General features: G+C 60.1%; 59 protein-coding genes and 4 pseudogenes (2 of these 63 cut by a window edge). 34 read left to right on the plus strand and 29 right to left on the minus strand.

All coding sequences use genetic code 11. The features are described 5' to 3' along the window. From ACF8RA_RS11570 to ACF8RA_RS11590, 5 genes and pseudogenes are all read right to left on the minus strand, one after another. Positions 1-1,026 carry the 5' portion of an MFS transporter gene (locus ACF8RA_RS11570; protein WP_176684599.1) on the minus strand. 168 nt of this gene lie to the left of the window's left edge, so the window shows 1,026 of its 1,194 coding nt (coding positions 1-1,026); the start codon lies at positions 1,024-1,026; its stop codon lies off the left edge, out of view. Between the two features lie 176 nt (positions 1,027-1,202). Next, positions 1,203-2,789 (minus strand): ABC-F family ATPase, encoded by a 1,587-nt coding sequence (locus tag ACF8RA_RS11575; RefSeq protein ID WP_003248141.1) that lies wholly within the window; start codon positions 2,787-2,789, stop codon positions 1,203-1,205. Between the two features lie 20 nt (positions 2,790-2,809). Then, positions 2,810-3,126: pseudogene (locus tag ACF8RA_RS11580) on the minus strand (site-specific integrase); the annotation flags it as partial. 156 nt (positions 3,127-3,282) lie between these two features. Further along, a complete protein-coding gene (locus ACF8RA_RS11585; RefSeq protein ID WP_209966368.1) occupies positions 3,283-3,591 on the minus strand; it encodes a Txe/YoeB family addiction module toxin in 309 nt (102 codons plus the stop codon). After that, positions 3,557-3,841: a type II toxin-antitoxin system Phd/YefM family antitoxin gene (locus tag ACF8RA_RS11590; protein WP_070096705.1), complete on the minus strand. Its 285-nt coding sequence runs from the start codon at positions 3,839-3,841 to the stop codon at positions 3,557-3,559. The genes ACF8RA_RS11585 and ACF8RA_RS11590 overlap by 35 nt, the downstream gene beginning before the upstream one ends. A 304-nt stretch (positions 3,842-4,145) precedes the next feature. Between ACF8RA_RS11590 and ACF8RA_RS11595 the strand changes: the two genes are divergently transcribed. From ACF8RA_RS11595 to ACF8RA_RS11610, 4 genes are all read left to right on the plus strand, one after another. Further along, positions 4,146-4,313: a DUF2199 domain-containing protein gene (locus tag ACF8RA_RS11595; RefSeq protein ID WP_209966364.1), complete on the plus strand. Its 168-nt coding sequence runs from the start codon at positions 4,146-4,148 to the stop codon at positions 4,311-4,313. A gap of 147 nt (positions 4,314-4,460) precedes the next feature. Further along, the gene (locus ACF8RA_RS11600) at positions 4,461-4,589 is read left to right on the plus strand and encodes a hypothetical protein (protein ID WP_392461064.1); all 129 of its coding nucleotides are present in this window, start codon (positions 4,461-4,463) and stop codon (positions 4,587-4,589) included. Positions 4,590-4,714: 125 nt separating this feature from the next. Further along, on the plus strand, positions 4,715-5,257 hold the full coding sequence (locus tag ACF8RA_RS11605; protein ID WP_392514527.1) for an AAA family ATPase: 543 nt from the start codon (positions 4,715-4,717) through the stop codon (positions 5,255-5,257). 80 nt (positions 5,258-5,337) lie between these two features. Then, entirely contained in the window at positions 5,338-5,850 is a 513-nt protein-coding gene (locus ACF8RA_RS11610; RefSeq protein WP_392461066.1) for a GrpB family protein, read from the plus strand. Between the two features lie 46 nt (positions 5,851-5,896). On the opposite strand, the gene ACF8RA_RS11615 is transcribed toward ACF8RA_RS11610, so the two are convergent. Further along, positions 5,897-6,382 (minus strand): AAA family ATPase, encoded by a 486-nt coding sequence (locus ACF8RA_RS11615; RefSeq protein WP_392461067.1) that lies wholly within the window; start codon positions 6,380-6,382, stop codon positions 5,897-5,899. 144 nt (positions 6,383-6,526) lie between these two features. Between ACF8RA_RS11615 and ACF8RA_RS11620 the strand changes: the two are divergent. The 5 genes and pseudogenes from ACF8RA_RS11620 to ACF8RA_RS11640 all read left to right on the plus strand — a co-directional run bounded on the left by ACF8RA_RS11620 (position 6,527) and on the right by ACF8RA_RS11640 (position 12,167). Then, positions 6,527-7,123, plus strand: a pseudogene (locus ACF8RA_RS11620) (tyrosine-type recombinase/integrase). 103 nt (positions 7,124-7,226) lie between these two features. After that, entirely contained in the window at positions 7,227-7,670 is a 444-nt protein-coding gene (locus ACF8RA_RS11625) for a GNAT family N-acetyltransferase (protein WP_392488255.1), read from the plus strand. Between the two features lie 437 nt (positions 7,671-8,107). Next, positions 8,108-8,611 (plus strand): sigma-70 family RNA polymerase sigma factor, encoded by a 504-nt coding sequence (locus tag ACF8RA_RS11630; RefSeq protein ID WP_392488254.1) that lies wholly within the window; start codon positions 8,108-8,110, stop codon positions 8,609-8,611. After that, a complete protein-coding gene (locus tag ACF8RA_RS11635; protein WP_392488253.1) occupies positions 8,608-9,573 on the plus strand; it encodes a FecR domain-containing protein in 966 nt (321 codons plus the stop codon). The genes ACF8RA_RS11630 and ACF8RA_RS11635 overlap by 4 nt, the downstream gene beginning before the upstream one ends. 116 nt (positions 9,574-9,689) lie before the next feature. Next, entirely contained in the window at positions 9,690-12,167 is a 2,478-nt protein-coding gene (locus tag ACF8RA_RS11640) for a TonB-dependent siderophore receptor (RefSeq protein WP_392488252.1), read from the plus strand. A gap of 489 nt (positions 12,168-12,656) precedes the next feature. Here ACF8RA_RS11640 and ACF8RA_RS11645 read toward each other — a convergent pair whose 3' ends face one another. Next, entirely contained in the window at positions 12,657-13,565 is a 909-nt protein-coding gene (locus ACF8RA_RS11645; protein WP_392488251.1) for a LysR substrate-binding domain-containing protein, read from the minus strand. Positions 13,566-13,687: 122 nt separating this feature from the next. On the opposite strand from ACF8RA_RS11645, the gene ACF8RA_RS11650 reads away from it, so the two are divergent. Together ACF8RA_RS11650 and ACF8RA_RS11655 are read left to right on the plus strand one after the other, a co-directional pair. After that, a complete protein-coding gene (locus tag ACF8RA_RS11650) occupies positions 13,688-14,323 on the plus strand; it encodes a glutathione S-transferase family protein (RefSeq protein ID WP_392488250.1) in 636 nt (211 codons plus the stop codon). Between the two features lie 13 nt (positions 14,324-14,336). Then, on the plus strand, positions 14,337-15,362 hold the full coding sequence (locus ACF8RA_RS11655) for an LLM class oxidoreductase (protein WP_392488249.1): 1,026 nt from the start codon (positions 14,337-14,339) through the stop codon (positions 15,360-15,362). Between the two features lie 275 nt (positions 15,363-15,637). Here ACF8RA_RS11655 and ACF8RA_RS11660 read toward each other — a convergent pair whose 3' ends face one another. After that, positions 15,638-16,303, minus strand: a complete 666-nt coding sequence (locus tag ACF8RA_RS11660; protein WP_392488248.1) for an SOS response-associated peptidase — start codon at positions 16,301-16,303, stop codon at positions 15,638-15,640. Between the two features lie 121 nt (positions 16,304-16,424). After that, entirely contained in the window at positions 16,425-17,795 is a 1,371-nt protein-coding gene (locus tag ACF8RA_RS11665) for an HD domain-containing phosphohydrolase (RefSeq protein WP_176684594.1), read from the minus strand. A gap of 199 nt (positions 17,796-17,994) precedes the next feature. On the opposite strand from ACF8RA_RS11665, the gene ACF8RA_RS11670 reads away from it, so the two are divergent. From ACF8RA_RS11670 to ACF8RA_RS11680, 3 genes are read left to right on the plus strand one after another with little or no spacing between them, the layout of a single operon-like run. Continuing rightward, entirely contained in the window at positions 17,995-18,993 is a 999-nt protein-coding gene (locus tag ACF8RA_RS11670) for a cytochrome-c peroxidase (protein ID WP_392519172.1), read from the plus strand. After that, positions 18,990-20,804 (plus strand): DAHL domain-containing protein, encoded by a 1,815-nt coding sequence (locus ACF8RA_RS11675; RefSeq protein ID WP_392461075.1) that lies wholly within the window; start codon positions 18,990-18,992, stop codon positions 20,802-20,804. The genes ACF8RA_RS11670 and ACF8RA_RS11675 overlap by 4 nt, the downstream gene beginning before the upstream one ends. Continuing rightward, positions 20,801-22,204, plus strand: a complete 1,404-nt coding sequence (locus tag ACF8RA_RS11680) for an ATP-binding protein (RefSeq protein WP_392461076.1) — start codon at positions 20,801-20,803, stop codon at positions 22,202-22,204. The genes ACF8RA_RS11675 and ACF8RA_RS11680 overlap by 4 nt, the downstream gene beginning before the upstream one ends. Positions 22,205-22,289: 85 nt before the next feature. Here ACF8RA_RS11680 and ACF8RA_RS11685 read toward each other — a convergent pair whose 3' ends face one another. Together ACF8RA_RS11685 and ACF8RA_RS11690 are read right to left on the minus strand one after the other, a co-directional pair. Beyond that, positions 22,290-22,766 (minus strand): GNAT family N-acetyltransferase, encoded by a 477-nt coding sequence (locus ACF8RA_RS11685; protein ID WP_392461077.1) that lies wholly within the window; start codon positions 22,764-22,766, stop codon positions 22,290-22,292. Between the two features lie 93 nt (positions 22,767-22,859). After that, entirely contained in the window at positions 22,860-24,242 is a 1,383-nt protein-coding gene (locus tag ACF8RA_RS11690) for a PLP-dependent aminotransferase family protein (RefSeq protein WP_392461078.1), read from the minus strand. A 121-nt stretch (positions 24,243-24,363) separates the two neighbouring features. On the opposite strand from ACF8RA_RS11690, the gene ACF8RA_RS11695 reads away from it, so the two are divergent. Continuing rightward, positions 24,364-25,230: a DMT family transporter gene (locus ACF8RA_RS11695; protein ID WP_392519174.1), complete on the plus strand. Its 867-nt coding sequence runs from the start codon at positions 24,364-24,366 to the stop codon at positions 25,228-25,230. After that, positions 25,223-25,567, plus strand: coding sequence for a hypothetical protein (locus ACF8RA_RS11700; protein ID WP_256122369.1), 345 nt, complete (start codon positions 25,223-25,225; stop codon positions 25,565-25,567). Before ACF8RA_RS11695 ends, ACF8RA_RS11700 begins: the two co-directional genes overlap by 8 nt. Before the next feature lie 129 nt (positions 25,568-25,696). Here the strand turns inward: ACF8RA_RS11700 and ACF8RA_RS11705 are convergent, their stop codons facing one another. The 4 genes and pseudogenes from ACF8RA_RS11705 to ACF8RA_RS11720 all read right to left on the minus strand — a co-directional run bounded on the left by ACF8RA_RS11705 (position 25,697) and on the right by ACF8RA_RS11720 (position 27,762). Next, positions 25,697-26,173 (minus strand): DUF1348 family protein, encoded by a 477-nt coding sequence (locus ACF8RA_RS11705; protein ID WP_392461080.1) that lies wholly within the window; start codon positions 26,171-26,173, stop codon positions 25,697-25,699. Between the two features lie 53 nt (positions 26,174-26,226). Beyond that, a complete protein-coding gene (locus ACF8RA_RS11710; RefSeq protein WP_392461081.1) occupies positions 26,227-26,793 on the minus strand; it encodes a TetR/AcrR family transcriptional regulator in 567 nt (188 codons plus the stop codon). A 280-nt stretch (positions 26,794-27,073) separates the two neighbouring features. Further along, complete coding sequence (locus tag ACF8RA_RS11715) at positions 27,074-27,229, minus strand: glutaredoxin domain-containing protein (protein ID WP_176684586.1); 156 nt, start codon at positions 27,227-27,229, stop codon at positions 27,074-27,076. A gap of 13 nt (positions 27,230-27,242) precedes the next feature. After that, a pseudogene (locus ACF8RA_RS11720) lies at positions 27,243-27,762 on the minus strand (carboxymuconolactone decarboxylase family protein). A 129-nt stretch (positions 27,763-27,891) separates the two neighbouring features. On the opposite strand from ACF8RA_RS11720, the pseudogene ACF8RA_RS11725 reads away from it, so the two are divergent. Next, positions 27,892-28,390: pseudogene (locus tag ACF8RA_RS11725) on the plus strand (AraC family transcriptional regulator). 71 nt (positions 28,391-28,461) lie between these two features. Here the strand turns inward: ACF8RA_RS11725 and ACF8RA_RS11730 are convergent. After that, positions 28,462-29,058 carry an NAD(P)H-dependent oxidoreductase gene (locus tag ACF8RA_RS11730; protein ID WP_176684585.1) on the minus strand — a complete coding sequence of 199 codons (597 nt, stop codon included), beginning with the start codon at positions 29,056-29,058 and terminating at the stop codon, positions 28,462-28,464. A 93-nt stretch (positions 29,059-29,151) separates the two neighbouring features. Here ACF8RA_RS11730 and ACF8RA_RS11735 point away from each other — a divergent pair, with 93 nt between their 5' ends. Further along, positions 29,152-29,772, plus strand: coding sequence for a TetR/AcrR family transcriptional regulator (locus ACF8RA_RS11735; protein WP_392461082.1), 621 nt, complete (start codon positions 29,152-29,154; stop codon positions 29,770-29,772). A gap of 197 nt (positions 29,773-29,969) precedes the next feature. On the opposite strand, the gene ACF8RA_RS11740 is transcribed toward ACF8RA_RS11735, so the two are convergent. Continuing rightward, complete coding sequence (locus ACF8RA_RS11740) at positions 29,970-31,718, minus strand: OPT family oligopeptide transporter (protein WP_176684583.1); 1,749 nt, start codon at positions 31,716-31,718, stop codon at positions 29,970-29,972. 236 nt (positions 31,719-31,954) lie between these two features. Between ACF8RA_RS11740 and ACF8RA_RS11745 the strand changes: the two genes are divergently transcribed. Further along, positions 31,955-32,896, plus strand: coding sequence for a LysR substrate-binding domain-containing protein (locus ACF8RA_RS11745; protein ID WP_176684582.1), 942 nt, complete (start codon positions 31,955-31,957; stop codon positions 32,894-32,896). Positions 32,897-33,028: 132 nt separating this feature from the next. Here ACF8RA_RS11745 and ACF8RA_RS11750 read toward each other — a convergent pair whose 3' ends face one another. Next, positions 33,029-34,216 (minus strand): MFS transporter, encoded by a 1,188-nt coding sequence (locus ACF8RA_RS11750; protein ID WP_392461083.1) that lies wholly within the window; start codon positions 34,214-34,216, stop codon positions 33,029-33,031. Positions 34,217-34,399: 183 nt separating this feature from the next. Continuing rightward, a complete protein-coding gene (locus ACF8RA_RS11755; protein WP_392461112.1) occupies positions 34,400-35,314 on the minus strand; it encodes a LysR family transcriptional regulator in 915 nt (304 codons plus the stop codon). A 93-nt stretch (positions 35,315-35,407) separates the two neighbouring features. Between ACF8RA_RS11755 and ACF8RA_RS11760 the strand changes: the two genes are divergently transcribed. The 7 genes from ACF8RA_RS11760 to ACF8RA_RS11790 all read left to right on the plus strand — a co-directional run bounded on the left by ACF8RA_RS11760 (position 35,408) and on the right by ACF8RA_RS11790 (position 40,185). Further along, positions 35,408-36,355, plus strand: a complete 948-nt coding sequence (locus tag ACF8RA_RS11760; protein WP_392461084.1) for a ketopantoate reductase family protein — start codon at positions 35,408-35,410, stop codon at positions 36,353-36,355. Beyond that, positions 36,352-36,750, plus strand: a complete 399-nt coding sequence (locus ACF8RA_RS11765; RefSeq protein ID WP_010953899.1) for a VOC family protein — start codon at positions 36,352-36,354, stop codon at positions 36,748-36,750. The genes ACF8RA_RS11760 and ACF8RA_RS11765 overlap by 4 nt, the downstream gene beginning before the upstream one ends. Further along, positions 36,747-37,202, plus strand: coding sequence for a MaoC family dehydratase (locus ACF8RA_RS11770; RefSeq protein ID WP_004576665.1), 456 nt, complete (start codon positions 36,747-36,749; stop codon positions 37,200-37,202). The genes ACF8RA_RS11765 and ACF8RA_RS11770 overlap by 4 nt, the downstream gene beginning before the upstream one ends. After that, complete coding sequence (locus ACF8RA_RS11775) at positions 37,199-38,431, plus strand: CaiB/BaiF CoA-transferase family protein (RefSeq protein ID WP_021785591.1); 1,233 nt, start codon at positions 37,199-37,201, stop codon at positions 38,429-38,431. Before ACF8RA_RS11770 ends, ACF8RA_RS11775 begins: the two co-directional genes overlap by 4 nt. Continuing rightward, positions 38,428-39,246 (plus strand): shikimate dehydrogenase, encoded by an 819-nt coding sequence (gene aroE, locus ACF8RA_RS11780; protein WP_392461085.1) that lies wholly within the window; start codon positions 38,428-38,430, stop codon positions 39,244-39,246. Before ACF8RA_RS11775 ends, aroE begins: the two co-directional genes overlap by 4 nt. 4 nt (positions 39,247-39,250) lie before the next feature. Next, positions 39,251-39,688 carry a type II 3-dehydroquinate dehydratase gene (gene aroQ / locus ACF8RA_RS11785; protein ID WP_176684575.1) on the plus strand — a complete coding sequence of 146 codons (438 nt, stop codon included), beginning with the start codon at positions 39,251-39,253 and terminating at the stop codon, positions 39,686-39,688. A 239-nt stretch (positions 39,689-39,927) separates the two neighbouring features. Continuing rightward, positions 39,928-40,185 carry a hypothetical protein gene (locus ACF8RA_RS11790; protein WP_021785589.1) on the plus strand — a complete coding sequence of 86 codons (258 nt, stop codon included), beginning with the start codon at positions 39,928-39,930 and terminating at the stop codon, positions 40,183-40,185. Positions 40,186-40,237: 52 nt separating this feature from the next. Here ACF8RA_RS11790 and ACF8RA_RS11795 read toward each other — a convergent pair whose 3' ends face one another. The 3 genes from ACF8RA_RS11795 to ACF8RA_RS11805 all read right to left on the minus strand — a co-directional run bounded on the left by ACF8RA_RS11795 (position 40,238) and on the right by ACF8RA_RS11805 (position 42,106). After that, positions 40,238-40,930: an anti-sigma factor domain-containing protein gene (locus ACF8RA_RS11795; protein ID WP_392461086.1), complete on the minus strand. Its 693-nt coding sequence runs from the start codon at positions 40,928-40,930 to the stop codon at positions 40,238-40,240. After that, on the minus strand, positions 40,927-41,475 hold the full coding sequence (locus tag ACF8RA_RS11800; RefSeq protein ID WP_392461087.1) for a sigma-70 family RNA polymerase sigma factor: 549 nt from the start codon (positions 41,473-41,475) through the stop codon (positions 40,927-40,929). Before ACF8RA_RS11800 ends, ACF8RA_RS11795 begins: the two co-directional genes overlap by 4 nt. 103 nt (positions 41,476-41,578) lie before the next feature. Then, a complete protein-coding gene (locus tag ACF8RA_RS11805) occupies positions 41,579-42,106 on the minus strand; it encodes a DUF3455 domain-containing protein (RefSeq protein WP_209966283.1) in 528 nt (175 codons plus the stop codon). Positions 42,107-42,323: 217 nt separating this feature from the next. Here ACF8RA_RS11805 and ACF8RA_RS11810 point away from each other — a divergent pair, with 217 nt between their 5' ends. The 3 genes from ACF8RA_RS11810 (at position 42,324) to ACF8RA_RS11820 (ending at position 43,883) form a co-directional block, all read left to right on the plus strand. Next, on the plus strand, positions 42,324-42,611 hold the full coding sequence (locus ACF8RA_RS11810) for a hypothetical protein (RefSeq protein WP_209966281.1): 288 nt from the start codon (positions 42,324-42,326) through the stop codon (positions 42,609-42,611). Positions 42,612-43,014: 403 nt separating this feature from the next. Continuing rightward, a complete protein-coding gene (locus ACF8RA_RS11815) occupies positions 43,015-43,383 on the plus strand; it encodes a hypothetical protein (RefSeq protein ID WP_392488234.1) in 369 nt (122 codons plus the stop codon). 191 nt (positions 43,384-43,574) lie between these two features. Next, on the plus strand, positions 43,575-43,883 hold the full coding sequence (locus ACF8RA_RS11820; protein WP_392461113.1) for a hypothetical protein: 309 nt from the start codon (positions 43,575-43,577) through the stop codon (positions 43,881-43,883). Between the two features lie 223 nt (positions 43,884-44,106). On the opposite strand, the gene ACF8RA_RS11825 is transcribed toward ACF8RA_RS11820, so the two are convergent. After that, positions 44,107-44,307 (minus strand): hypothetical protein, encoded by a 201-nt coding sequence (locus ACF8RA_RS11825; RefSeq protein ID WP_176684569.1) that lies wholly within the window; start codon positions 44,305-44,307, stop codon positions 44,107-44,109. 169 nt (positions 44,308-44,476) lie between these two features. On the opposite strand from ACF8RA_RS11825, the gene ACF8RA_RS11830 reads away from it, so the two are divergent. Then, positions 44,477-44,836 carry a hypothetical protein gene (locus ACF8RA_RS11830; RefSeq protein ID WP_176684568.1) on the plus strand — a complete coding sequence of 120 codons (360 nt, stop codon included), beginning with the start codon at positions 44,477-44,479 and terminating at the stop codon, positions 44,834-44,836. A 42-nt stretch (positions 44,837-44,878) separates the two neighbouring features. Here ACF8RA_RS11830 and ACF8RA_RS11835 read toward each other — a convergent pair whose 3' ends face one another. Next, the gene (locus ACF8RA_RS11835) at positions 44,879-45,085 is read right to left on the minus strand and encodes a hypothetical protein (RefSeq protein WP_392519177.1); all 207 of its coding nucleotides are present in this window, start codon (positions 45,083-45,085) and stop codon (positions 44,879-44,881) included. 322 nt (positions 45,086-45,407) lie between these two features. On the opposite strand from ACF8RA_RS11835, the gene ACF8RA_RS11840 reads away from it, so the two are divergent. Both ACF8RA_RS11840 and ACF8RA_RS11845 read left to right on the plus strand, forming a co-directional pair. After that, the gene (locus ACF8RA_RS11840; RefSeq protein ID WP_392513771.1) at positions 45,408-46,208 is read left to right on the plus strand and encodes a lipopolysaccharide biosynthesis protein; all 801 of its coding nucleotides are present in this window, start codon (positions 45,408-45,410) and stop codon (positions 46,206-46,208) included. Between the two features lie 70 nt (positions 46,209-46,278). Next, on the plus strand, positions 46,279-46,779 hold the full coding sequence (locus ACF8RA_RS11845) for a methylated-DNA--[protein]-cysteine S-methyltransferase (RefSeq protein ID WP_004576657.1): 501 nt from the start codon (positions 46,279-46,281) through the stop codon (positions 46,777-46,779). Between the two features lie 4 nt (positions 46,780-46,783). Here ACF8RA_RS11845 and ACF8RA_RS11850 read toward each other — a convergent pair whose 3' ends face one another. Then, the gene (locus ACF8RA_RS11850; protein WP_176684565.1) at positions 46,784-47,026 is read right to left on the minus strand and encodes a hypothetical protein; all 243 of its coding nucleotides are present in this window, start codon (positions 47,024-47,026) and stop codon (positions 46,784-46,786) included. Continuing rightward, entirely contained in the window at positions 47,023-47,766 is a 744-nt protein-coding gene (locus ACF8RA_RS11855; RefSeq protein WP_392488232.1) for a carbon-nitrogen hydrolase family protein, read from the minus strand. The genes ACF8RA_RS11850 and ACF8RA_RS11855 overlap by 4 nt, the downstream gene beginning before the upstream one ends. 212 nt (positions 47,767-47,978) lie before the next feature. Between ACF8RA_RS11855 and ACF8RA_RS11860 the strand changes: the two genes are divergently transcribed. Then, positions 47,979-48,704 carry a serine/threonine protein phosphatase gene (locus tag ACF8RA_RS11860; protein ID WP_176684563.1) on the plus strand — a complete coding sequence of 242 codons (726 nt, stop codon included), beginning with the start codon at positions 47,979-47,981 and terminating at the stop codon, positions 48,702-48,704. Here ACF8RA_RS11860 and ACF8RA_RS11865 read toward each other — a convergent pair. Together ACF8RA_RS11865 and ACF8RA_RS11870 are read right to left on the minus strand one after the other, a co-directional pair. Then, on the minus strand, positions 48,652-49,266 hold the full coding sequence (locus ACF8RA_RS11865; RefSeq protein WP_176684562.1) for a LysE family translocator: 615 nt from the start codon (positions 49,264-49,266) through the stop codon (positions 48,652-48,654). The genes ACF8RA_RS11860 and ACF8RA_RS11865 overlap by 53 nt on opposite strands. An 83-nt stretch (positions 49,267-49,349) precedes the next feature. Beyond that, positions 49,350-50,159, minus strand: a complete 810-nt coding sequence (locus ACF8RA_RS11870; protein WP_392513772.1) for an AraC family transcriptional regulator — start codon at positions 50,157-50,159, stop codon at positions 49,350-49,352. Between the two features lie 131 nt (positions 50,160-50,290). Between ACF8RA_RS11870 and ACF8RA_RS11875 the strand changes: the two genes are divergently transcribed. Further along, positions 50,291-50,914 (plus strand): LysE family translocator, encoded by a 624-nt coding sequence (locus tag ACF8RA_RS11875; RefSeq protein ID WP_176684560.1) that lies wholly within the window; start codon positions 50,291-50,293, stop codon positions 50,912-50,914. On the opposite strand, the gene ACF8RA_RS11880 is transcribed toward ACF8RA_RS11875, so the two are convergent. Beyond that, positions 50,911-52,440: the 3' portion of an autotransporter outer membrane beta-barrel domain-containing protein gene (locus ACF8RA_RS11880; protein ID WP_392519179.1), read on the minus strand. Its footprint extends 948 nt past the window's final position; the window shows 1,530 of its 2,478 coding nt (coding positions 949-2,478); its start codon lies off the right edge, out of view — the gene reads right to left on this strand; its stop codon occupies positions 50,911-50,913. The two genes, ACF8RA_RS11875 and ACF8RA_RS11880, sit on opposite strands and share 4 nt — an antisense overlap.

Here is a 52,440-nt window from a genome sequence, read left to right on the forward strand (position 1 = left end):
CAGCCCTGCGCCGCGGCTGCTGCTGGGGACTTGCCTGATCGCCTCCACGCCCAATGCCGGGTACACCAGCGACAGCCCGAAACCGGTCAGCCCGGCGCCAACCAGCGCCCAGGGCGGCGAGGGCGCCAGCCACAGAAGGCTCAGGCCGAGCACTTCGGTGGCCATGCAGGCGACCGCCACGTTGTAGCCGCCAAAGCGGTTGACCGCGTTGACGAACAGCAGCCGCGAGATGATGAAGCACACGCCAAATGCACTCAGGCACCAGGCCGCGCCGGCCCAGCCGCGCTCGAGGTAATACAAGGTGACGAAGGTGGTCAGGGTGCCGTAACCGATCGAGGCCAGGGTCAAACCCAGGCCGCACGGGGCAACCCGGCCGAACGCCGACCAGAAGGGCAGGCGCTCGCCGCGTACCACGACCACGTCGGGGCGCTTGCGAAGCACCAGCAGGGCAAGGGTCGCCAGCACCAGCAAAGCCGGCCCCAGCACACTGAAGTCCAGCCCGTCCACGGCCAGGACGCCCATTGGCGCTCCGATGGCGATCGCGCCATAGGAGGCGATACCGTTCCACGAGATCACCCTGGCAGTGTGCTCGGGGCCGACCTGGCTGATGCCCCAGCTCAAGGTGGCCACGCCGATCAGCCCTTGGGCGACGCCCAGCAGCAAACGTCCACCGAGCAGCAGTGCCAGGCTCAGCAGCGGTAAGGTGAGGGTCCAGGCTGACAGCAACGTCAACACCCCACAACCGGCAATCCCAAGCAGGCCAAAGCGGATGGCCTGTTTCCCTCCCAAGGTGTCCGCCACCCTCCCTGCAAACGGGCGGCTCAGCAGCGTGGCCAGGTACTGCAGGCCAATCGTTACACCGGCGATTACTGCGCCAAAGCCGAGTTGGTCGTGCACATAGCCGGGCAGTACCGCAATCGGCAGGCCGATGCAGAGGAAGGCAATGAAGGTATAGAAAACGATCGACAGGATCTGCAGGGTGATGTGCAGCGTGTTGCTGGCGGGGGCAGGTTGTTGCGCGGTCATGGGCTCTTTCGCGGGCGGGCGGTTGGGCGTGAACCCATCATGGCCGTTGCGCGAAGGAAAAGAAAGCAGGCTAACGAATTATTCGTCGGGTCGTGGCAGTCGGTGGGAGGGGGGGCTTCGCGGGCGAGCCCGCGAAGAAGCCTGGCCACACAAGGTGGCCAAACCTTGGCCTTCAATCAGACCAGCACACCCTGGCTACGCAGGTAGTCATCGTAGGTACCGCTGAAGTCCACCACACCATCGGCCGACAGCTCGATGATGCGCGTGGCCAGCGACGACACGAACTCGCGGTCGTGGCTGACGAACAGCAGGGTACCCGGGTAGTTTTCCAGCGCCAGGTTCAGCGCTTCGATCGATTCCATGTCCAGGTGGTTGGTCGGCTCGTCCATCACCAGCACGTTCGGCTTCTGCAGGATCAGCTTGCCGAACAGCATGCGACCTTGCTCACCACCGGAAATCACCTTCACCGACTTGAGGATCTCGTCGTTGGAGAACAGCATGCGCCCCAGGGTGCCGCGGATCACTTGCTCGCCAGAGGTCCACTGGCCCATCCAGTCGAACAGGCTCATGTCGTCTTCGAAGTCGTGGGCGTGGTCCTGGGCGTAGTAGCCCACTTCGGCGCTGTCGGTCCACTTTACCGAGCCGGCATCCGGGGTCATCTCGCCGACCAGGGTGCGCAGCAGGGTGGTCTTGCCGATACCGTTGGGGCCGATGATCGCAACGCGCTCGCCCGCTTCGACGGTGATGTCGAAGTTCTTGAACAGCACCTTGTCGTCGAAGGCTTTGGCCATTTTCTCGACGACCACGGCCTGGCGGTGCAGTTTTTTCGTCTGTTCGAAGCGAATGAATGGGCTGACGCGGCTGGACGGCTTGACCTCGGCCAGCTGGATCTTGTCGATCTGCTTGGCACGTGAAGTGGCCTGCTTGGCTTTGGAGGCGTTGGCCGAGAAGCGGCTGACAAAGGTCTGCAGCTCGGCGATCTGGGCTTTCTTCTTGGCGTTGTCCGACAGCAGTTGCTCACGCGACTGGGTGGCTGCGGTCATGTACTCGTCATAGTTGCCCGGGAACAGGCGCAGCTCACCGTAATCCAGGTCAGCCATGTGGGTGCAGACGCTGTTGAGGAAGTGCCGGTCGTGGGAAATGATGATCATGGTGCTGTTACGCGCCGTGAGGATCGTTTCCAGCCAGCGGATGGTGTTGATGTCCAGGTGGTTGGTCGGTTCGTCGAGCAGCAGCACGTCCGGGTCCGAGAACAGCGCCTGGGCCAGCAGGACACGCAGCTTCCAGCCCGGTGCCACTTCGCTCATCGGGCCGAAGTGCTGGTCCAGCGGAATACCCAGGCCCAGCAGCAGTTCACCGGCACGGGACTCGGCGGTGTAGCCGTCCATTTCGGCGAATTCGGTTTCCAGCTCGGCGACGGCCATGCCGTCTTCTTCGGTCATTTCCGGCAGCGAGTAGATACGGTCACGCTCGGCTTTGACTTTCCACAGCTGCCCGTGGCCCATGATCACCGTGTCGATCACGGTGAATTCCTCGTAGGCGAACTGGTCCTGGCGCAGCTTGCCCAGGCGGGTATTCGGCTCGAGCATGACCTGGCCCGCGGACGGCTCCAGATCGCCGCCGAGGATTTTCATGAAGGTCGACTTGCCGCAACCATTGGCGCCGATCAGGCCGTAGCGGTTGCCATTGTTGAATTTGACGGAAACGTTTTCGAACAGCGGCTTGGAGCCGAACTGCATGGTGATGTTAGCGGTGGAGATCAAGGAGCTTACCTATCAATAACTTACGTGGCTTCTTCGCAGCTACGGACCAATTTCGGACCAATTTGAAGCTTTTCCAGCTCCTGCCAGTCGTTGGACGAGTTAATCCAGCGCGCATAAGTCGATAAGAGCATCTGCACGCTATGCCCGAGCTGTTGGGCGATAAATGCGGGGTTGAGACCAGACATTGAGCATATTGTCGCATAGGTGTGGCGGCAGTTATACGGGGGCGGTACCTGATGCCCAAACCTTTCAGGATTGGCCGCCACTGGTGGTGCAGGTCCGACGTCTGCTTGACGTGCTCCCCATTCTTACCGGGAGGCAAGACGAACGGCGATTCCCGTGCAGCGCGGTAGTGCGCCTCTGCGTGAACGTGCGGATCGCCGATCCCGTAGAACTGGACACCCAGCGCCAAACGACCGCGCGTGTGATTTCGTTTACCGACCGCCCCTTTAACAGGGGTGGAGGCAGCTCGCGCACAGCACAGTACGGTGCTTTAGTCGTCGTAGTGGTAGCGGCATTGCAGAACGGTGAGCATACCGGCCTCGAAGAAGTAGACCAGACGGTGCTCACGGGTGATGCGGCGGGACCACAAGCCAGATAAATCGCCTTTCAGCGGCTCAGGCTTGCCAATACCCGTGAAGGGGGTGCGCAGACACACGTCAATCAGGCGGTTGACGTTGCCAAGTATGGTGAGGTCAGCACTCTGCCAGTGACAGTAATCCTCCCAGCCCTCTTTGGTGAACTTCACGCTTACCTTGTCGCGGGCTTCATCCTTGTTCCGCTGCTTCTGGTTCTTGCTCATTGAGGTCCAGTTCCTTCGTCAAGGCCTGGCCGTCCCGGAGCTGAGCGATGGATGAGCGCAAGCGCGAAGCGTTTTTTGACGATCCCAGCAGGTGAATGGTCTCGTTCATCCCGTTGTAGTCCTCCAGGGACATCATCACTACGGGTTCGCCACGCTGTCGCGTGATTACGGCGGGCTCATGGTCCCGGCAAACATCATCCATTGTCTGCTTCAGTTCGGCGCGAGCCTGGCTAAACGTCAGTACGTGCATTTGTCCATCCTCCGGGCTCTGCCCGGGTAAGGGTTGCTCTTTGGACCGCCACAGGCGACGCCCAAAGTTCTAAGAAAGTGAAGCCAGTCGGCCCGCACAGCGGCTCCGTAGTGACTCACAGTGTTCTCTCATCTGGGTCAGAATCGTCATTCCAGTAGCCACAGGCCACAGGTGTCCAGATGGATCCAGCCGTCGCTGGCAACCGCAGCCATTGTACCTAACGTTGTACAAGGCAGTAAACCGGTAGAAGCAACAGGAGCTTTTAAGATGATCTGCAATGAGTGCGGAAAGGAACACGCCAGCGATGACATTGAGCTTGTTTTCCGCCGAACGATTCTTTGTCCGGGCAACGCTACCTCTTCCCGTATTGCAGCGTGATGAGCCCTATAGCGTGGGGGTATGGGTCGAACTCATGCAACCAGATTTTGAACGTATCTACGAGCAGTGGGATGACCCCCCATCAGTCCTCTGAACCATCGTTTTCCGTATCCCTTGCCAACGCCATACCGACTTTTGGTGACACCAACGGCCTTCATGCTCAATTGCGGCTGACAGGGCCGACTACCAGGCCCCAGGCAGTCTCTCTGCGGCGATCCGCGTGCAGAATGACGCGTGGCGCATGCAAAGACGCTACATGCAATTGGAGGCTTTCGAGGCGGTCAGGGATAATCCTAAAGCCAAGCTGTCGGCCGTGATCACCCAAACGGCGAACTCAGTGGCCAGCGCCATGATGAGTTACACCACTTGAGCAGTGATTAGCTGCCGACTTGCGAAGGACGCCCAGAGCATGAGTGCGCTTGCAGTTGACCGCGTCGCCCATTGCCGTAGAATCGCGCGCCCAAAATTCAGCAGGCATGGCGAGAGGGAGCTTGAATGCAGCGGGTGATGATCATTGGTCAGCCAGGGGCTGGGAAAAGTACCCTGGCGCGCAAGCTTGGCGAGCGCACTGGCTTGCCGGTCGTGCACATCGACACGATTCATTGGCAGCCAGGGTGGGTCGAGCGGAGCCGGGACGAAAAGACACGTCTTTGTCATGAGGTCGAGGGCCGTGAGCGCTGGATCTTCGAAGGCGGGCATTCGACCACATGGAACAACCGGCTGGCCCGCGCTGACATGTTGATATGGATTGATCGCTCGGCTCCGCTTCGATTCTGGCGCGTGCTCCTCAGAACGGTGTTGAACCGCGGTCGATCCCGGCCTGACTTGCCGGACAACTGTCCGGAGTTGCTGGCCAACCTGCCGGAGTTTTTCAGGTTCATGTGGCGGACGAAAACCTCGTCTCGGGAGGCGATAAAGCGATTCGTGGCGACGGCCCCGTCGGGCTGTCGCGTGGTCTGCCTACGAACCAATCGGGATACCGATGTTTTTCTCGCGAGTATGGGCACGCAGCCTGACCAGGTTGCGCAAGGCCATTAGATGCCAGATCGCGCTTGAGTGGCGGCAGGCGCCTGCCGTGTAGGCGCATCAGGACATTTTCACTTGCCCAAGGAGGCCCCATGGCGCTGACCAGCAAGATCACGGCTTACGATTCCGCATGGCCGCAACGGTATGAGGCGGTCAAAGTGCTGCTCGCCTCGGTATTCGGCGATGAGCTTCTCGCCATTCACCATGTAGGCAGCACGGCTGTACCGCAACTTGCAGCCAAGCCTGAGATCGATGTGCTGGTCGAGGTTTCAGAGCATCGCAATGAGGTAGCGCGAGACGAGGTGTTGCTGACGCTGGGTTATGTGCGCGGCAGTGACCTGTCGGAAGGGCACCACTTTTACCGCCGCAATGTTGGCGGGCTGCGGACCCACAAGATTCACATTTGCAGCCGTGGTCACCACTCAGTCATCCAGATGCTGACGTTCAGAGATCTGCTCAGGAACGACGCCTCCCTTCGGAAGCGATATCAAGACCTCAAGATTGAACTGGAAGCCACCAATATCGGCGGTATGGCTGAGTATCTGGAGAAAAAGGGGCCGTTCATTGTTGCGGCGTTGCTTGAGGTCGCTAATAGACGAAGGTGATGGTGCGCTCTGGGTCGGTAGCGGCCCAAATCCGCACTAGAGATCGTCAATGTCGGTGAATTTTAATCTGAAGCCCTTCATCCTTATGTGGCGCTCGAAAGTAGCTAGTGATCAGATCGAACTCCGCGTCAGTCGCCGCGAACTCATGCTCACCACGGTGGTTGCGAAGATGCAACCTGTCTCGACAGGTGTCATCGTCCACCTCGATGTAGTGGACGCAATGTGAAACCTCGGCTGCGTCAGCCAGGTTGCGCAGCCATAGTCGATCTTGAGGAGTATTTGCAGGAAAATCCAAAACGACAGTCACTCCAGCCCGAAGGATATCGATGACGAGCGGGCCCAGCACCTGCCGAACCTGGTGCGCAAGACGCACATAGTCGTTTACTGACTTGATCTGTTCAGGGTATAGCCGTGAGAGCCAATGATCCTCACTCAGCAGAACCGTCGATCCTTCAACTGCCAAGCTTTTGGCTAGCGTTGACTTACCGGATGCAATTTTTCCTGAGATGAGATGCAGCACTGGTTTGGGCATAGAGACGTCTCCTTGTCGAACCCCGATGATGCTCATTGAAAAGCACCGAAGCAATCACCGAGCATTCAAAGGTTCGCTATGGGTCGGTTAGCGCCTCTGGATTGGGTTGACCATCCTTGTCCTACCTCACATGGAGGACAAGCCATGAACGCCATTACGACCAGCAGCCATCAGCCTTGGAACAAAGGAAAATTGGTCGGGCAGAAAGCTCCTCTACGACTGAAAGATATCTGGGCCATTCGGGTAAGCCTCCAAATCGCGGAGGAAACTCGTGATTTAGCCAAGCTACGAGCCAGCGATCTGACCAAGCTTCGCGTACGCGACGTTGCTCATGGGGAGCACGTGTCATCGCGGGCGATAGTGATGCAGTAGAAAACCCAACGTCCCGTGCAGTTAGAAATTACAGAGCAAACGCGGCTGGCCCTACAGGCCTGGATACATCAAGCCCAACTCCACAGCGAGGATTGTCTTTTCCCAAGCCGGCTACACGCCTCAGTGCATCTCTCCACCCGGCAGTACGCCCGAATCGTCAAAGCGTGGATAAAGTCTATTGGGCTAGATCCTGCTATGTACGGCACCCACACGATGAGACGTACAAAGGCATCGCTGATCTATCGCAGGACAAAGAACCTGAGAGCAGTTCAGCTCCTGCTCGGCCATACAAAGCTTGAAAGCACGGTGCGATACCTGGACATTGAAGTCGATGACGCATTGGAGATGGCAGAGCAGACGGAGGTCTGACAGCGTCCAGCGACGGTCGAGGTATGACCGTCGCGATTCGACCCATAGCTGCCGGTGGCACCAGACGTAGAATGGCTGAAAAGATCAATCAGGGACTGATGGAATGACGCTACGACTAAGACAAGCATGCGTGACCGATCTCCCGGCCATTTACCGAGGCGAGGAGAGCTATATCCGTACTTGGGAGCCTGTGCATGAAGCTTCGTGGCGCCGTGACCTGGAGAGGCATCTCACGCGATGGGTCGATAACTTCGACCATCTGACAGTCGCTGTCATCGACGATGCTTTCGCAGGCAATTCATTGTGGATTCCAGAGGGCGTCTACGCAGAACTCTGTACCCTCCACGTAACGCCAAGCTGTCGTCGCAGTGGCGTTGGAGCGACGCTGCTAGATGCGTATATGTTCGATGCCGCATTTCAGGGGTTTACTCAGTTACGGTTGAGTGTGCGACCTGACAATCCCGCAAGCGTGATGTACCAGAAAGCAGGTTTTTCATGCACTGGTACCGGTGCGAATGGCTATTTAACATTCGAGCGTCGAATTTAAGAGCTTTCTGGCGTGCGGTGGCTTCTGGCCGTTTGCTGCTCTGCAACCAAGGCCGCTTTGAGGCGAAATCCGCCTCTTGTGACTGTCTGGTTCGAAAGCAACCGGTGACCGTGCGTCAAAACGGATCGAGCCACACGTCGATATCGGCTTGCTTGGCCAGCGCAATCAGGTATTCGACACAATCGCGCATCAATGATGCAGCCCACATAATTGGGGCCGCCCGTGCCTGCATGCGTAAAGCTTTTCCGAACCCAGCCAGTCATTGATTGAAATCGGCCAGCGCCTGCATCACTTTGGGCTTGCCGTCCGGCGTGTAGACATACATCAGTTCACTGCCGCTGGCTTCAGCCATTTTCGGTGCCAAGTACTCGAAATCATGGAGGCTGCCGTGATTTAATGAGACTGATTAGCATTAATACCGAAATGGAAGCTTCGGCATGCCCGCTACGCCCCCTATCGAACAGCTCTACGTTGAGCACCACAGCTGGTTGCAAGGCTGGCTGCGCACCCGCCTGAACAACGTGACGGATGCCGCAGATCTTGCCCATGACACGTTCCTGCGCATCTTGCAGCGTCGACAAGCGCCCATCATGCTGGAGCCACGTGCGTACCTGCGCACTATCGCTCGCGGCCTGGTAATCGATCTTTGGCGGCATCGCGACATTGAACAAGCATGGCTGGAAACCATGGCTGGGCTGCCTGAAGCACAGATGCCTTCACCGGAGGTCAGTGCTTTGGCCATCGAGGCGCTGATTAGTATTGACCGTATGTTGGATACGCTCCCTGAACGGATGCGCACCATCTTCCTGATGGCCCAACTCGATGGGCTGCCATGTCCGCGTATCGCCGAACAACTGGGCGTGTCGCTGTCGACCATCGAGCGCGATCTGGCTAAGGCATTGCGCCATTGCTACCAGCTAGCCTTCGAGCCCCAACAATGAATAACTCTGGGTTGCAAAGTCTGCCGGATGAGACGCTCGAACAGGCCATCCAGTGGTCCATCCGGATGGTCTACAATCGGCCCGACCCGGCTACGTGCGAGGCTTTCGAGGTTTGGCTGAGCCGTGACGAATCTCACCAGCTGGCCTGGACCCGTTTGCAGAGCTTAGGTAGCAGCCTCGATGGCATGCCCGCCGGAATGGGGCGCCGGGCGCTTGAAAAACTACCGGAGACCCGGCTTCGACGCAGGCAGATGCTCAACTTGCTGGCGCTGTGCGGCGTATCCGCGACGACAGCGTGGAGTGCCCGCGACGCCGCACCTTGGCAACGACTGGTTGCCGACTACAGTACCCGTGTTGGCGAGCATCGGCGCTGGACTCTGAGCGATGGCAGCGTGCTGGAACTCAACACCGACACGGCGGTACGCCTGCATTTCAACGCAGATGCACGTGTGATCGAGCTGTTGCGTGGAGAGCTTTACCTGACCAGTGGTGCCGATGGCGCCAGCCCCCGTCACCGCCCCCTGCGAGTTATCAACGCCTTCGGTAGCGTCGAAGCGCTCGGCACCCGGTTCGGTGTGCGCCAGTACCCGCACAGTTGCAACCTGGGGGTGAATGAGGGCGCCGTGCAGCTGATACCCCGGAGCGGCAAGGGCGGCATTGCCCAAGCGGGCGAAAGCTGGGCAATGGTGGACAACGGCGTGCAGCGCCTACCCGCCAGAGCACAGGAACCAGCCTGGTGCGATGGGTTGTTGATCGCTCGCTCGATGCCGCTGGGGACTCTGGTTGGTGAGCTTGGCCGCTACCGTAACGGTTATCTGGGGTGCGATCAACGCATAGCGCAACGCAAAATCAGTGGCAATTTTAACCTCGATGATACGGACGCAACGCTGGCCTTCATCGCTCAGACGCACAATCTTCGCTTGCAGACCCTGACTCGCTATTGGATGCGTTTCAGCGTTTGACACGCTCTGGAAGGACGGTTTTTACATCTACAGAAAAAAATTGCGTGATGTGAAGGGATTTCCTTTCTCGCCCGGCATACCCCTCAGAACAACTCTATTGCCAACGAGACTTTCACGTGACCCAACTGTCCCCCATTCGCATCGCCATCCGCCATGCCGTACTCTGTGCCAGCCTCGGACTCGGAGCAATTCCCTGCCTGACTCAGGCGGCCGAAGCTGGCCAGACCGATATGATCCATGATCTGACTTTGCCAGCCGGATCGCTGGATACCGCGCTGACCGCCCTCAGCCGTGCCACTGGCCTGAACATCACGTTCGCCCAAGGTGACTTGACTGGCAAGTACACGCCGGGGCTGCAAGGCCGCTTCAGCAACGACCAGGCACTGCGACAGCTGCTGGCCAGCAACGGCCTACATGCCGTACCGCAGCACAATGGCGGCTATCACCTGGTACCGATCCCGGATGCACCTGACAACGCCGCCGTGGCACTGGACCCGACAGATGTGGTGGGCGCTCGACTCGGCACCACCACTGAAGGCACAGGCTCTTACACCACCGGCACCACCAGCATCGGCGGCAAAACTCAGAAGACCCTGCGTGAGACACCACAGTCGGTCTCGGTCATGACCAAGCAGCGCATGGAAGACCAGAATCTCACCAGCCTGACCCAAGTGCTGGACCAGACCACCGGCATCACCGTAGTGGGCGGCAATGATTCGAAAAACGAGTTCTACTCGCGCGGCTTCGTCATTCGCAGCATCCAGACCGACGGGGGTGCGCCGATGTTCCGCAACGAGACCTACGACTCCCTGCCGGACATGACGGCTTACGACCATGTCGAAGTCCTGCGTGGTTCCGACGGCCTGTACGGCGGCACTGGCGATCCGGGCGGCAGCATCAACCTGGTGCGCAAGCGTGCACTGCCATACAACCAGTTGAAGGTCAGCCAATCCGCCGGCAGTTGGGACAATTACCGCACCGAGGTGGACGTCACCGGTCCGTTGGGCTTCGACGGCGCGCTACGCGGTCGCGTGGCCATGTCCTACGAGGACAAGGACTACTTCTATGATCGCGCCGACAGCGAAAAACACGTCATCTTCGGCACCCTTGAAGCCGACCTGACGCCCGACACGCTACTGGCCGTGGGTGGCAGCTATGAGTGGCGTGACATGGACGGCTACTGGGATCGCGGCCTGGTGCGCTACAAGGATGGGCGCGAGATCAGCACGTCGCGCAGCAAATCGCTCGCAGCAGATTGGTCGTCGAACAACTACAAACGTACCGAGTACTTCGCCAAGGTCGAACACGCCCTGGATGAGAACTGGAGGGTCAACAGCAGCTACACCAAGACCAAGTTCGACTCCACCCAGGATATTGGCGAAGTGGCCTGGGCCGCCGATCCTGAGAACCCGCGCTCGGCCGACGGCTCGGTTTTCGGCCGCCTGATACGCGGCTACACCAACGAACAGAACTTGTTTGATGTGAACCTCGCCGGGAAGTTCGAAGCCTTCGGCCTGACCCACGAACTGCTGGTCGGCGCCGACTATTCCGAAGTAATGCGCACCTACTCCGACCACAGCGATGCCACGGTGCCCTTCGATGTCATCAATGATGATGCGGGCTCCATTGCCAAGCCTGCCAAGCCGGACATCTACTACTACAACCCCGACTGGAACCAGCGCAAAAGCGGTGCTTACGCCACGTTCAAGGCCCAACTGGCCGAACCACTGCACCTGACCCTTGGCGCCCGTTACTCGGACTACCGCGACTACGTACGAACCGTCGTGCCGCGCTTCAACATGGATACGCCGGTCAAGGAAAGCAATCGCGGCGAAGTCACGCCGTTTGGCGCATTGGTGCTGGATGTAACAGACGAGTGGTCGCTATACACCAGCTACGCCGAGATTTTCAACCCGCAGACCGCTTACAAGTCGATCGACGCTCACCCGCTGGACCCGATCGAGGGTGAGACCTACGAGTTCGGCACCAAGGGCGAGCTGTTCGGAGGCCGCCTTAACATTTCCTCGGCGCTCTACTACACCAAGCGCGAGAACGAAGCGGTGAGCGTTGGCGGTGGTTACTACGCGGCCACCGGCGAAGTGGTGAGCAAAGGTATAGACACCGAGATCTCTGGTGAGCTGGCCCCTGGCTGGCAGGCTATCGTTGGCTATACCCTAAACATCAACAAGCAGCGCACCGCCGGTAACCCAAACAACACCGGCAAACCGATGAGTTCGCAGACGCCCAAGCATCTGTTCAAGTTCTTTACGACCTATCAACTGCCAGGTGAGTTTGAACGCTGGAAAGTTGGCCTGGGCGCGACTATCCAAAGCGACACCTACAAAAGCGGCACCGTCCAACGACGTTTGGGTGATGGCAGCCTGAGCGAAGGAGAAGCCTACTCCTTCGACCAAGCCGGCTATGCCGTGTGGAATAGCATGGTTGAGTACAAGATCGACGAGCACTGGACCGCACAGGTCAACGCCAACAATCTTTTCGACAAGACCTACTACCAGACAGTCGACGCCAGCGACGGCGGCAACTGGTACGGGGCTCCACGCAATTACATGCTGACCCTACGTGCAACGTTCTGAGAACAAAGGAACGGGGCACTACTTCGGAGTACGAATCACCCATTCGGGGCCGTTCAGGTCGCAAGCACCCCTTGTGCGGGAGGCTATCGGCCCTGGAGCGGTTCCCGACATGGGATAGTCAGTTTACTCGTGGCTCTCGCGAACGGCAGCTATGGGTCCAGGCTGTGTGAAAACGCAAATGGATCTCTGAAGAGCGCGAGCGTACGTGAAATCTGTAATGGCTTGGTTATTTAGCTAACCTAGATTTCGCGCAGAAGCGCGAAATTCTGGTCGTTTTCTAACCAGCCGGATCGCGCAGAAGGTTTTCACACAGCCTGGGTCGCAAGCGGTCATTCGAGGCTGACCCATTTCAACCCAAAGCTGCCGTTGGCGAAGGGCAGTTCACGGCCAGAAGCTGCCAGTCACTGGGCAGTTTTCGACCCTAAGCAGTCAATCAGATCTATCCGCCCCAGGTTGTCTCCCTTCAGCGGCGTGCTTGGGATCAGAATCTCAGGCGTGCTTATCTGGCGACGCCCCCGATTTAATCTGCCGCCGCATCCAGTCGACGAACGCCCGTACATGCGGTTGCCCCAGCTTCTCCTTGCGGGCAACCAGGTAGTAAGCAAAACGCGAAGGCCATGGTCGGTCCACAGCCACCACCAGCCTGCCATGACGCAGGTCTTCTTCGGCATGCTGTGACTGTACAAGCGCAATGCCCTGGCCACTGACCGCAGCGCGCAACAACAGTAGATCCTCGTCAAAACTGGGGCCTCGGCGACTGCGGTGGTCGGGCTCGACGCCGTGGGCTTGCAACCACAACGTCCAATCGGCGCGATCGGCGTCCTGCAACAGAGGGTAATGCAGGCAGTCCTGCGGCTCATCCAACGCTGAGCCGCAGGCAAGCAAGCCAGGGCTGGCGACCGGCAGCAATACGGGGGCGAACAGCGGTATCGACTCCACTCCAGGGTAATCACCCAAGCCATGGCGCAGAGCAATGTCGACCGGGTCACGCTGCAGGTCGGCAAGTTCGGCTGTGGACTGCACGCGGACGTCGATCTCAGGGTGCAGCGCACTGAAATCAGCCAGGCGTGGTACCAGCCAGTTGGAAGCGAACGAAGGTTGGGTGCTGATAGTAAGAGAATTGCCACGGGTCAGCACTTCAAGATCGAGCAGCGCGCTTTCGATCTGGCCAAACCCGCGTGATAGCCCGGGGTAAAGACTTTCACCTGCCTCGGTGAGCTGCACACCATAACGGCTTCGAGTCAGGAGAGTGACACCGAGACGGTCCTCCAGCAGGCGAATTTGCTGGCTGATAGCACCCGGCGTAACGCCCATGCGCTCAGCGGCGGCCTTGAGGCTACCTAGCCGTGTGGTTTCGGTGAAAGCGCGCAGCGCGAGCAAAGGCAACACGGAACCCATTAAAATCCAACCTTAGAAAAACTGATGTTATGGATAGCAATTATCGTTAGTAGGCCCTTAAAAGAGTATTTAGCATGGCCACCAGCAAACCTACCACGGATCAGTTTTACTAAGGTGAACACATGCAAGAACCTGCGCTTGTACTTTATACCGATAGTTCCCCTAACGGTTTCAAGATCACCATTGCGCTTGAAGAGTTGGAGCTGCCTTATCGCCTCGTCCACGTGAACATCGACCTGGGCGAGCATCGGCAGGCTGACTTCCTGGCACTCAACCCAGCGGGGCGGATTCCGGTCTTGGCGGACCACGAAGCGGGCATCGTGCTGTTCGAGTCGGCAGCAATTCTGTTGTATCTGGCGCAACACAGCGGCCAACTGCTCGAACAGGCCACGCAGCCGCGCTGGGAGGCGATTACGTGGTTGATGTACCACAGCGCGAGCATGGGCCCTTTGCTGGGGCAGCGTGTGCACTTTGAATGCTTCGAGGCCCAACCAGATCTTGTCGCGCAGAAGCGCTATCGCACCCTCACTGAAGATGCCTTCGCCCTTCTCGATGTGCAGCTCGCCACACGTCAATGGCTGGCCGGCGAAGCCTATTCGATTGCCGACATCGCCAGCTTCGCCTGGCTACACATTGCCGCGATCGTGGGTTTCGACTTCAGCGCCTACAGCAACCTCTGTCGCTGGTACCGCCAAGTCGAGCAGCGCCCGGCAGTACAGCGCGGCATTCGTCTTCCCGCTCCGGCCACGGGCCCCTGACAAAGGACTGTCTATGACGCTCAACAACATCAAAGGCGCTAACGCCGATGCCTTCGCTCTGCATCCCGGTTACCGCCGCATGTTTGCCCAGGGTCAGTTGACCCTCGGCATTTTCCTGCCACTTCGCTTCTATGACGGTGACATGGGTGTGCTTACCGGGCAGGCGCGAGTGGTCAGCGAAATCGACGAGCTGGGTTTTGCCGCAGTATGGGTACGTGATGTGCCCTTGTACGACCCGACTTTCGGCGACGCGGGCCAGGTTTTCGATCCTTTCACCTACTTGGCCTACCTGACAGCCCATACCCGAACTATCGCACTGGCAACCGGAAGCGCGATCTTCGCTCTGCGCCATCCCATCGATCTGGCCAAAGCTGCGGCCACTCTGGACTGCCTGTCAGGTGGCCGTCTGGTATTGGGCATTGCCTCAGGCGACCGCCCTGTAGAGTTTCCCGCCTATGGCCTGGACCATAACGAACGCGGGGAGCGTTTCGTGCAAAGCGTGGACTATTTCCGTCAGTTGTTGGCAGATAGTTCCTTGCCAATCGATATGCCGCTGGGGCAGCTTGATCGGGCCTACCTGCTCCCCAGGCCTGTCACTGGACGTATCCCATTATTGGTGACCGGCTCATCACGTCAATCCATGCCGTGGCTCGGCGAGCAAGCCGATGGCTGGATTACGTACCCGGACACCACCCACAGCGTCCTCGGTCCTAGGCGTCTGGCCGAAAAAATCCGGGCCTGGCGAGCGGCCATTCCTGGGGGAGGATTCCGACCGCATGTCACCAATGAATGGATCGATCTCGATGAAAACCCAGACTTCCCGCGAACACCGCTACAGGGTGGCTATGTATTGCGCACAGGCCGCAACGGGTTGATCGAACTGCTGCATGAGTGGCGCGAGGCTGGGGTCAATCACGCAGCTCTTGGCATTCAGATGGCACAGCGCCCAGCGCAAGAGGTCATCCGGGAGCTGGCGGAAGAAGTGCTGCCACTCTTTCCATCGTTAGCTGGGCCAGAGCCCCATGGGCAAAACTGGTAGCCACTACGGTGGCTGCCAGTTTAAACGGAACGCGAAGCAGCCAAGGCTAGTGTCCGCTTTGGGTCGAAAGCTGCCAGTCGCAAGTTACCGATTTCGACCCAGAGCGGCCGCTCGCCAGGGGCCCATTCGACCAAGAGCTGCCACTCAGCTCGCCGTCAGTCCGTATTCACTAGCCCGAGCATTATCAAATTTTCAGCAGAGTTAATGGGGGATCTCAAGGCGGTTCCATGTGCTGCTTGATTGTTCACACAGCCTGGGAAGGGTCTACTACCGCGTCACTGAAGCGGCTTCACCAGCTCGGCGCCTTGGTTGCGCACATTGCCAATGGCGGTGCTCACTCGATACCACTCGAAGGCCTCGGCTGGCTCGCCCAGGTTGAGCGCCATCTGCTCGGCCTGTTCGCCCGGCGTCGCGGTTTCCATCCACTCACGCGCAAGGTCCGGGGCCAAAACCACTGGCCTGCGGTCGTGCACATCAACCATTCCGCCTTGGGCATCGGCCGTAATGATGACGAACCCATCATGCTCGCCGCCAGCGAACTGGCCGATGCTGGCGCAAAGGGAAGGGCGCCCGTCCCGGCGTCGGATGTAGTACGGCTGTTTCTTCGGTCCGCCTTCATCGACCCATTCATACCAGCCGTCGATCGGCGTTATGCCTCGGTGCGGCCAGATCGCCCGGAAGAAGGGGCCGTGTGCCACCTTTTCGACCCTGGCGTTGATCGGCGCAGCACGGTCGGTCGCCCAATGTGGCCGCCAGCCCCATCTCACCAGGTCCGCCCGCGTGCCCGCCTCATCCATTCGCAGCACTGCCACCAGCGTGGTCGGCGCGACGTTGTACCGGCCAAGTGGCTGGTCGCCGACGTTGTTCCGCCAGGCCTCTGGCAGGCTCAGGGTTTCGACAAAATCGTGTATGCCTCGGTACTGACTCAACCTTCCACACATGCGCGGCCCTCCTGCCTGAGCAAGCATAGTGTTTGGGTGTATCGCCGGTGTGGAGGAGGGCGACGGCATGCTGTACGCGCAGTCCTGGTGGTGAAGGGTTGAATGACCGCCCCATCTCCATTCAGCACGGCGCCAAGTCTGATTTTCCAGATGTTATAGGGTCGTTCGCGGGAACCCGAACAAAAATGCAGTACTTGCCACCCTCCATCGATTCAAAGGCCACCAGTTTTTCCACCATCGCGGCGCTCAAAACCTTTCCAGCGTTAAGCAGCAACATGCCGTTGTCGGCGTTGAGGTTGCGCGCAAGCACCATTCCCGGCGCCAGGTCACGCGTGGTACACACCTGGACTTCAGGGTCCACCAAGGTGAGATCGCTGTGGAACGACGCGCAAACCTGGACGAAATCCTCCAGTAGTGCCGGGTCATACAACCGGCCGGCGTACTTGCGCAGGTAGAGCAAGGCCTCGTCACTGTTCATCTGCCGTTCAAGAATCAAACCCCGTTGCAGCTCAACGAAGTCCACTGCCAGCTTGAGCAAGCGGGCGCCGAGCGGGATGGCTTCACCCTTGAGCCGGTCGGGGAAACCGCTGCCGTCCCAGTGCTCCTGGTGATGCAGGATCAGGCGCGCGGCATCTTTCATGGGCTCAAGGGTCATCAGCAGCGCTTCACTTTGGCGTGGATAGTCGCGATACCGGTCGCGGTCGCTGTGCATCAGCTGGTCCGAAGGGGCAACGATCATGCTATCCGGCCAACTCAATTTGCCTATGTTGTACAGCGCCGCAGCCATGGCCAGATCGCGGCTTATCGCCTCGTCCAAGGCGTGGGCCCTACAGTAGCAACGCACCAGTTCGATGATCTGCCGATTGGTCTGCTTGGCTGGAGGCAGCCGCAGATTAGCCAACATCGAGAACACCTCAGTCCCGGTAACATAGCTGTGTTTAAGCTCTTCGTAGGCCAGATCGAGCATGTCAGCGGTCTGCTGCAGCTCCGCGGTACGGGCTGCAACGCGTTTCTCCAGGTCGTTATTGAGGCGCCTCAACTGGGCGTTCTGCCGACGTGCCAGCAGCTCCAGGCGTTGGCGCTCGCGTTCGGAATGCTGGTGCTCCAGGGCCTGGCGTAAGGTCAGCAACATCTCGTCGTCGTTCCAGGGCTTGCTGATGTAACGGTGGATCTGACCGTCATTGACGGCCTTGATGATTGCGCTCGGATCGGCATAGCCGGTCAGCAAGATCCTGACGGTCGATGGGTGATGCTGATTGATCTGCGCCAACAAGGTGGCGCCGTCCATACCTGGCATGCGCGCATCGCTCATCACCAGGTCTACCGGGCCCTCGGCCATTTGCGCCAGTGCCTGTTCGCCGCTGGTCGCCAGCTTCACGTCATAGGGTTGGCCACGCAATAGCCGACGCAGACTGCTAAGGATCGACTCCTCATCGTCTACTAGCAACACGGTCGGCCGATAGGGTGAATTCGGGGGCTGTTGCACGTCCATGGCAGGCCTCACCTGGTCGATCGATGGAGGCACTCGAGCTCAACGAGCGCTTAGGTCAAAGGCTAGTTCATTTTGCCGCGACAGGTGTCGGGGCATGGTGTGGCGTGTGGCAGGCGAATTGTCTGGAAGGCATCTAACCTGACGGCAGGGCACCACCCATCTGCATATCCGTCAGCCCAGGGAAAAAGGATTCTCCCGGATGTCCGTGCACATAATCTGTCGTTATCGTTCCGTTCTTCACCTGCAGCGCTTGCGACGTTGTCTGAGCCTGTGGGTGCTACTGGTCCTGAGTGCGGGCAGCGGGGCCGAGCCGCTGGACGAGCCGCTCAAGCCGCTGCCTCCGATACCCACGCTGGCACCCGAGCGTGTGGAACTGGGGCGCCAGTTGTTCAACGATCCACGGTTGTCGCTCAACAGCACACTGTCCTGTGCCAGCTGTCACCGTCTGGACAAGTACGGGGCCGATGACCGGGCGTTTTCCATCGGTGCTGATGGCCAGCCGCTTGCGCTCAATACGCCAACGGTACTCAATGCCAGCCTTAATTTCCGACAGTTCTGGAATGGCCGGGTCGAGTCGCTCGAGGAGCAGGGGGATGCGGTGATCACCAGCGCTCACGAGATGGGCGGAGACTGGCGGGTGATCAAGCAGCGCATCGCCGCAGACGTGCGTTACCGTCAGGCGTTCAAGGATGCCTACCCGGACGCGGTGACAAAGGACAACATCCTCAGCGCGTTGGCCGATTACGAAAGGACGCTTCTTACCCCAGGCGCACGCTTCGATCGTTACCTGCAGGGCGATACCGAGGCGCTCACCCTGGAGGAAAAATACGGCTACCAGCGCTTCAAGGACTATGGCTGCATCGCCTGCCACCAAGGGGTGAATATTGGGGGCAACATGTTCCAGAAGTTTGGCGTGTTCGGCGACTACATCGCGGACCGCGGCAACCCCACCGAGGCGGATCAGGGCCGCTTCAACGTGACCGGAGAGGAGGCCGACCGGGGTGTGTTCAAAGTGCCGAGCCTGCGCAATGTGGCGATGACCGCGCCCTATTTCCACGATGGCTCGGCGCCTACGCTGGAGCGTGCGATCGACGTGATGTTCCAGTATCAGCTTGGACGAATCCCAAGCGATGAGGACCGCAGGCTCATCATGCTGTTCCTCAAGACCCTCACTGCTGAAAAGGCGGGTCAGCCATGAGGGTGATTTCTCGGCGCACAAGCCTGATTCTATTCAGTGGGTTGGTCCTTGTACTGGCGTCGATGCTGCTGTACTTGTACCTGAATTCCGGGTCAGAGCAGACCCAGACCTACAACGAATCCCGAGATCTCATCCGTCAGCTCAAGCAACAGGATGCTGTATGGGAAAACGAGGTGCTCAAGGCCCGGGTAGCCGTCTCCCATAACTACGATCCACTTGTGATCCCTCTCAAGGAGATGAAGCGGCTGTGGGCACGGTTCGACCGTCGGGAAGCCGAGCAAGGGCGTGATGACTCAAACCAGTGGCGCGATGCCCATGACGGTTTTCTTTCTGCGTTCGGGGAAAAGGCTCGGCTCGTGGAGCAATTCAAGTCGCACAATGCCTTGCTGCGAAATTCGTTGGCATTTCTACCCACAGCCGAGGACGGTATTCAGGCCCAGATCAACACCATGCTGGCCCCGAATCGGCAGGAGGTACACGTATTCGTCACTGACACTTATGACCTCTTGCTAAGTGCCCTGGAGTTCGCGCAGGTTACCTCTGTGGAAAGGGCTGCCGAGATAGAGGTGGGGTTAGGCAACTTGGCTGTTAACGCGGAGAACCTGCCCAAAGAATTCCAGACGCCCCTCAATCTGTTGAGCAATCACGTGGCGTTGATCCTGCGCGAGCAACCTGTCGTCAACCGCCTGCTCGAGCAGATCGAGGCGATTCCGGTTGCCGAACGCCTGGATACGATCACCAGCCTCCTGGACAGGGATCAACAACAGTTCGAAAAGATCAACCGTAAATACCATCTCTACACGCTATGGCTATCGGGCCTGCTGATGTTTTCGGTCATCTGCCTGGCTGCGCTGCTGGTGCGCAGCTTCGCCGAGGTGAGACGGGTCAACAACGCATTGCAGAGCGCCAATGACGTCCTGGAGCAGCGAGTCGAGGAACGCACCCTGGAACTCAGGAACGCTCAGAGCGAGCTGTTCAACGCCGCGCGCCAGGCTGGTATGGCGGAGATCGCCACCAATGTGTTGCACAACGTGGGCAATGTGCTCAACAGCGTGAACACATCCTCTGATCTCATCGCTCGAAGGTTGCGCAGCAGCAAAACCCAGGGCTTGGGCAAAGCCATGCAACTGTTCCGCGAGCATGCCACAGACATCGGTCGGTTTCTCGACGAGGATCCCAGAGGCCGGTTGCTTCCCGGCTACCTCAACCAGTTGACCGAGGCGATCGCCGATGAGCAGAAGGAGATGGTGATCGAGCTGGAACGAATGAACAAGAGCATCGACCACATCAAGGAAGTGGTGGCCACCCAGCAATCCTATGCCGGCGCTAAAAATGTGCCTGAGCCGCTGTCGGTGAACGACCTGGTCGAGGACGCGCTGCGCATGAACGCAGGCGCGTTGACCCGGCATCAGGTGAGGGTAGTGCGCGACTTCGCAGATCTGCCTCTGGTGATGGGCGACCGGCATCGGCTGTTGCTGATTCTGATCAACCTGATCAGCAACGCCAAATACGCCATGTCCGGCCCCGGCAGCGACCCGCGGACGATGATCCTCAGGACGCGCATCGTTGAGGGGGGCTTCCTGGAAATGAGCGTGCTGGACGAAGGCGAAGGCATTGCCCCTGAAAACCTGCAGAAGATCTTTGCCCATGGCTTCACCACGCGCAAGGACGGGCATGGCTTCGGCTTGCACAGTTGCGCCTTGGCCGCCATCGAGATGAATGGTCACCTGACCGGACACAGCGACGGCCCTGGCCTGGGTGCTGTCTTTACCCTGAGGATCCCGCTGATCGCGGTGACGGAGCCTGCATGAGTGACATGACCAATCGCCGGATCCTGCTGATCGATGACATGCCGACAATCCACGAGGATTTTCGCAAGATCCTTGCCCCGGCCAAAGCGCAGAACACTGAGCTGGACGAGATGGAAGGGTTGTTGTTTGGCGAGCAGGTCAAGAACGAACGACCGGTATTCGAACTCGATTCAGCCTATGGCGGTGAGGAAGGAGTTGGCCTGCTGAAGCGGGCGCTGCAGGCCTGCAAGCCCTACGCATTAGCCTTCGTCGACATGCGAATGCCAGGTGGATGGGACGGGGCTCAAACCATTGAGCACCTGTGGGAAGAGGACCCGCTGTTGCAGGTAGTCGTCTGCACTGCCTACTCGGACTATTCCTGGGATGAGTTGCTCGACCGGCTGCAGGCCCACGATCGCCTGCTGATCCTGAAAAAACCGTTCGACAATATCGAGGTCCAGCAAATGGCCAGCACCTTGCTGACCAAATGGGAAATGACCCAACGAGCCTCGCTGAAAATGCACCAGCTCGAACAGCGGGTAGAGCGGCGTACCCAGCAACTGACCCAAGCCAGCGAGGCGCTGCAGCAGGAGATCGAGGAGCGCAAGCAGCTGGAAAGCCAACTGGTGCAATCGGAGAAGCTCGCCTCGTTGGGGCAGATGGCCGCCGGCGTGGCGCACGAGATCAACAATCCGATCGGTTTTGTGTCCTCCAACCTGGGTACTTTGGGAGGGTATTTCCAGCAACTGATGGCGATGCTCGACGCCTATCGCCAGGCCGAACGGATGCTCGGCGGAAGCGAAATCACGGGGTCTTTGCAAAGGCTTCGTGAGCAGACTGAACTGGAATTCCTCCTGGAAGACATCCCGATCCTCATCAAGGAGTCCAAGGACGGAATCGGTCGAGTGGCGCATATCGTCAAGGACCTCAAAGACTTCTCGCGCGTTGACAGCGCTCAGCAGTGGCAATTAGCCGATTTGCAGCAGGGCATTGACTCCACTCTGAACATCGTCGCGAGCGAACTGAAACATAAAGCTGACGTCGTAAAACGGTACCAGCCGTTACCCCCGGTCGAATGCCTGCCGTCGCAGATCAACCAAGTGATAATGAACCTTGTGCTCAATGCCGCCCAAGCCATGGGCCCTGAGCGGGGGACCATCACATTGGGCACTGTTCATCAAGGCACCTGGGTGTGCATCGAAGTTGCGGATACAGGCGCAGGGATAGCACCGGAGAACATCAGGAAAATCTTCGACCCTTTCTTCACCACCAAGCCCGTCGGCCAAGGAACCGGGCTAGGCCTGTCCCTTTCCTACGGCATTGTGAAGAAACACGGTGGCGAGATAACCGTATCAAGCCAGGTCGGAGTCGGCACAACGTTTCGTGTACAACTGCCGGTAAAGCAGAGCGCAACGCTGTGATAGCGCCCGTGTCATGCTGCAGACGGGTGGGTATACCGCAATCCAAAAAGGGCAGGGTGCGTGCCCCGGCGATCCAGCCAACACGTCAATGTTTTGCAGTGGCGAGTAGCCGATAGCGCGAGAAGGGCGTGCCGTCGATATCCACCTCTCCGTCAAGGCGAAACCCCAGGCGAAGAATACCCTTGATTCGTGTTCTGGTTGGTGGAAGCAGTAGGGTGATCGACTCAAGCCCCATCTCCTGGAACGCGCGCCGTACGATCTCATCGAAAATCACCTTGCCAAGCCCCCAGTAGTCTGGATGAAGCACCAAGGCAAGATCAGCGTCACCGCCTTCCTGCTGCAGGCCGCCCCAGCCGGCGAATTCATCTTCAACGAAAAATGCCCAGGGGCCATAGCCATTCAGTGCCCATTGGGCCTCTTTTTGGGCAACCCATACCTTGCATTTGCTTTCGTCAAAATCGGGACGACCCAAGGGCATTTGGCGTAAGACATCGGGATTGTTGTTGAGCGCGATGATGTCAGCGATGGAGGCGTCGCTGAGAGGTCGGAAATGCAGCTGCATGATGTGCCTTGTCGAACTGCTGTAAACCTGATTTATAGCGCCTGCTATTCCCCGTTTCAATGAATCCTTGCACAACGTGGATTGGTCTGGCGACTAAGCACTCAGAGCCCGTTTCAACACGTCGTAAATTCTGGCATCAGCCGATTGGGCAACGTTGAAACGGATGAAATCACCCGCAGTCATGGACTGGCTAAACGCATTTCCGGGCGCCAGCACTACACCTTCATTCAAGCAGGCCCGGGCCAGCGTGGCTGCATCCGTGCCTTGAGGGAGTTGGCACCAGACATACATGCCTGACTGGGGCGTTATCCAGGGTTTGATACCAACGGCCCTTAGTTTCGCTACCGTTCTCTCCATGGCCTCGGCCAGCCTGAGGCGAACGCTTTCCATGTGTTTGCGGTACCCGCTATCGGTAATCGCCAGATGGATGATGTCCGCGGCCAGGCGGCCACCCCCGAATGTGGTCGCAATCTTGAGATCGACCAGGCTCTCGATCCAGTCAGTGCGAGCCGCGATGTAGCCGCATCGAATCGACGCGGAGATGGTCTTGGAAAAGCTGCCGATCTGGATGACACGAGAAAGGCCATCGAAGGCAGACAGCCGTGGTGCTGGAGCATTCTCGAAATCCCCGAAGATGTCGTCCTCTACAATCACCAGGCTGGAGTTGTCGGCCAGCTTCAGCAGCCTGTGTGCCGTGACCGGGGACAGGGTGGCGCCGGTTGGGTTGTGGATGCCTGCATTTGTTATGTACAACCGGGGAGCATGCGTAAGCAGGGCAGCACCGAAAGCATCGATGTCCGGGCCCGTCGCCGTATAGGGTACGCCTACGATGTTGACCCTGTGTGCTTTGAGCAGCGCGTGAAAATTGAAATAGCAGGGGTCGTCGACCAGCACGGTGTCCCCCGGTTCCAGCAGAAAACGGCAGATCAGGTCGATGGCGTGGGTGCCGGACTCCGTGAGCATGATCTGCTCGAGAGGGGCTTCGATCCCGATGCCTGTCAGCCTTCGTGACAAGAATTGCCTGAGTGGCAGATGCCCAAGCGGTGAGGCGTACTCAGTCAGTTTCAGCGTGTCAGAACGGGCAACGGTTCGAAGCGCTTTCCGCAAGCCCGCTTCGAACATCCAGGAGGGAGGTAGCCACCCGCATCCCGGTTTCAACGCATCGCTAGCGGTTTCAAGCGACTGGCGGGAGATCCACAGCGGGTCCACTTCACGATCAAGCCTGGGGCCGAGTTCGGTGAGTACCAAGGGCGCCACTGGTCCGGCTACGTAGAAGCCAGAGCCAGGGCGAGAGTTGAGTACACCCTCTGCCATCAACCTTTCATAGGCCTCAAGAACCGTGGAAACCGACACTTGCATGGTCTGCGCCATAGCGCGGACCGAGGGAATTCTCGCGCCCGGTGTGTAGGTTCGAGAGGCGATCCGCGACTGGATTTCACCCATGACAGCTCGAATTCGCGTTCCGTCCCGTTTCATCGCGCCCTCAACTGTGCTGGAGTCATATGCATAACAGTTTGGTTTAAGTGTATTGGATTGTACATGGCCTGGGTGAGCCTGTCGGTGATGTACTGAGCCTTGGCTTATCGAGGACTTACCGATGGAAAAATCAGCAAGCGGGTGGATCAACGGCTTCATAGGCGTCGCCATCTTTGCGGGTTCGTTGCCGGCAACCCGAGTGGCAGTGGCCGACTTCGAACCGACGTTCCTCACCTGTGCCCGGGCAACAATTGCCGCCATGCTGGGCGCGCTTTTTCTGATCGTGCTACGCCAGCCTCGACCCAAACGGGAGGACTTGTCGCCCTTGGCCGTAACAGCGCTCGGCGTTGTTATCGGTTTCCCGCTACTGACAGCATTTGCCCTTCAGCACATCAGCTCTGCTCATTCCATTGTCTTTGTCGGGCTCCTGCCATTGTGTACCGCAGGCTTTGCCGTTTTGCGGGGCGGTGAGCGACCTCGGCCATTGTTCTGGCTGTTCTCGTTGACAGGTGCCGGGTTGGTCGCTGGCTATGCCTTGATGAACGGAGGCGAGGCGTCGGCGGTGGGCGATCTGCTGATGTTGGCTGCGGTTGCGGTCTGTGGGTTGGGCTATGCCGAAGGCGCGCGTCTGTCGCGGACATTGGGGGGATGGCAGGTGATCAGCTGGGCATTGCTGGTAGCGTTGCCGTTCATGCTGCTGCTGACGGTGGTCAATCTTCCTGCCCCTGATGACTTTGCCAGGGTAAGTACCCCTGCGTGGTTCAGCTTTGGCTACGTTTCACTGTTCAGTATGCTGATCGGGTTTGTGTTCTGGTACCGAGGGCTCGTCCAGGGTGGGATTGCGGCTGTGGGCCAACTGCAACTCTTTCAGCCGTTCATGGGGCTTGGGCTGGCAGCGGTGCTTCTGCACGAGCACGTCAGCTGGGCCATGCTTTTCGTGACGCTGGGTGCTGTGATCTGCGTTTACGGGGCTAAGAAATATGCGTAAGCACATGGCAGTGCCCAGCCAAAAAGGCTGGGTGTGGCCCGGCGTCGTCCGCCCTCGGTCTGAGTTGCATCAGCCGACATTCACGACCTATCTGGTGGGGCCGCTGATCGAGGCCTTCCCCTTACTGAGCGAGCAAGTGCGGATGGAGGTCAATGCCCTTGGCGCAGTGATTGAAATCGTTCGCCGGACGAACCTGTCGACTTTACTGCCTGCCAAAACTGCATTGGCCCACGACGATCTGCTGGCCATCCCGCTGGAGCCAGAACGCTGCAGCGAACGGCCGTACTCATGCGGCGAAAGAAGCCTTTCTGAGTGCAGCCGTGCGAGTGTTCATTGAGCTGGCTAAAGAAGAATCCAGCGATCTTGAGGCGTGAGGCTGCGTACTTGCAACGCGATGCCCGCCAGTGCAATTAACCCGGTGAAAAAAACCTGATCCTTTATGTAAAAGGATCAGGTTTAGCAGTACTTACAGGCCCAGTTCAGTCAGGCCTGGGTGATCATCCGGCCGGCGACCCAGTGGCCAGTGGAACTTGCGCTCGCTTTCCTTGATGGGCATGTCGTTGATGCAGGCAAAGCGGCGATACATCAAGCCATCGGCTTCAAACTCCCAGTTTTCGTTACCGTAGGAGCGGAACCAGTTGCCCGAATCGTCGTGCCACTCATAGGCGTAACGGACGGCGATGCGGTTGTCTGTGAAGGCCCAGAGCTCTTTGATCAAGCGGTAGTCCAACTCTTTCTTCCACTTGCGAGTGAGGAAGTCGCGAGCTTCTTCACGATTGTTTGCAAACTCGGTACGGTTACGCCATTGGGTGTTCGGCGTATAGGCCAGTGCAATCTTTTCCGGCTCACGGGTATTCCAGCCATCCTCGGCGAGTCGGACTTTTTCAATCGCCGATTCGCGCGTGAAAGGAGGAAGTGGCGGACGCGTGTGTTCGTTGGACATGGTGGTGCCTCCAATCTTCTGGATGGTCAAGTTGAGTGGGTGTTGCTTTAACGTCAAGCGCTTGCGTGCTGTACGTCCTTGAGTAATATCTTTGCGATTTCTCTTGCACTATCGAGAACGGTGTAGTCACCCATGACGTGGGCCACGGTTATCGTGCCCTCTATCATCAAAAAAAGTTGCTTGGCCAAGCCAGCCGGATCTTTGACACCTAATTCGCTGGTCAGCTCTAGCGTGTAGTCCAGCAGCTTTTGTTTATGCAGTTTTGCGATCTGTCGAACAGGATCGTCTGCGTCACCAACCTCTCCGGCTGTGTTGATGAACGCACATCCGCGAAAACCGTCAGACTCGAACCAACTCTTGAGTACATCAAATATCCCAAGGATGCGCGCTTCTGGCGTTTGCGCTTTTTCGCATTCACTTCTAAACCACTTCATCCAGCGTATATCGCGTGCATTGAGTGCCGCTGCGGCTACGTCGTCTTTATTCGCAAAATAGCGATAAATACTTTTGCGTGCTACGCCCGAGGTCTTTACCAGGAGGTCCATGCCCGTGGCATGAATCCCGTTTTCGTAAATCAGCTTCTCGGCAGTCGCCAGGATTTTTTCGCGTGTATCGGTCATTGGCTTATCCATGTAGCCAGAGTAGAACGACCGTTCTCCCTGGTCAAGCATCTCTCGAAATTATTCGATTGCGCGCAAGCGGGGCGCCGGCATGCTTTCGATCAGGGTGGCTGGCTTCCCGCTGATCAGTCGCGCTCCAGTTCGGCGAAGCGGCTGGACAGCCAGGCGTGCAGCGTTTATTCCCGGCGCTACGCCCGATGAAACTCATGCACACATTCAAGCAGGCAGTACCGCGCCTGCTCCTTGCCACTGACCAGAAGCTTGATATGAACCGACAAGATTACCCCCTCGTTTCCCTCGCCATCCTCAAGGCCAAGCCAGACCAAGATTGTTCAACGTCGATTTCGTCAGGGGTAATGCCCTTGCTCGACAGCAGTCGCTTGGCGTTCACGCAGTAAGGGCAGTGCTGGGTGGTGTAGATAGTCACGTGGCTCATGGTGGTTACCCTCCTAGCTTGCCGATGGCGGAAAGTCGATATCGGTAGCGGCGATGTTGTTCAGGTAGTTGGTCAGGGTCAACAGCGTGACCTGCGCCACTACCTCCACGATCTTGCTATCCGTAAGGCCCGCCTCACGCGCAGCAGCGATCTGCTCGTCACTCAACTGGCCGCGACTTGCGGTGATCTGTTGCGTCAGTGCGGCAACCGCGCTGAGTGTGCCGGCTCGGGCTTGCCTGACGGCCTCATCGCTCAGCCCAGCCTTGCCGCCAAAGAAGGTGTGTGCCGCCAGGCAGTAGTCGCAACCGTTGATTTGCGAGGTGGCGAGGGCAACGACTTCACGCCCGGCGGCGCTCAGTGAGCCTTTACCCAAGGCTTGGGCGAGGCCCAGGTGTACCGTTGAGTGCGACCGGAGAGTGAGCCAGGGTCTTGAATGCATTGGGAATGAAGCCGAGACCTTTTTGAATGCCTTCGAGGGCTGCGCGCGAGCCAGTAGGGGCCTGGTCCAGCGAGAGAGTAGCGATGCGAGTCATGGTAGTTCTCCACTAGGTTGATTAAACGGCTTGTCTATCACGCCTGGAGTCCATACTAGGGAGGCAGACTTTCCTTTCGGCTTCAGATCGTCGAAGGTATGCAACAGATCGTCTAAACCTGAGCGGGCTATGGACCGACTATCGACTTTGCTCAAGCACTTCAACCTGCACGCGTCCACGTTTCACCAGGGTGGCTTCTGTGGAACAACCCACCTGTATGGGCAGCACAGTGTCGGCCACGCCCACCTGCTGCGCTCGGGGCGTCTGGCCTTCAGGGGCAAGCGTGGCCAACTGATCGAGTTGACCGAACCCAGCCTGATTCTGGCGGTGCGCCCGCAGGAGCACCACTTGCTGGCGACCGAAGCCGATGAAGCGGAATTGGTGTGCGCCACCCTGCATTTCGATGGCGGCGCCAACAACCCGCTGACCCTGGCTTTGCCGGACTTCATCATCAAGCCCCTCGGCGAACTGGCGCATCAGCCTGACGCAGAAACGCCTTCGCGAAGGGCGCCCCATTGCCCTGATCGCCGATGAGGTCGGCTACGAAAGCCCTTCTGCGCTGGCCCGAACCTTTCGCCGCAAGGTGGGCGCAAGCCCGACGCAATGGCTGCAGCAGGATGCGGTATAACGCCTGCTCGACAGATTTGCGCGCGAGGCAATGAGCGAGGTGGCCGAGGCGCAGGAAGGGCAGACCGGGCGTCACTTGGACGCAGTGAAAAGTTCGCGACCGAGGGCTCGTGCAGTGTCCATATGATCAGTCGGATCTTGCGTTTCCGATTCGAGCAGGAGCTCGGACGTGACGACAGATGCGCCGCAATAATCGAAGATCCCATGATCAATCTGCGTCTTCATGGCATCGGCATAGCCGTGCCGCTCATAGGTTCCGCCGTCCGCGCCGCCGACGCCGACAAGATGAACCCGCAGGTGGCGAAGCTTCTTCACCAGCTTGGCATCCGAACTGAAATCGAAGGCCCAGCCATTGGCGAACACGCGATCGATCCAACCCTTGAGAAGCGCTGGCATCGACCACCAGTAGACGGGATAGACCAGCACAAGGGCATCGGCACGATCGATCCGCGCCTGCTCGGCGGCAACATCGGCGGGGGGCGGTGCTTCCCTGTGATGGACAGCGAGATCAGCCGCAGTGAACCGCGGATCGAACGCTTGCGCTGATAGGTCTGCGATTTCGAAGGAGTTGCCGGGATCGGCCAGGGATAAGCCTTCGGCGACTTGCGCAGCAAGGCTATGGGTGAGGGACTGGGGATCGTGATGAGCGACAACGATGAGTGCGTGCATGTCGAAAACACCTGCTACTGATTGAGGGCGAGAGGGCGAACCTTATATACTCTTGGTAAGTTACGCTTAGTAAGTTACTTTTGGTATATAGCCATGTCAAGCATCGAGACAAGAGAGCAGGGTTCCAGTCCGCAGCCGCGTCGGCGCATGTCAAGGGAAGAGAGATACCGCCAGTTGCTGGACGTCGCCTGGCGGCTAGTCAGGGAAGAAGGCACGGAAGCCTTGACGCTTGGACGGCTGGCCGAGCAAGCGGGTGTGACAAAACCCGTGGTTTATGACCATTTCAGCACGCGGCCCGGGTTGCTGGCAGCGCTCTATCAGGAGTTCGATGCACGCCAGACCGCACTCATGGATGCCGCGCTTCAGGCGAGCGAAGCCACCTTGCCGGGTACGGCGACGGTCATCGCATCGTCTTACGTCGACTGCGTGCTTCTCCAGGGCAACGAGATACCCGGCGTGATCGCGGCATTGGCCAGTTCACCGGAGCTCGAAAAGATCAAGCGCGAATACGAAGCGATCTTCATGAACAAGTGCCGGTCGGCTCTCTCTCCCTTCACCAGAGGGGGGGCTATCGCCCCCGCGAGTCTTCGGGCGATGCTTGGTGCGGCCGAGGCCCTGTCCCATGCCGCCGCCGCCGGAGAAATCACACCCGAGCAGGCGCGGGAGGAACTGTTCGAAACGATCATCGCAATGGTCGACAGAAGCGCGCGGTAGTACGCAGAGTGTCGAGGAGGGCGGTGAGCTGAACGGCAAATGAGTCGGAACGCCAGATAGCCGCTATCCAATGTTGCACCGACCGCCTGAAAAGGGGCGAAAGCCACCGCTGCAATTGGCCGTAGCCGACCCCGATTCGCCGCGAGGCCAGCTCCCACCAGCCCAGCCCGGGCTGGGCGAGGGGTGATAGGCAGTATCTACAACCCCCGAAGCATCTCCCAGAACGATGCCGCCACCCCCATGATGCTCTCACCGGCAATCAACCCCGCCGCCGCGGTAATCGCAAACCGCTCCGTCACCCTCGGCCACCGGCAACTGACCAGCCAGGTCACCACGGCACCAAACCCCATCATCAGGCTGATCGATGCAGGCAGGATGAACGCCAGCCCCAGCGCCGCCGTACTCGGCAGCCAGCGGGCTGCCCGTTGCGGCAACAGGCTGTCCAGTGCCCCCAGCAGTACGCCAACAGCACTCCCTGTCGCAATCGCCCAGCGCGACTCCAGCGACAGCGCCCCCAGCCCCTGGGTCAGCGTCTGCGCGACCGCTTTCCAGGTCGCCGCGGCCGGTGCCGGCCACTGCTCGGTGAGCAACAAGGCCTGCGGATCGGGAATCAGCACTCGATACACCAGCACGCCGACCACACTACCGATGAAAATACCGACGCACTGAGCAATCAGCTGTTTGTGCGGCGTAGCGCCGATCGCCAGGCCAACCTTGAAGTCGTTCATCAGGTCGGTGGATTGCCCGGCCGCGCCACCCGCTGTGTTGGCGCTCATCAGGTTGATCGCCACCTGGCCGGGGGCGATCAGGCCGAAGCTGAGCTGCGACAGTTTGCCGATGGCGCCAATAGGTGCGATGCCAGTGGCACCGACCACGCGCGCCGCGACCACCGCAAGGCACACAGCCAACGGAATGCTCAGCAGCGCCATCCACCAGTCGATGCCGAACAACAACACCTGCAGGGTAATGATCAGCGCCATGGATAGCAGCAGCCCCGACGCTGGCCATGGGCTAAAACGCATCCTGGCGCGCGGCGTTCGCTGTTCAGCGGGCGATCGCCGGGGCACTTGGAACAGGCGAACCAACAATGAAGTCAGCGTCGCGCAGACCATCAGGCTCACGCCCGGCCACAACAGCCATTCCACCAGCGCGGCGAACTGTGGGCCGCTGGCGTTCGGAGCAAGCACCACCAGGGCCTGTTCGATCAACCAGGGCGCCAGTCCGCCCCAGGCCAGTGCGGCGCCGACCAGCAACGTCACGCCCACGCGAATGCCGATGATGCTGCCGAAGCCAATAAGCATCAGCGAAGGGTCGACCGTGAAGGTCAGGCGCTCGAGCGCCGGCGTGGGCGCCCAGCGCGGTATCGCCCAGACGAACCCGTCTACCCATTTGACCAGCCCTGAAAGCAGCGCGGCGCTGCATAGCACCTTGATCCGCGCCATGGCTTCGCGCCCGTGGTTGTAGATCTGCTGCAGCGTTTCCAAGGTCGCCATGCCTTCGGGAAACTTCAGGCCATGGTCGTTGAGCAGGGCGGGGCGCAGGTACCAGGCGATCCAGATGCCCAGGAAGCTCACCGAGAACACCCAGGCCATCATCGGCAGCGGGTCCAGTTGGTGTCCGGTGAGCAGGGTATAGGCGGGGATCGGCGCGACCAGCCCGCCGGAGATGATGGAGGCGGCGGCTGACGCCACGGTCTGGTTGATGTTGCTTTCGTGCAACGTCCACGCGGAGCGGTTGTCGCGGCGCCCTGCCAGGCCCTGCCACAGGGCGAAACCGATCAGTAAGGCGATGATCGACATGTTGAATGACCAGCCGATCTTCAGCCCTGCGTACACATTCGAGGGCGTGAGCAAGATGCCCAGCACCGTGCCGGTGAGCACCGCCCGCAGGCTCAATTCACGTTCGATGCGAACCTGGGGGAGGGCGGTGGAGGAGGCATGTCCCATGGCAATCCTTTGTCGATGTCGCAAACGTGCTCTGGACAACTGAGCCCAGACAGCCACGAAGGTTCACTGCTGGCGCCAAAGACGAGCCTGAAGGCTGCAGCAGCCTTACGCGTGTGCGGCTTTATCTGATGTCTTAACTAAACGTCGCTTGTGATTTAGCCTGTTGGAGAATTCTGGTCTTATCTGGGCAATTATTTCCGAAGTGTCTGGAATGCTATTCAATAATGGAGACTGCGATGTACTCGTCTGAGCGACTGAAAGGTATTGATGTCTTTGTCGCTGTAGCTGATTTCGGTAGCTTCACCGCTGCTGCCGAACGACTGAGTCTCACAAGCTCGGCCGTAAGCAAAAGCGTGGCACGTTTGGAGAATCGCCTCGGGACTCGTCTGTTCAACCGCACGACCCGGACGCTGGCTCTTACCGAGGCCGGTATCGTCTTCTACAGGACGTGCACATCAGTTTTGACAGATCTCGAAGAAGTCGAGCATGTGATTACAGCCGAGGGTAATGAGCCGCATGGCAGGGTGCGGATCGACCTTCCTGCCTCCTATGGGCGGCTACACGTTCTCCCCTTGATCATGGACTTTGTCCGTCTTCACCCCATGCTGCAACCCCACATTTCTTTCACTGATCGGTTCATTGACCCTGTGTACGAGGGCATCGATATCGTCGTGCGGATTGGAGGCTCTGATGCCTGGCCAGCGAATCTTGGCCATCAGTATTTCGGGGCCCAGCGGCTGATCTTCTGCGCGTCCCCGGAGTACCTGGAGCGACATGGCACACCGCAATACGAGCGTGATCTCGACCACCATCATTGTGTTGGATACGGGCAAAGCGATGGATTCGTCAGCCCTTGGTTTTTTAAAGGGCGTCAACCGGGCGAAATGGAGCGTCGAACGGTCTACACCCGCATTGCGGTTGGGGATGGCGAAGGCGAAGTAGCAGCGGTGCTTGCCGGACACGGTATAGGTCAATTACCGACGTGGCTAACTCAGCGTCACATTGACCAAGGAAAGCTCGTAGAGGTGCTGCCAGATCTAGCCACCGATGGCTTACCGATGAATCTGGTCTGGTTGAAAAGCCGGGAAGGGCAACCAAAAGTTCGCGTGCTACTGGACTATCTGCTTCCCAGGCTAACACCGCACGGCGCACAACCGCCTGAGCCGCTTTTAGGCTGAACGCCTGACGGAGCAGTAATCATGCACGATTCTGCTCCGTTCAGACGCCTGGGCTCTGTACGAAAAGCCTTGATACTTGTTCATGCTGCGTTGAAAACAGCCTAGGCGGTGCAGAAGACCGCTGTGTGCTGATTATTTTGGGGCAAGCTTGCGAACGATAGGTATCAGCGCCAAGGCAATCACTGCCACACCAGATGCCATGTAGCCTAGGTATTCAACGCCGAGGCTTGCAATCGTCATCCCTCCAACAATGGCGCCGATGCCGATACCTGCGTTTGCTGCCGATACGTTGGTTGTGCCCGCCAGTGCTTGAGAGTGGGAAACCGAATTCATGACTCGCACCTGGCTTACCGGATAAAGCGCGGTATTGGCAATACCCCAGAGGCCGAGAGCAACGCAGAAAATCATGCCTGCATGTGCGAGTGGAACAATCGCGGCCATGCCAATCGCCAGCACTATCAGGAAGCGCGCAGTTGCTTTGATTGGAGATTTGTCGACGGCCTTTCCACCGACCCAGTTTCCGATCAGGCCGATTGCGCCAAATGCCATCAGCCACCATCCGACATGCTCCGGAGCCACGCCTGCGACTCTTTCAAGGACATCGGCTAGGTAGGTATAAGCGGTGAACATAGCCGTAAACACCACAATCGAGAGGAGCACATTCGAAAGGAAATAGGTTTCTTTAAAGATGCGTGCTTGCTTCAAAAAATCCACTTTCTCGGTACGCGCGACAGTGGGCATGCACGCCCACATCGCTAGTGCCATGATCAGCGACAAACCTGCCAATAACCAAAACGCGCCTCTCCAGCCAATCGCATTCGACACAATGGTGCCCAACGGAATACCGAGCAGCATTGCCGCCGAAATACCCAGGTAGACCTTCGAGATGGCTTGGCCAGATTGCTGTGGGCTTACAAGCTGCCCAGCAGTTTCACTGGCAGTTCCCCAGAAAACTGGTAGTGCTAAAGCAGGCACTACGCGGGCCACAGAGAGGAGCCAGAAGCTGTCGGACACTGCCGCCAGGGCGTTCGCTATGGCGAAGATCAGCAAGATCGAGATGAACAATTTCTTTCGATCAAGGTGAGAAAGCGCAGCGGTCAGGGGCGGGCCGAAGATCATGACGGTGAAGGCAAAAAGGGTAACCAATTGCCCTGCTACAGAAATTGAAATATCAAGATCTCGGGCAAGCGCAGGCAGCAAGCCCACGATCAGAAACTCGGTCGTTACGATGAGAAAGGCCGAGAGGGCCAGGATTGAGATGCTCAGCCCAACGCCCTTCGTGGGAGTAGCAGCTTGAGAAAAGGATTCATATGCAGACATATGCGGACGCCCCGGTGGAAATGCCCGCCAGTCTATTGATTATTTATTTGCCTATCTTTGGCGGTTTTTCCTCTCTCTGAGGACAATTTTTCATCAATGAAGGGGCCTGATGTCAATTGAGTGGAGTACATGTGTGCTTCCCCACTGGCTCTCCAGGTTGCAGCCTTCCAAGTCGAAACTGGATCATGCTTGGCTTGCTTGCTGAAACAATCCGCGCACGACGTCCCTCAACCATCGATTTCCATTGTCCTGATGATATCGGGCATGCCAATGCTGTTTGACCGTGAACCCCTCCACTTCGAACGGGCAGTCATGGACCTGTAGCCCATGCATATCGGCCAGTGTCTGCCCGATATGCCGCGGCAAGGTGCCTAGCAGATCGGTAGTCCCGATTATCATCCCTAACCCGAGAAACGCTGGCAGCTCCAGCATGATCCGCCGTTCGATCCCGGCCCGCGCCAATCCCGCTTCCAGCAGCTTTTGCCCGGTGCCGAAACTGATCTGCACATGCCCCTCGGCCCGATATCGCTCCAGGCTCATGCCATTGCCCAGGCGCGGATGCTGCGGATTGCTCAGGCACACCCAGTCCTGCTCGAACAGCACCTGCTGGTACATCCCCCCTCCCAGCCAGGGCACGAAGCCGATGGCCAAGTCCGCTTCACCCGATTCCAGCGCGCTCTCGGTATTGCCGTCGATCCGCGCTGCCTCCAGGCGGATGCCCGGCGCATGGCTGCGCAGATAGTTGAGGATGCTTGGCAGCAAGGTGATATGGCTGGCATCGCTGACACACAGGCGAAAACGCCGCTGCGCCGTGGCGGCGATGAACTGCGGCTCCCAGGCGGTCAGCCGGCGCAGCGATTCCAGCACCTCGCGGCACGGCCCTATCAGCTGATCGGCGCGCGGGGTAGGGGCCATGCCGCCCGGCGTGCGCACGAACAGTGGGTCGTTCAATTGCTCGCGCAGGCGCGCCAGCCAGATGCTGATGGTCGGCTGGCTCTGCCCTAGCTGTTCGGCGGCGCGGGTCACACTGCGGCATTGGTACAGCACGTCGAACAGCTGCAGCAGCTTGGGTTCGGGCAGGGCTTCCTGGGTAGCCATCATTGCGATTCTCAATAGTCGTATTGAGGCCATTGTATAGCGCAAATAATCCCTGCTGCATAAGGTGACCGCAAATCACAGGAGGTCTGCGACGTGAAAATTTGCATTCTGGGCGCCGGTGCACTGGGGTGCGCCATTGGCGCAGCCCTGAGCGAGGCAGGGCATGAAACCTGGCTGCTGAACCGCGGCCGCGCGCACGTCGAGGCGATGAACCAGCACGGGCTGCGGGTGCAGGACGAACGGGGCGAGCGCTATGTACCGGTCAACGCGGCCATCGAAGCCGAAGACGTTGGCGTGACCGATTTGGTGGTGGTGCTGGTGAAGTCGTTTCACACCGCCGAGGCCATAGCCGGCGCTGTCGCGCTGATCGGGCCGCAGACGCTGGTGCTGTCGCTGCAGAACGGCCTCGGCCACGAGGACATCCTGGCCGAGGCGGTGGGGCGTGAGCGGGTGCTGGCTGGCAAGACCTATGTCGGCGGCGTGCTGCTCGCGCCGGGCTCGGTCCGCGCCGGTGTCGTCGGCAAACAGACTTTCATCGGCGAGCTCGACGGCCAGCTGACGCCGCGCGTGCAGGCCATCGCCGAAGCGTTCAACCACGCCGGGCTAGCCACCACGGTCAGCGACAACATCCTCGGCACCATGTGGGACAAGCTGCTGGTCAACGTCGCCACCGGTGCATTGAGCGGCATCACCATGCTCAGCTACGGCCAGCTATACAGCGAGCCGCTACTGGAAAGTACCGCCAAGGCCGCTGTGGCCGAGGCCATCGCCGTGGCCGAGCGCGCCGGCATCCGCTTGAGCCTGACCAGCCCCGAAGCTGCCTGGACACTGGCCGCCGAAGGCCTGCCGGCGAGCTTCCGCACCTCGATGCTGCAGAGCCTGGAAAAAAACTCGATCACCGAAATCGACTTCATCAACGGCTCCGTCGTGCGCTGGGGCCAGCGCCATGGCGTGGCCACGCCGGTCAACGCGACCCTGGTGGCCTGCATCAAGGGTATCGAGCGCGCCATGGCCGATCAGCAGAAGAGGGAAACCCCATGAGCCAGCCAAAAGCCTACCTCGAACACGTGGCGTTCTGGGTGCAGGACATTCAGTGGCATATCCGCTTTTTCAGCGAGGTGTGCGGCATGACCATGCGTGAAGTGCAGGGTGACGTCGAGCAACCGGCGCAGTACTGGACACTCGGCGGCCTGCAGTTCATTCACCAGCCGGACTTCGCTGGCCCGGAAGGGCGCCTGGCGCACCTGGGCATCATGTGCGAAGACCTGGAAGCGGCGCTGGCCGCCGCCCAACGCTTTGGCGTCAGTGAGATGCCCCAGGGCCGCAACTGGCTGCGCCTGCCTGATGGCCTGGCGGTGGAGTTCATCCAGGCGCTGCCGGCCAAGTGCGTAGCCCAGGCACTGGCCATCGACCCGCGCGCGGAGGTGCAGGCATGAGCGTGATTGAAAAGTACTGGGACGACGCCCGCGAAGGCGATGAGTGCATCAGCCCGACCTACACCGTGACCCGCGAACGCATCCTGGCCTACGCCGACCTCACCGGCGACCACACCCCGGTGCATGTCGATGAGGCCTACGCCAACGCCAGCCACTTTGGCTGCCTGGTCGCCCACGGCCTGTTCGGGCTGTCGATCGCCGACGGCCTGAAGACCCAGTGCGAGTACCGCTTCCTACCGGGTATGTCGCTGGGCTGGACCTGGGACTTCGTGCTGCCGATCAAGGTCAACGACGTGCTCCACGTACGCATGCGAGTGGGTGCGATGCGCCCGAGCAACAGCCGACCTGGCTGGGGCATCGTGGTGTTGCCTTCGGAACTGATCAACCAGCACGGCGAAGTCGTGCAACGTGGCGAGCACCGGTTGATGGTGCCGCGGAGGGCAGCAGCATGAGCCAGGCATTGCCATTGGCGGGTATCCGCGTCGTTGATTACAGCCACTTCCTCGCTGGCCCCTATGTCGGCCGTTGCCTGGCGGCGCTCGGCGCAGAGGTGATCAAGGTCGAGCGGCCGGGTAGCGGCGACGCTGGCCGCCAGCACGCGTTCACCCTGGACGACCAGCAGAGCGGCTATTTCCTGCAGCTGAACATGGGCAAGCAGGGCGTCAGCGTCAACATGAAGGACCCGCGCGGCAAGGCGTTCATGCAGCGCCTGACCGATTCGGCCGACGTGTTCATCGAGAACTACCGCCCCGGCGCCCTGGACAAGCTGGGCCTGGGCTACGCCGAGCTGTCGGCGCGCAACCCGCGCCTGGTGTACTGCTCGATTTCCGCCTACGGCCATACCGGGCCGGACGCCCACCGCGCCGGATTCGGCCTGATCGCCGAGGCCAAGAGCGGGATCATGCAAATGGTTGGCGTGCCGGGCGAGGCACCGCCGCTGCTGCGTATTTCCCTGGGCGACATGTACACCGGCATTCACGCGGTGGCGGCGATCAATGCCGCGCTGCTCGGCCGGGTGAGCAGTGGCCGTGGCCAGCATATCGACATGGCGCTGTACGACACCCTGGTGTCGATGCACGAATACGCGGTGCAGTGTTACACGCTGTCCGGTGGCACTGTGTTGCCCCAGCAGACCGGCCACGACATGCCCACCTCGACCCTGTACGGCGTGTTCCGCGCTGCCGACGGCGACCTGGTGATCGCTGCCCAGGTCGACGATGCCTGGCAACGCTTCGCGGCCATGCTCGAAGCCAACGGCGGCCCGCCCGGGTTCGGAAGCGACCGCCGCTACCACAACCTCAACGGCCGCAACGCCCACCGTGAGGCGATCCTGGCGGTGGTCCGCGACTGGGTCGGCGCGCGTCGGGTGGCCGAGATCCTGGCGTTGCTCGATGCCATCGACATCCCCAGTGCCAAGGTCCAACGCATCGACGAAGTGCTGGCCGATCCGCAGATCCAGGCACGCAACATGGTCATCGAGCAGCAGCACCCACGCTACGGCACGCTGCGCCTGCCCAACCTGCCGTTCCGCTTTTCCGACTGCGACACCACGATTCACCAAGTAGCCCCGGACCTTGGCCAGCACAACGCCGAAGTGGCCGCCGGGCTTGGCTTCAGCCCCGAAGAAATCGTTGCCCTGCAGGCAGACGGTGTACTGTTCACCCACGGAGATGCACGATGAGCGACCGCTACGCAGTGATCGGCCGGCCGATCAACCACACCAAATCCCCGCTGATTCATGGCCTGTTCGCCCAGGCCAGCAACCAGCAGCTGGAATACGGGGCCATTGAAGGCTCGCTGGAAGACTTCGAAGCCCAGGTGCTGCAGTTTCGTAGCGAAGGCGGGAAGGGCATGAACATCACCGCCCCGTTCAAGCTGCGTGCCTTCGAACTGGCCGACCGGCGCAGCGAGCGGGCGCAACTGGCACGGGCGGCAAATGCGCTGAAGTTCGAGGATGGTCGCATCGTCGCCGAGAACTTCGATGGCATCGGTTTGCTGCGAGACATCGAGCAGAACCTTGGCGAGCCGCTGCGCAACCGCCGTGTGCTGCTGTTGGGCGCTGGCGGCGCGGTGCGCGGGGCGTTGCTGCCGTTCCTGCAGGCGGGGCCACGTGAGCTGGTGATCGCCAACCGGGACATGGCCAAGGCGCTGGCGCTGCGTAACGAGCTCGATCACCCGCTTCTGCGCATCAGCCGCTACGAAGCGCTGGAAGGGCAATCGTTCGACATCGTGGTCAACGCCACCTCGGCGAGCCTGACCGCTGACTTGCCGCCACTGCCGGCTGATGTGCTGGGCGAGGCGGCCTTGGCCTACGAGCTGGCCTATGGCAAAGGCCTCACGCCTTTCCTGCGCCTGGCCCGCGAGCAGGGTCAGGCGCGCCTGGCCGATGGCGTCGGCATGCTGGTGGAGCAGGCCGCCGAGGCGTTTGCCTGGTGGCGCGGGGTGCGGCCCGACACATGTGCGGTGATCGATCAGCTGACGATTCCCTTGGAGTAGGTCGATGGTCGCCAATGTACTGATGCTGCATGGCATCAACCACAACATGTTCGGCAAGCGCGACCCGCGCCAGTACGGCACCGCGACCCTGGCCGACATCGACCAGGCGTTGCAGGCCCTGGGCGAAGAGCTGGGGGCGCAGGTCGAGAGCTTCCAGAGCAACTTCGAAGGCGCCATGTGCGAACGCATCCATCAGGCCTATGAGGACCGGGTAGATGCCGTGCTGATCAATGCCGGTGCCTGGACCCATTACAGCTACGGCATTCGTGATGCGTTGGCCATTATCGAAGTGCCGGTGGTTGAAGTGCACATGTCCAACATTCATGCCAGGGAGCCATTCCGCCATCACTCGGTATTTGCCGAGGTGGTGCGCGGACAGATCTGCGGGTTTGGTGTCGAAACCTACCTGCTGGCGCTGCGTGCAGTGATGAGCATGGTCTGAGCAGGGTGCAGGGGGGATCTGCGAGCGGGTTTACACGCGAAGCAGGTGACGCGGGGCATGCGGCGACGGTTCCTGAAGTGACCGTAGGTGTGGCGGGTGTCGTGCTGCCTACCCATCCAGCATGGATGGAAAGCCAGTAGCGACTTCCGTGACTGCATAGTACGGTCCGCCTTCAACAAGCCACCCGGTTCGTTGCCTCCAACCCCACGGACCGGGGCTCTCATGACCTGGGAGGTCGAATGGAAGTCGCTACAACGATCAGTCAACAAGAACTGGATAACGCCTTGGTCGCGTTTGCACGCTACAAGATCGGAGAAATCAAGATCTTCGACCTGGAGCAGGCAATGAGCTTCGAAGCAGGCCAAGCCTTGTCCCAAAGCGGGCTGGTCCGGTTCTCAATTACCAAAATGGTGTCAGGACGTTATCGCATCAGCGATGAAGGGGAGAACGCCATCACAGAGGCTGGGCGGGATCGCCTCGAGGTGATCCGCGCCTGACCATAGGTCCAGCCTTGCGAAGGCCGCAGTCGCGTTCTGCGGCCCTGTCGTGTCATATCACTTTCACCGCGCGACCAATGAACTTCACCGGCCCTGTCGGCAGACCGGTCGGCGAGCCACCGGCTTTCTCCAGCGTCAGCTCGAACAGTTGATTGGCCTCCAGGGGTGGCAAACTTTCCAGCGGAACTCGATAGGGTTCGCCCGGTTTGACCAGGCCAAGCGAAACCGGGGCGCGCCATTGCTCGCCCTTGGTCCAGAACTGCAAGGCCATGCCGTCGGGGACCGTGTCCTGGCCCAGCGGCAGCAGTTCGATCATGTGGCTGTCGCTGGCCTGCACCACCCAGCCGGGGGCCTGGCTGTTCGGCGCCACCAGCACCACCAGGTATTCCGTGGTAGAGGGGGGCGTGGTCAGCAAGGTAAACGCCAGCAGCAGGCTTGCAGCCAGCCCCGCGGCGCTGAGCCCTTGCCACAGGCCGAGGCGTTGCCACAAGCGAGTCTGCGTGCGCGATGCGGGTAGCTCATCGAGGCTGCGCTGGATACGGCGCCACAGACGGGGGCTTGGTGGCTGCGGGGTAGACAGCGCGGTCAGCTCCAGCAGCCGGGCCTCCCAGGCATCCACGGCGGCGCGGAGCGCGGGGTCGGTACGCAGGCGTTCGGCCGCTGCGGCATATTGCTCCGGCGACAAGGTCCCCAGCACATATTCCCCGGCGAGGCTGTCCAGTTCTTCGGCAGAATCGGGCTTCATTCCAGACACTCCCGTAGCGCTTTGAGGCTGCGTTTGATCCAGGCCTTGACAGTGCCCAGTGGCGCGCCCAATAAACCGGCTATCTCGGCGTGGCTGCAGCCGTCCACGTAGGCGTGCAGGATGCAGCGCTGCGGTGCGGGCTGCAGTTGTTCAAGGCAGCGGTAGATCTTTGCTGAGCCGGACCAGAGGTCAAGGTCATCAACCCTCCCGTGCAATGTTGACGCAGTTTCGGTGTCGGCATCGGTCAGTACAGTTTCACGGCGGGTATCGCGTATCGAATTCAGTGCCAGGTGGCGGGTAATGCTGTAGATCCAGCCTCGAGCCGAGCCGCGCGCCGGGTCGTAGCTGGCAGCGCAGGTCCAGATGCGGATGATCGCATCGTGGACGATGTCTTCTGCGGTGGCGTCGTCACGTGCGATACGCCGGGCAACGCCAAGCAGGCGCGCGCCTTCGTGATCGTAGAGCGCCTGCAGGGCCCGCCGGTCACCCTGTGCACAGGCTAACAGGCAGCGGTGGAAGTCGAAGGGGGTGGCCGGCGAGTTCAACGTGTGTGGCTTCCTTGTGTAAGGCAAGGTACCCCGGCCATCCAGCCGGGGGCTTGCCATCGAGCGTAGATCATCACTCGCAGGGCGTAGGCTCAAGTGCGCTTCACTTGGCTGTCCAGAACACATAGTCAGCCTGGTACTGGACGATCTGCCTGGCACCTTTGTTCTGCGCCGTGCAGTCGATTGACGGCGCCACACCGCCGCGGGTGGCCAGGCGCTGGATATAGCTGACCCCCTGCATGGCGCCTTTGCCCTCGGCCGGGTTGGCCTTGACCAGTTGATAAGGAATGGCGCCTTTGTCCGCTGGTGCCACTGCCAGCTGGGTGCCGGTGACTTTCGAGCCATCCTTGGCCTGCCAGGTAGCGGGTGGGCCAAAGTAGTCGCCCACCTGTTTACCGGCACGGTCATTGAGCACTGCCTTGGGGCCGACGAAAGTCCATTCGGTCTGACCGGGGGTGTTGGCCTTGTCGCGGCACTCGTAGGTGATCTCGCCGACGCCGACGGTTTCGAGCAGGACCCGATGACCATCAGGGACTTTGACCGATTCTGGCAGCGCGGACTGGGCGTGGGCGGGTGGCAGCGCAAGGGCGAGGCTGCAGGCAAGCACACAGGCGGAGTATTTGAAGTTCATGGACAGTGCTCCTGAAAGTCATTGGGCTGGGCAGTCAGAGGCCGCCCATTAGCAATACCCGCCAACGGCCGGGCTGGATGCACTGAATGAAAAAAATATGCGTAGCGCGATGAGCCTGCCTGTGCTCGCCTACAATCTCGAACGAATCATGAGCATCTTCGCCATTGCAGGACGGCGTTAATGCTCGCACCCCGCCAACCCCATGAGGACACTGCAGATGAAGCGTTTGTTACTAGGCCTGTTGTTCACCGCGTCGGGCGTTGCCCATGCCGGTATTCCGCTGTTGAATGCAACATGCCCCGGAAATATCGAGGTCCATGCCGATAAAGGCGGGCCCGTCTACATCAATGGCAAGGAGGCCAAGCTGAAGAAATTCAATGACAACTATTTCGAGGCCAAAGGCGGCGGGGTAACGGTATCGTTGTCGATCAACCCGGACGGCTCGCCTGACGTCTCGTATACCGGCAAGAACAAAGCCAATGGCGTATGCCAGATCAAGGACTGACTGCGCGATTGCGCGGTTGGGCTGGCGCAGTGTCAGCGGGCTGCATCAGGGCGCTGGAACGGGAATTGCTGTGACCCCTGAGACATTGATCATGCGGGGTACGCAGACATGACTCAGGATGACCGCTATTACATGATTTTCAGCGTGGTTGCTGTGCTGGTACTGGATTTGGCGGCGACTTATGTGTTTCTCAATGCCATCCCCTGACCCCGGTTATGGGGTAGGCCTTACTCGTAATCGGGGGCAAGGCAGGGCGTGAGGGAAACGCCCCGAAACCTATATAGCTAACAAACCTGATGCACGGTCGTCATGGCGCAGTAACATGGGCACACCAAAACCAAAAAAAGGGCAGGCTGCTTGGCAACATTTCCCAGTTTTCGATGGGGCTGCAGGAGCGTGTCGCATGAGAAACTCAAGATCGCTAGCAGGCGCACTACTTGTGTCCGGGGTAGCCACGTTGTTCACGGCAGGCTGCGCACAAAACCCTGATGTGCGTGACAGCCACGATTATACGGCTGGCACTACCATGAAAAGCCCGCCCGCCTATCTGGGCTGCGTCAAAGGCGAGCTACAAGGGAATGTGAAAACCTATGAAGTCGAGGGTGATAACACGGTCAGGCTTTTCGTCGAAAGCACTGACCCCGACAAGGCAGAGGGTCTTGTAGAGTTGCGGGGCACGGGAAGCGAGCGCCACTTCACGGCCTATCAACGTGATGCCTGGTACGACCATGGCAGGTTGCTGGATGCTGCACTGATGTGTTCAAAAGCGTAAATCTCAGACCCAAGTCAAAAAGCCCGCTGTCGAGAGCGGGCTTCTTGTCTGAGGGGCGAATAACCTTGCGTGCCCAAGAAACGGCCTATGGCTTGAGCAGCGTTGTTTTTTGCATTTGCCGGCCCCGCCCGTAATAATCGATGCATTTGGATGGAGAGTCGCAGGTGGAAGCAAGAAGCGTAGTCGCCGAAATGTTCATTGGGATTCCGACGCATTTCTGGGTTTTGCCTGTTGCCGGCCTGGTGGCCTACTACGGGCTGAAGTGGTCCGCCAGATCCAGTAAGCGTGCCACCCTGCTACAAGCCTCGACTTACCTGTTATTGCTGACGCTGGCAGTTCTGCCCAACGGCTTTTATGCACTGTTTCCTCCTGCGCCCGAGCCTGATGTGCTATTGAATCAAACGCCGTTGACCAACTATGCAGGGCGCTTCTACCTGGATGCGTTCTATGTCTTCAGTGGCTGGGCGCTGAGCAAAGTGGTCAAGTTGAAGTTCAGCTGAGTCTCAGTTCGCTACCTGATGCGCTGACGGGATCAGTAATTGCATACCCCTTTGAAACCGGCGCATCTGGGGGATACGGCAATGCTCTCTGAAGATCAGTACATCATGTTTGTGATTGTCGGCAGTGTGCTGGTCCTGGATATAGCAGCCATCGTGTTGTACAGGGGAGCCAAGCCCTGAGCCCGCGTTTGGTTCGCAATGGGGCCGGAGCATCATGACGACTTCAGCTTTTCTGCTGTACCTGCAGCACCGAACCCTTGTCGTCAGTTGCCAGCAATCCGCCGGCGTCGGTGTCGTCTGATTGTCGCTCGGCAAGTGGTACGTCCGGCGAGCGAAAGAGGCTACGGCCTTGTTCACCGGTTTTAAGGGTGACGAGTTTGCCATTCTGATAGAAGAACTGAGTGTGGTTGGCGTTGGTTTGCATGGTCTGAAGCCCCTGCCGAGTCGTGGTGTGATGTCCCTCGGGAGTTTCACTGTTGCGGCGTGCCCCCGGCTACTGGCAGAAATATCAGGTGCGCTACACTGTCCCCGCTTGGGCGCCGTCCTGCAGCAAGACTTTGGTTGATTAGTAACGCGGCGTCACCGCCGTTAGAATGCAGCCTATCCATAACGGTCGATTGCAAATGCCTGACTTTCGTATTTTTATCGCCACGGTGTTGGTTGCCAGCCTCGCCGGTTGCGCAACCCCTGGCAAACCCACAGCCAGCAAACTTACCCAAAAGTCGCCGCAGCAGTACGCCGCCTGTGTCCTGCCCAAATGGCAGGCGCTGGCACCCCAGGCCACGCAGAAGTCGATAGCCCACGGCTACCGGCTGACGGCGCCAAGCGCCGTGGCAAGCGACGATGTGCTTGACGTAGTCGAAGCTCGTGAGGGCAGCCGCGCGACCTTCTACAAGGGCAGCTTTCTATCTGGCGACAAATTACGCCAGGCTGCCAAGGAATGTCTGGACTGAGTCAGTAACCCGAGCTTGCTGAGCCGCGCAGATCTCCTGCGGTTACCCCGCCTCATCCCGCTTGTTCAAATGCTCGCACTTCACCTGCGCCTCCTTCCGGCTCGCGTAGCTGGGCTTGAGCCGCTCCTTTGCCTGATTGTCATAAATGTCGAACCCTCCACAAACGGTAGCGGCGTAGTAGCGGCTGCCTACGCGGAACGACTCCTTTTCGATCGGCACAGCGGGAACGATAACGAATCTTGGTTGCATTTTTCGTGCCTCCCCAGGCAGATGTTTAAGTATTAGTCTCGCCAGTGGTAAGCATCAAGCAGGCTCATGACGAAAGGCCTTAGTACCCGTCCGTCACCATCGGTGATGGTTATCGCTATTCCTGATCCACAGTAGGGGAACACTTTTTCACCGGGGGGCTGTCATGGCACTTGGATAAGCCGCTATTCGCTAGGCTGAAACCCCGCCAAGCAAGGGATTGGCGGTTGACTGAAGTTCAGCTAGGTAAAGTTAGGTAAAAGCGGCGGCGGCATATAAACTGATCAGTCTTGTGGTTTGTACTGTCCGGTTAAAGATGCCATTGATGAACACACATCCGTTGCAGCCAAGTGCTGAACGCGGGGCGTTCGCCCATTTCGAGGCGTGTCGCAATACCCAGCAAGGCCCCGTGGTGATCCTTGCCTCCGGCGCTTCTGCCAAACAGTTTCCACTGGGCGAGTTTGCGCATTTGCCCATCATCGCCATGAATGGCTCGGTCGCCATGACTGCCGAACACGGCATCAAACCCTTCTTCTACGTGTGCACCGACAAAAGCTTTTGCCAGCAACAGCCGGCCTTGTTCGCCACTGCCGTGCGCGACAGCGAACGCCTGGCCCTGTGGCCAGAGCAGTATGCGCGTGCCGATGTGCCAGCCCACACCCAGTGTTATGCCTTGCAGAAAGCCGTCACGCCGGGGCTGCTGGACGGTTTGCGCGGACATGGTGACAGTTGTGTGTGCAACCGTGCTCTGTGGAGCAAACGCAGCCGCTCCATCGCCTTCAGCAAAAACCTGGCCCACGGTTTCTTCGATGCTCGCACAGTAGCTTATGTGGCCTTGCAACTGGCTTATCACCTGGGCTTTGAAGAAGTGTTGCTGGTAGGGGTAGACCTCGATCAGAGTGCCGGGCGCTTTTACGAAAACGGCCAAGGGCAGTGTTCGCCGTGCGGGCTCGACCAGCATTGGGACAGCCGTATCCTGCCGTCGCTGAAGCTGATGGCCAGGGAAGTGGTCAACGAGCATTTCCACGTCTACAACCTGTCGGCAACATCACGCATTCCCGCTGAACTGATCCCCAAGGTCACGCTCAGCCAGGCGCGGCACATTGCTGGCTGCGCAGTTACCTGAGCAAGAAAGCGGGTGCATGAAAGACTGTGGATGCGTACAGTTGGGCGGTCGCAACTTGCAGGAGCCTGCTATGTCCAGCGCATTCACGATCATGCCATCGCCCGTCGGCATGCTGACCCTTGTGGCCCGTGGCAATTGCCTGGCAGCCGTATTGTGGGAAGAGGAACGGGAAAACCGCGTACGCCTGGGCGCACTGCACCGGGACGACCAGTGCCCGGTACTGCGGGAAACCGCTCGCCAGCTGGGCGAGTACTTTGACGGCAAGCGTCAGCGTTTCGAGCTGGCGCTGGACTTTGCCGGTACTGAGTTCCAGCGCCAGGTGTGGGCCGCGTTGCTGGCGATACCGTTCGGCGAAACCCGCAGCTACAGCGACATTGCCCGGCAGCTCGGCAACCCCAGGGCAGTACGCGCGGTTGGCGCTGCCAATGGCCGCAACCCGATTTCGATCATCGCTCCCTGTCACCGGGTAATCGGCGCGTCGGGCAGCCTGACCGGCTTTGCCGGTGGCCTGGCGGCCAAGCAGTACCTGCTGGCGCTGGAAGGGCGGCAAAGCCTGGCGCTGGACCTGTAAGGCGTCAACCGAACCCGCTGGCGATCAGGCAGGCCAGCACGGCCAGCACCGAACCGGCGATCAGGGTGTATTGCCGCCGCGCCTGACGTGCGCGGGGCTCGACCTCACGCAGGTACTCGCCGGGCGTAGGCGCATCGGGCCGATGGCGCAATCCCTCGGCCACATCGGCGAGTTGACCCTGAATCAGCAAACCGACCAGGTAGTAGGTGCAGGCGTAGCTCAGCAACGCTAGAAACAGATAGATCATGCAAGGTACGGGTCCAAGGGCAGGGTGATCGCACTGGCACTGCGGGTGTCGAGTACGATCAGGCCTTCACTGTGGTCATCCAGGCTGGCCAGCAACTGCCCCTGGCTGTCCCATGCGGCAGAACCGCCGGCACCGATGAAGGTGTCGGCCGGCCCCACGCAGTTGGCCATCAATACCGGCATGCCCAGCTCGCGTGCCACCTCTGGGTAGTGCGCATATCCCTCGCGGATACCCTTGGCGTTTTTCGCAACGCTGACCAGGTACAGATCGGCACCGCGCTCGCGGGCCACGGCGGCATGCGCCAGGAACATCGACTCGTAGCAGATCGCCGGCGCCACCCGGTGTTCACCTACCTCCAGCAGCAATGCCTGATCACCTGAGGTGAAATAAGGCAGCTCATCATCATGCAAGCGCTGCTTGGCATAGGCCTGGCGCGGCGCCCCAGGGCAGAAGATGGGCATGCCGATGCGTATGCCGTCGGGTGTCGGCAATGGCAGGCCCACGGCAACCGTAATGCCCAAGCGGTCGCACGCCGCCTGCAGCGGGTCCAGGCGCGTGGAGGTGACGGGTAGGGCGGCCTGACGCGCCACACTCGGCTCATAGCCGGTCAGTGACAGCTCGGGAAACACGACCAGTTCGGCACCCAGGGCAGCAGCCTGCTCGATGCAAACCAGATGGCGCTGGAGGTTGGCTGGCAAATCGCCCTTGAGCGACGCCAGTTGTACGGCGCACAGTTTCATCAAGACCCTTCCTTGGTAGAGGTTCAAGTACCGAGCATACTATTGGCACCAACGCCTGTACCAGTGAAGGGTTTTCAGGAAGCCTCGAGTGCGCAACGCAACGCACCAAGATCCGCGCAGCCGCGGTGCCTTGTGCCATGCTGTCCAGTGACAGCGCCATGAGCAGGGCACGCGCGAGGCGGGCATGGTGCCACCAGCAGAGGAAGACGGTAATGGCACGGTTTCGGCGGCTGATCGCCAATATCCGGGGACGGGACCTGGCGGTGGGCGATATCCATGGTCACTTCCAGCGCCTGCAACAATGCCTGGATGCGGTAGGGTTCGATCCGGCGGTGGACCGCCTGTTCAGCGTAGGTGACCTGGTCGACCGTGGGCCGCACAGCGAGGCAGCGCTGGAATGGCTGGCCCAGCCTTGGTTCCATGCCGTCCAGGGCAATCATGAGGCCTTGGCAATCACCCGCGTGCGCGGGGGGCGGCTCGACCTGGGCATGTACCGCGCCGCCGGCGGTGGCTGGTTTCTCGACTTGCCGCGGCGCGAGCAACTGCGTTTCGTGGAGCGTTTCGAGCAGCTGCCGATTGCCATGGAAGTGGAGAGTGCAGACGGGCTGGTAGGCCTGCTGCATGCAGACAGCCCGTTTGCCGACTGGGCAGTCTTACGCTCCTGGCTGGAACTGGATGACGACCCTGACGTGCGCCAAGTGTGCCAGTGGTCGCGTCGGCGCCTGAAAGAGGGAGACACCCAACCGGTGCAGGGCCTGCGAGCCCTGCTGGTCGGCCACACCCCGGTGCTGGAGGCCAAGCTGCTGGGCAATGTGTGGCACCTGGACACGGGGGGCTGGTCCAGCGGGCATTTCACCTTGGTCGACATGCGCACCTTGCAGCGGGTCAGCCCTGGGCCAGATGCAGCAACAACGCCCCTGCCAACAACACCAGCATGACCCCCGAGGCCCGCTCCAGCCACGCCAGGCTGCGGGCGAATCGCCGCAGTACCCGCTGGTTGCCGATGGCCACGGCGACCAGCAAGTCCCAGAGCAGGACGATGCTGAACATCCATACGGCGTAGGCCGTTTTCCAGCCGGGGCTGACGCTGGCGACCATGCTGGCCAGGCTGGCATAGAACAGCGCGTTCTTGGGGTTGAGGATGCCGGACAAGAAGCCCATGCCCAAACTGCGCCACCAGCCATGCACCCGCTGGCTGCCGGTGACTGTGCCCAGGCTGGTTTGCCCGGCATGGCGCAGGAACAGCACGCCGATGTACAGCAGGTAGCTGGCGCCGGCCAGTTGCAGGGCGGTAAATAGCAGGCTGCCCTGCTGCAGAACCGAGAGCCCGGTGAAGGCGATGACGATGAACGCACCGTTGGCCAGTGCTATGCCCAGGCAGGCGCCGCTGGCGATGCGCCAGCCGCTGCTGATCGCGTTGCGTGCGACCAGGAAAAAGTCCGGGCCAGGTGAGAGCAGGGCAAGGAAGTGGGCCAGGGCGATGATCATGAATTGTTGCATTGGGGGCTGCTCTACGGAAAAAACCGCAGTCTGCTGCCGGGCCCGTTCTGGCGTATTGAACAATATTGCACCTGCAGCAGCCTTCAGTTTCCGCGGTACTGCCCCGGCGTAACCCCCACATGGGCCTTGAACACCCGCTGGAAATGGCTCTGGTCAGCAAAGCCAAGCTGGTAGGCCACTTCCGCCAGGGCCAGCCCTTCACTCAACAGTTGCCGCCCACGATTGACCCGGGCATTGAGCAGGTAGGCATGCGGCGTGAACCCGGTAGCCGCACGAAACGCGCGGATCAGTTGATAGCGCCCAAGCCCCGCCTCCCGCGCCAACACCTCCAGGCTCAATTGGGCAGGATCCTGGTGTTCGATGTGTGCAAGCAACCCGCTCAAGGTGGCGGCTTCCAGGGCGGGGGCCGCTGCCAGCGGTGGGTGTGCGGAAACGTCCAGGTCCCCCAGAAAGGCAATCAGCGCCGCATCTTTCTCGCCGTTGCAGGCACTGGAAAACAGTAACCTGTTCAGCGCGCAGAACTGCCGATATACCTCAGCCTCCCTGCAGATACGCACCGGTTCGCCAGCTTCGATACCGCCAAGGCCCGACTCCAGGCGTAACTGCGTCAGCCAGTCGGCATCCACATGCAGCATCTGATAGCTCCACGCCAGGCCGGGGGCCGGGTTGCAGGCATGCACGCGGTGGGCCGGGACCAGTACCAGCGTGCCGGGTGCCAAGTGATGCTGCCCGTCGGCAGCCCCGGTGAAATGGCTGCGGCCAGCATCCACCGCACCGATGGAAAACGTCGGGTGGCTGTGGGCCTTGTAGCAGGCCCGGCTGTGGCAGGCGCGCCGGCTTTCGACATGTGGCAGGGCCGGATCGCGCCACAGGTCGGCGTGGGAACGGGGCATTACAGGCTCCTCGGTATTGCCGGCAGGTTAACAGGTACCGTGAACCCGTACAGTTTTTATCGCTGGCTGTTACTTGACCGCAGGGCCCGGAACGCGCCGAAATAGAGGGCTGTTGTCAGAGGAAAACGAGAATGGACCTTTCAAGCCTGCTGCTTTTCATCCCCGCCTGCTTCGCCTTGAACATGGCGCCAGGGCCAAACAACCTGTTGTCACTGCACAACGCCAGCCGTTACGGCCTGCGCACCGCCTGCGTGGCCGGCGGCGGCCGTATCCTTGCCTTCTGCGGCATGATCGCCCTGGCAGCGATGGGCCTGGCAGTGGTGTTGCATACCAGCGAATACCTGTTCCTGGCCATCAAGGTGGTGGGCGCGGCCTACCTGTTCTACATCGCCTGGCAACTGTGGCGCGCACCCGTGAGCGAGTCCGTGGTGGCAAGCGATCACCCAGGCGGCACTTGGCGCCTGGCGCGCCAGGAGTTCTGGGTGGCGGCCGGCAACCCCAAGGCCATCCTGATTTTTACCGCCTTCCTGCCGCAGTTCGTCTCGGTCGGTAGCAGCACCCCGGTGAGTGAGCAGTTCCTTTGGCTGGGTGTGTTGTTCCTGCTGCTGGAATGGGCGGCCATTGCCATCTATTCAGGCCTGGGCGTCTATATGCAGCGCTGGTTCAGCCAGCCCGGCCCACGCCGGATGTTCAACCGGGTCAGCGCGTCCTTGCTGGGCTGCGCGGGTCTCGGTCTGCTGGCTGCGCGCCGCTAGAACTGCCAGCGCACGCCCAGGTTCACGCCGCTGGCTTCCTGCTGGCGGCTGTCCAGGTTGGCGGTGTACTGCACGCCGCCATGCAGGCTCAGCGCTTCGTTGACCTGCGCTACCACACCGCTTTCCAGTTGCACTGAGGTATAGCGGTAATCGGTCTTGATCTTGTCAGCGTCATCGAAGGTCAAGGTGTCGCGCCCACCGTCGCCGTGCCACAGGTTGACCTGCGCATAGGGCTGTAACAGGCGCCCGCTGCTCCCCGTGAACGCACCCTCCAGGCGCAGGCCCAGGCGGCCGGTCAGCTCGACCTGGGCGTCATGACTGATATGCGAGACGCTGTCGCTGGCGCTGTCCAGCGCGACCTTTTGCGCAATCAGTTGAGCTTGCGGTTCCACGCGCCAGCGCTCGGACAGGGTGATGGGGTAGCCCGATTCCAGTGAAGCTGTCCAGGCGTGGCCGTCGAGGTTCAGCGTGTCGCCACGATCGGAGCGGGCGCGGCCATCCAGGTGGGTGTACTGCAACACCGCGTCCAGGTACGTGCCCTGTGGCCCGACCAGCGTCCAGTAGGTGCCCACGCTATCGCCATCGAGCTTCAGGTCGCCCACGCCGCGGTTGTGAACGGCCAGGGCAAACCCTTTGACGTCGGCGTCCAGGCGGCTGTGGCTTACGTAGATACCAACATGCTGGCGGTAACCATTCTCGCCAACCTTGGCATACAGATCCTGGCCCACCTTGAAACCGTACAAGTCGCCATCCAGGCTCGGGCTGACCGTGCCGCTCCATTGCTGGCGCAACGCGCCACCGTAGGCTTGCCCCCAGCTGGCGGGCAGGGCGCCTTCACCCTGGAGTAACAGATGGTCGCCCTGGCGCTGGTGAAAGGTGCCCAATGCCTGACGGGCGATGATCGCGGCACCCCGTGGCGCTGCGGCATAAACCGGGACCTCGGGGCGGTACAGTGGCAGGCTTTCGCCCTGCACTGGGGCAGGCAGCTCGGCCTGGCCGGGCGCGGGCGCAGCGACGGGCGGGGTGACGGCCGGGGCGATCACCGGCGCCTCGCCCGGTGCCGGCACAGGGGCTGGAGCGGGCGGCGCAACCAGCGTCGAGCGCAGGTACCAGCTGTTTTCACTGCCAGCAGTGACACCCCCTTTGAACAGCCGATAGTCGTAGGCACCGGCCGATAGCCTCTGGGGCTGTACAAAGGCGGTGGCCGTGCTGGTGGCGCCGCCAAGGGCTTCGACCACCTGGATGCCGTTCTGCGCAGTCGCTGCACCTGCGCCGTTGAGGTTGTTGATGAGCACCTGTGTAGAGCCAGCGATCGCGCCGCGGCTGATCACCAGGCGATCGGAAGCAGCGCCATCGCCGGCCAGCACGCTGTTCAGGCGCAGGGCGCCGTTGTTGCCGGTGTAATCGCCCTCGATGCTCAAGCGGCCCATGGCATCATTGCCGGCGGTGAGGTCAAGTGTGCCTGCGTTGCTGATTGCGGCGCGCTGGCCTGGGGCAAACGCAGTGATCACCCCTTGGCGTGAAGT

It is taken from the genome of Pseudomonas sp. FYR_5 (assembly GCF_043106315.1).
GTDB lineage: Bacteria > Pseudomonadota > Gammaproteobacteria > Pseudomonadales > Pseudomonadaceae > Aquipseudomonas > Aquipseudomonas putida_Y.

What these genes read in the sequence shown, in the direction of transcription:
- ACF8RA_RS11870 (WP_392513772.1), bottom strand. Translation starts at nt 50,159, where the DNA reads ATGCCCCGTTCCCACGCCGACCTGTGGCGCGATCCGGCCCTGCCACAT.
- ACF8RA_RS11835 (WP_392519177.1), bottom strand. Translation starts at nt 45,085, where the DNA reads ATGCAACCAAGATTCGTTATCGTTCCCGCTGTGCCGATCGAAAAGGAG.
- ACF8RA_RS11715 (WP_176684586.1), bottom strand. Translation starts at nt 27,229, where the DNA reads ATGAGCCACGTGACTATCTACACCACCCAGCACTGCCCTTACTGCGTG.
- ACF8RA_RS11655 (WP_392488249.1), top strand. Translation starts at nt 14,337, where the DNA reads ATGACGCTCAACAACATCAAAGGCGCTAACGCCGATGCCTTCGCTCTG.
- ACF8RA_RS11755 (WP_392461112.1), bottom strand. Translation starts at nt 35,314, where the DNA reads ATGGCTACCCAGGAAGCCCTGCCCGAACCCAAGCTGCTGCAGCTGTTC.
- ACF8RA_RS11735 (WP_392461082.1), top strand. Translation starts at nt 29,152, where the DNA reads ATGTCAAGCATCGAGACAAGAGAGCAGGGTTCCAGTCCGCAGCCGCGT.
- ACF8RA_RS11825 (WP_176684569.1), bottom strand. Translation starts at nt 44,307, where the DNA reads ATGCAAACCAACGCCAACCACACTCAGTTCTTCTATCAGAATGGCAAA.
- ACF8RA_RS11865 (WP_176684562.1), bottom strand. Translation starts at nt 49,266, where the DNA reads ATGCAACAATTCATGATCATCGCCCTGGCCCACTTCCTTGCCCTGCTC.
- ACF8RA_RS11635 (WP_392488253.1), top strand. Translation starts at nt 8,608, where the DNA reads ATGAATAACTCTGGGTTGCAAAGTCTGCCGGATGAGACGCTCGAACAG.
- ACF8RA_RS11860 (WP_176684563.1), top strand. Translation starts at nt 47,979, where the DNA reads ATGGCACGGTTTCGGCGGCTGATCGCCAATATCCGGGGACGGGACCTG.
- ACF8RA_RS11670 (WP_392519172.1), top strand. Translation starts at nt 17,995, where the DNA reads ATGTCCGTGCACATAATCTGTCGTTATCGTTCCGTTCTTCACCTGCAG.
- ACF8RA_RS11790 (WP_021785589.1), top strand. Translation starts at nt 39,928, where the DNA reads ATGGAAGTCGCTACAACGATCAGTCAACAAGAACTGGATAACGCCTTG.
- ACF8RA_RS11855 (WP_392488232.1), bottom strand. Translation starts at nt 47,766, where the DNA reads ATGAAACTGTGCGCCGTACAACTGGCGTCGCTCAAGGGCGATTTGCCA.
- ACF8RA_RS11590 (WP_070096705.1), bottom strand. Translation starts at nt 3,841, where the DNA reads ATGCACGTACTGACGTTTAGCCAGGCTCGCGCCGAACTGAAGCAGACA.
- ACF8RA_RS11585 (WP_209966368.1), bottom strand. Translation starts at nt 3,591, where the DNA reads ATGAGCAAGAACCAGAAGCAGCGGAACAAGGATGAAGCCCGCGACAAG.
- ACF8RA_RS11875 (WP_176684560.1), top strand. Translation starts at nt 50,291, where the DNA reads ATGGACCTTTCAAGCCTGCTGCTTTTCATCCCCGCCTGCTTCGCCTTG.
- ACF8RA_RS11705 (WP_392461080.1), bottom strand. Translation starts at nt 26,173, where the DNA reads ATGTCCAACGAACACACGCGTCCGCCACTTCCTCCTTTCACGCGCGAA.
- ACF8RA_RS11700 (WP_256122369.1), top strand. Translation starts at nt 25,223, where the DNA reads ATGCGTAAGCACATGGCAGTGCCCAGCCAAAAAGGCTGGGTGTGGCCC.
- ACF8RA_RS11665 (WP_176684594.1), bottom strand. Translation starts at nt 17,795, where the DNA reads ATGGACGTGCAACAGCCCCCGAATTCACCCTATCGGCCGACCGTGTTG.
- ACF8RA_RS11675 (WP_392461075.1), top strand. Translation starts at nt 18,990, where the DNA reads ATGAGGGTGATTTCTCGGCGCACAAGCCTGATTCTATTCAGTGGGTTG.
- aroQ (WP_176684575.1), top strand. Translation starts at nt 39,251, where the DNA reads ATGGTCGCCAATGTACTGATGCTGCATGGCATCAACCACAACATGTTC.
- ACF8RA_RS11645 (WP_392488251.1), bottom strand. Translation starts at nt 13,565, where the DNA reads ATGGGTTCCGTGTTGCCTTTGCTCGCGCTGCGCGCTTTCACCGAAACC.
- ACF8RA_RS11750 (WP_392461083.1), bottom strand. Translation starts at nt 34,216, where the DNA reads ATGTCTGCATATGAATCCTTTTCTCAAGCTGCTACTCCCACGAAGGGC.
- ACF8RA_RS11745 (WP_176684582.1), top strand. Translation starts at nt 31,955, where the DNA reads ATGTACTCGTCTGAGCGACTGAAAGGTATTGATGTCTTTGTCGCTGTA.
- ACF8RA_RS11740 (WP_176684583.1), bottom strand. Translation starts at nt 31,718, where the DNA reads ATGGGACATGCCTCCTCCACCGCCCTCCCCCAGGTTCGCATCGAACGT.
- ACF8RA_RS11765 (WP_010953899.1), top strand. Translation starts at nt 36,352, where the DNA reads ATGAGCCAGCCAAAAGCCTACCTCGAACACGTGGCGTTCTGGGTGCAG.
- ACF8RA_RS11730 (WP_176684585.1), bottom strand. Translation starts at nt 29,058, where the DNA reads ATGCACGCACTCATCGTTGTCGCTCATCACGATCCCCAGTCCCTCACC.
- ACF8RA_RS11630 (WP_392488254.1), top strand. Translation starts at nt 8,108, where the DNA reads ATGCCCGCTACGCCCCCTATCGAACAGCTCTACGTTGAGCACCACAGC.
- ACF8RA_RS11605 (WP_392514527.1), top strand. Translation starts at nt 4,715, where the DNA reads ATGCAGCGGGTGATGATCATTGGTCAGCCAGGGGCTGGGAAAAGTACC.
- ACF8RA_RS11690 (WP_392461078.1), bottom strand. Translation starts at nt 24,242, where the DNA reads ATGAAACGGGACGGAACGCGAATTCGAGCTGTCATGGGTGAAATCCAG.
- ACF8RA_RS11770 (WP_004576665.1), top strand. Translation starts at nt 36,747, where the DNA reads ATGAGCGTGATTGAAAAGTACTGGGACGACGCCCGCGAAGGCGATGAG.
- ACF8RA_RS11820 (WP_392461113.1), top strand. Translation starts at nt 43,575, where the DNA reads ATGTTCATTGGGATTCCGACGCATTTCTGGGTTTTGCCTGTTGCCGGC.
- ACF8RA_RS11815 (WP_392488234.1), top strand. Translation starts at nt 43,015, where the DNA reads ATGAGAAACTCAAGATCGCTAGCAGGCGCACTACTTGTGTCCGGGGTA.
- ACF8RA_RS11845 (WP_004576657.1), top strand. Translation starts at nt 46,279, where the DNA reads ATGTCCAGCGCATTCACGATCATGCCATCGCCCGTCGGCATGCTGACC.
- ACF8RA_RS11805 (WP_209966283.1), bottom strand. Translation starts at nt 42,106, where the DNA reads ATGAACTTCAAATACTCCGCCTGTGTGCTTGCCTGCAGCCTCGCCCTT.
- ACF8RA_RS11610 (WP_392461066.1), top strand. Translation starts at nt 5,338, where the DNA reads ATGGCGCTGACCAGCAAGATCACGGCTTACGATTCCGCATGGCCGCAA.
- ACF8RA_RS11615 (WP_392461067.1), bottom strand. Translation starts at nt 6,382, where the DNA reads ATGCCCAAACCAGTGCTGCATCTCATCTCAGGAAAAATTGCATCCGGT.
- ACF8RA_RS11775 (WP_021785591.1), top strand. Translation starts at nt 37,199, where the DNA reads ATGAGCCAGGCATTGCCATTGGCGGGTATCCGCGTCGTTGATTACAGC.
- ACF8RA_RS11840 (WP_392513771.1), top strand. Translation starts at nt 45,408, where the DNA reads ATGAACACACATCCGTTGCAGCCAAGTGCTGAACGCGGGGCGTTCGCC.
- ACF8RA_RS11710 (WP_392461081.1), bottom strand. Translation starts at nt 26,793, where the DNA reads ATGACCGATACACGCGAAAAAATCCTGGCGACTGCCGAGAAGCTGATT.
- ACF8RA_RS11595 (WP_209966364.1), top strand. Translation starts at nt 4,146, where the DNA reads ATGACATTGAGCTTGTTTTCCGCCGAACGATTCTTTGTCCGGGCAACG.
- ACF8RA_RS11810 (WP_209966281.1), top strand. Translation starts at nt 42,324, where the DNA reads ATGAAGCGTTTGTTACTAGGCCTGTTGTTCACCGCGTCGGGCGTTGCC.
- ACF8RA_RS11830 (WP_176684568.1), top strand. Translation starts at nt 44,477, where the DNA reads ATGCAGCCTATCCATAACGGTCGATTGCAAATGCCTGACTTTCGTATT.
- ACF8RA_RS11625 (WP_392488255.1), top strand. Translation starts at nt 7,227, where the DNA reads ATGACGCTACGACTAAGACAAGCATGCGTGACCGATCTCCCGGCCATT.
- ACF8RA_RS11795 (WP_392461086.1), bottom strand. Translation starts at nt 40,930, where the DNA reads ATGAAGCCCGATTCTGCCGAAGAACTGGACAGCCTCGCCGGGGAATAT.
- ACF8RA_RS11685 (WP_392461077.1), bottom strand. Translation starts at nt 22,766, where the DNA reads ATGCAGCTGCATTTCCGACCTCTCAGCGACGCCTCCATCGCTGACATC.
- ACF8RA_RS11650 (WP_392488250.1), top strand. Translation starts at nt 13,688, where the DNA reads ATGCAAGAACCTGCGCTTGTACTTTATACCGATAGTTCCCCTAACGGT.
- ACF8RA_RS11850 (WP_176684565.1), bottom strand. Translation starts at nt 47,026, where the DNA reads ATGATCTATCTGTTTCTAGCGTTGCTGAGCTACGCCTGCACCTACTAC.
- ACF8RA_RS11600 (WP_392461064.1), top strand. Translation starts at nt 4,461, where the DNA reads ATGCAAAGACGCTACATGCAATTGGAGGCTTTCGAGGCGGTCAGGGAT.
- ACF8RA_RS11680 (WP_392461076.1), top strand. Translation starts at nt 20,801, where the DNA reads ATGAGTGACATGACCAATCGCCGGATCCTGCTGATCGATGACATGCCG.
- ACF8RA_RS11695 (WP_392519174.1), top strand. Translation starts at nt 24,364, where the DNA reads ATGGAAAAATCAGCAAGCGGGTGGATCAACGGCTTCATAGGCGTCGCC.
- ACF8RA_RS11660 (WP_392488248.1), bottom strand. Translation starts at nt 16,303, where the DNA reads ATGTGTGGAAGGTTGAGTCAGTACCGAGGCATACACGATTTTGTCGAA.
- aroE (WP_392461085.1), top strand. Translation starts at nt 38,428, where the DNA reads ATGAGCGACCGCTACGCAGTGATCGGCCGGCCGATCAACCACACCAAA.